General features: G+C 63.9%; 56 protein-coding genes and 2 pseudogenes (2 of these 58 only partly in view). 36 read left to right on the top strand and 22 right to left on the bottom strand.

The window, feature by feature from the left end; genetic code table 11:
* Positions 1 to 961, top strand: partial view of an NAD-dependent epimerase/dehydratase family protein gene (locus IVB36_RS10740; RefSeq protein WP_018453276.1) — the 3' portion only. The gene continues 125 nt to the left of window position 1, outside the view; 961 of the gene's 1,086 nt are visible here — the last part of the coding sequence; its start codon lies off the left edge, out of view; the stop codon is at positions 959 to 961.
* Positions 962 to 1,059: 98 nt separating this feature from the next.
* Here IVB36_RS10740 and IVB36_RS10745 read toward each other — a convergent pair whose 3' ends face one another.
* The 7 genes from IVB36_RS10745 to IVB36_RS10775 form a co-directional block, all read right to left on the bottom strand.
* On the bottom strand, positions 1,060 to 1,401 hold the full coding sequence (locus IVB36_RS10745) for a hypothetical protein (protein WP_026232500.1): 342 nt from the start codon (positions 1,399 to 1,401) through the stop codon (positions 1,060 to 1,062).
* Positions 1,402 to 1,465: 64 nt separating this feature from the next.
* Entirely contained in the window at positions 1,466 to 4,537 is a 3,072-nt protein-coding gene (locus tag IVB36_RS10750) for a winged helix-turn-helix domain-containing protein (protein ID WP_247391474.1), read from the bottom strand.
* Between the two features lie 44 nt (positions 4,538 to 4,581).
* A complete protein-coding gene (locus IVB36_RS10755) occupies positions 4,582 to 5,895 on the bottom strand; it encodes a Gfo/Idh/MocA family oxidoreductase (protein WP_018453279.1) in 1,314 nt (437 codons plus the stop codon).
* A gap of 189 nt (positions 5,896 to 6,084) precedes the next feature.
* Positions 6,085 to 6,885: a phytanoyl-CoA dioxygenase family protein gene (locus tag IVB36_RS10760; protein ID WP_018453280.1), complete on the bottom strand. Its 801-nt coding sequence runs from the start codon at positions 6,883 to 6,885 to the stop codon at positions 6,085 to 6,087.
* A 71-nt stretch (positions 6,886 to 6,956) separates the two neighbouring features.
* Entirely contained in the window at positions 6,957 to 7,631 is a 675-nt protein-coding gene (locus IVB36_RS10765) for a GntR family transcriptional regulator (RefSeq protein WP_018453281.1), read from the bottom strand.
* 188 nt (positions 7,632 to 7,819) lie between these two features.
* A complete protein-coding gene (locus tag IVB36_RS10770; protein WP_247391476.1) occupies positions 7,820 to 8,632 on the bottom strand; it encodes an alpha/beta hydrolase in 813 nt (270 codons plus the stop codon).
* A 2-nt stretch (positions 8,633 to 8,634) separates the two neighbouring features.
* Positions 8,635 to 9,453, bottom strand: coding sequence for an alpha/beta hydrolase (locus tag IVB36_RS10775; protein WP_247299308.1), 819 nt, complete (start codon positions 9,451 to 9,453; stop codon positions 8,635 to 8,637).
* A 139-nt stretch (positions 9,454 to 9,592) separates the two neighbouring features.
* On the opposite strand from IVB36_RS10775, the gene IVB36_RS10780 reads away from it, so the two are divergent.
* Positions 9,593 to 10,135 carry a methylated-DNA--[protein]-cysteine S-methyltransferase gene (locus IVB36_RS10780; RefSeq protein WP_018453282.1) on the top strand — a complete coding sequence of 181 codons (543 nt, stop codon included), beginning with the start codon at positions 9,593 to 9,595 and terminating at the stop codon, positions 10,133 to 10,135.
* A 17-nt stretch (positions 10,136 to 10,152) separates the two neighbouring features.
* Here IVB36_RS10780 and IVB36_RS10785 read toward each other — a convergent pair whose 3' ends face one another.
* On the bottom strand, positions 10,153 to 11,697 hold the full coding sequence (locus IVB36_RS10785) for an acyl-CoA synthetase (RefSeq protein WP_026232503.1): 1,545 nt from the start codon (positions 11,695 to 11,697) through the stop codon (positions 10,153 to 10,155).
* Between the two features lie 120 nt (positions 11,698 to 11,817).
* The gene (locus tag IVB36_RS10790; protein WP_018453284.1) at positions 11,818 to 12,990 is read right to left on the bottom strand and encodes an acetyl-CoA C-acetyltransferase; all 1,173 of its coding nucleotides are present in this window, start codon (positions 12,988 to 12,990) and stop codon (positions 11,818 to 11,820) included.
* 210 nt (positions 12,991 to 13,200) lie between these two features.
* Here IVB36_RS10790 and IVB36_RS10795 point away from each other — a divergent pair, with 210 nt between their 5' ends.
* From IVB36_RS10795 to IVB36_RS10830, 8 genes are all read left to right on the top strand, one after another.
* Positions 13,201 to 13,803, top strand: coding sequence for a TetR family transcriptional regulator (locus tag IVB36_RS10795; protein WP_018453285.1), 603 nt, complete (start codon positions 13,201 to 13,203; stop codon positions 13,801 to 13,803).
* Between the two features lie 67 nt (positions 13,804 to 13,870).
* Entirely contained in the window at positions 13,871 to 14,629 is a 759-nt protein-coding gene (locus IVB36_RS10800; protein ID WP_018453286.1) for an SDR family NAD(P)-dependent oxidoreductase, read from the top strand.
* A 200-nt stretch (positions 14,630 to 14,829) separates the two neighbouring features.
* Entirely contained in the window at positions 14,830 to 15,636 is an 807-nt protein-coding gene (locus tag IVB36_RS10805; protein ID WP_026232504.1) for an enoyl-CoA hydratase/isomerase family protein, read from the top strand.
* A gap of 43 nt (positions 15,637 to 15,679) precedes the next feature.
* Positions 15,680 to 17,551 carry an AMP-binding protein gene (locus tag IVB36_RS10810; protein ID WP_018453288.1) on the top strand — a complete coding sequence of 624 codons (1,872 nt, stop codon included), beginning with the start codon at positions 15,680 to 15,682 and terminating at the stop codon, positions 17,549 to 17,551.
* 27 nt (positions 17,552 to 17,578) lie between these two features.
* Positions 17,579 to 18,706: an acyl-CoA dehydrogenase family protein gene (locus IVB36_RS10815; RefSeq protein ID WP_018453289.1), complete on the top strand. Its 1,128-nt coding sequence runs from the start codon at positions 17,579 to 17,581 to the stop codon at positions 18,704 to 18,706.
* Between the two features lie 15 nt (positions 18,707 to 18,721).
* Entirely contained in the window at positions 18,722 to 19,969 is a 1,248-nt protein-coding gene (locus tag IVB36_RS10820) for an acyl-CoA dehydrogenase (protein WP_018453290.1), read from the top strand.
* 136 nt (positions 19,970 to 20,105) lie between these two features.
* Positions 20,106 to 21,350 (top strand): acyl-CoA dehydrogenase, encoded by a 1,245-nt coding sequence (locus IVB36_RS10825; protein ID WP_247369047.1) that lies wholly within the window; start codon positions 20,106 to 20,108, stop codon positions 21,348 to 21,350.
* A gap of 134 nt (positions 21,351 to 21,484) precedes the next feature.
* The gene (locus IVB36_RS10830) at positions 21,485 to 22,183 is read left to right on the top strand and encodes a nitroreductase (RefSeq protein WP_018453292.1); all 699 of its coding nucleotides are present in this window, start codon (positions 21,485 to 21,487) and stop codon (positions 22,181 to 22,183) included.
* Positions 22,184 to 22,288: 105 nt separating this feature from the next.
* Here IVB36_RS10830 and IVB36_RS10835 read toward each other — a convergent pair whose 3' ends face one another.
* Both IVB36_RS10835 and IVB36_RS10840 read right to left on the bottom strand, forming a co-directional pair.
* Entirely contained in the window at positions 22,289 to 22,837 is a 549-nt protein-coding gene (locus tag IVB36_RS10835) for a sigma-70 family RNA polymerase sigma factor (RefSeq protein ID WP_007597240.1), read from the bottom strand.
* Positions 22,837 to 23,067, bottom strand: a complete 231-nt coding sequence (locus IVB36_RS10840) for a NepR family anti-sigma factor (protein ID WP_026232505.1) — start codon at positions 23,065 to 23,067, stop codon at positions 22,837 to 22,839. Before IVB36_RS10840 ends, IVB36_RS10835 begins: the two co-directional genes overlap by 1 nt.
* 221 nt (positions 23,068 to 23,288) lie before the next feature.
* Between IVB36_RS10840 and IVB36_RS10845 the strand changes: the two genes are divergently transcribed.
* The 6 genes from IVB36_RS10845 (at position 23,289) to IVB36_RS10870 (ending at position 28,253) form a co-directional block, all read left to right on the top strand.
* The gene (locus IVB36_RS10845; protein ID WP_007597237.1) at positions 23,289 to 24,095 is read left to right on the top strand and encodes a response regulator; all 807 of its coding nucleotides are present in this window, start codon (positions 23,289 to 23,291) and stop codon (positions 24,093 to 24,095) included.
* Positions 24,096 to 24,257: 162 nt separating this feature from the next.
* Positions 24,258 to 24,857, top strand: coding sequence for a nuclear transport factor 2 family protein (locus tag IVB36_RS10850; protein ID WP_026232506.1), 600 nt, complete (start codon positions 24,258 to 24,260; stop codon positions 24,855 to 24,857).
* Between the two features lie 262 nt (positions 24,858 to 25,119).
* Entirely contained in the window at positions 25,120 to 25,533 is a 414-nt protein-coding gene (locus IVB36_RS10855) for a hypothetical protein (protein ID WP_018453296.1), read from the top strand.
* A 122-nt stretch (positions 25,534 to 25,655) separates the two neighbouring features.
* The gene (gene htpG / locus IVB36_RS10860; protein WP_247299309.1) at positions 25,656 to 27,533 is read left to right on the top strand and encodes a molecular chaperone HtpG; all 1,878 of its coding nucleotides are present in this window, start codon (positions 25,656 to 25,658) and stop codon (positions 27,531 to 27,533) included.
* A gap of 137 nt (positions 27,534 to 27,670) precedes the next feature.
* Entirely contained in the window at positions 27,671 to 27,952 is a 282-nt protein-coding gene (locus IVB36_RS10865; RefSeq protein ID WP_018453298.1) for a DUF3551 domain-containing protein, read from the top strand.
* A 31-nt stretch (positions 27,953 to 27,983) separates the two neighbouring features.
* On the top strand, positions 27,984 to 28,253 hold the full coding sequence (locus IVB36_RS10870) for a DUF3551 domain-containing protein (RefSeq protein WP_007597230.1): 270 nt from the start codon (positions 27,984 to 27,986) through the stop codon (positions 28,251 to 28,253).
* Between the two features lie 44 nt (positions 28,254 to 28,297).
* Here IVB36_RS10870 and IVB36_RS10875 read toward each other — a convergent pair whose 3' ends face one another.
* Positions 28,298 to 29,011 (bottom strand): SGNH/GDSL hydrolase family protein, encoded by a 714-nt coding sequence (locus IVB36_RS10875; RefSeq protein WP_018453299.1) that lies wholly within the window; start codon positions 29,009 to 29,011, stop codon positions 28,298 to 28,300.
* A gap of 253 nt (positions 29,012 to 29,264) precedes the next feature.
* On the opposite strand from IVB36_RS10875, the gene IVB36_RS10880 reads away from it, so the two are divergent.
* The 5 genes from IVB36_RS10880 to IVB36_RS10900 all read left to right on the top strand — a co-directional run bounded on the left by IVB36_RS10880 (position 29,265) and on the right by IVB36_RS10900 (position 33,890).
* A complete protein-coding gene (locus IVB36_RS10880) occupies positions 29,265 to 31,079 on the top strand; it encodes a long-chain-acyl-CoA synthetase (RefSeq protein WP_247391479.1) in 1,815 nt (604 codons plus the stop codon).
* Positions 31,080 to 31,220: 141 nt separating this feature from the next.
* Positions 31,221 to 31,466, top strand: coding sequence for an acyl carrier protein (locus IVB36_RS10885; protein ID WP_018453301.1), 246 nt, complete (start codon positions 31,221 to 31,223; stop codon positions 31,464 to 31,466).
* Complete coding sequence (locus IVB36_RS10890) at positions 31,453 to 32,835, top strand: fatty acid--CoA ligase family protein (RefSeq protein WP_018453302.1); 1,383 nt, start codon at positions 31,453 to 31,455, stop codon at positions 32,833 to 32,835. The genes IVB36_RS10885 and IVB36_RS10890 overlap by 14 nt, the downstream gene beginning before the upstream one ends.
* Positions 32,828 to 33,550: an SDR family NAD(P)-dependent oxidoreductase gene (locus tag IVB36_RS10895; protein ID WP_247299310.1), complete on the top strand. Its 723-nt coding sequence runs from the start codon at positions 32,828 to 32,830 to the stop codon at positions 33,548 to 33,550. Before IVB36_RS10890 ends, IVB36_RS10895 begins: the two co-directional genes overlap by 8 nt.
* A 124-nt stretch (positions 33,551 to 33,674) precedes the next feature.
* Positions 33,675 to 33,890: a hypothetical protein gene (locus IVB36_RS10900; protein WP_026232507.1), complete on the top strand. Its 216-nt coding sequence runs from the start codon at positions 33,675 to 33,677 to the stop codon at positions 33,888 to 33,890.
* Positions 33,891 to 33,894: 4 nt separating this feature from the next.
* Here IVB36_RS10900 and IVB36_RS10905 read toward each other — a convergent pair.
* Positions 33,895 to 34,320: pseudogene (locus IVB36_RS10905) on the bottom strand (hypothetical protein).
* Positions 34,321 to 34,486: 166 nt separating this feature from the next.
* Here IVB36_RS10905 and IVB36_RS10910 point away from each other — a divergent pair.
* Positions 34,487 to 35,626 (top strand): DUF3095 domain-containing protein, encoded by a 1,140-nt coding sequence (locus tag IVB36_RS10910; RefSeq protein WP_247391481.1) that lies wholly within the window; start codon positions 34,487 to 34,489, stop codon positions 35,624 to 35,626.
* Positions 35,627 to 35,630: 4 nt separating this feature from the next.
* On the opposite strand, the pseudogene IVB36_RS10915 reads toward IVB36_RS10910, so the two are convergent.
* From IVB36_RS10915 to IVB36_RS10925, 3 genes and pseudogenes are all read right to left on the bottom strand, one after another.
* Positions 35,631 to 35,702: pseudogene (locus tag IVB36_RS10915) on the bottom strand (DUF2147 domain-containing protein); the annotation flags it as partial.
* Between the two features lie 51 nt (positions 35,703 to 35,753).
* Positions 35,754 to 37,139 carry an MATE family efflux transporter gene (locus IVB36_RS10920; RefSeq protein WP_018453308.1) on the bottom strand — a complete coding sequence of 462 codons (1,386 nt, stop codon included), beginning with the start codon at positions 37,137 to 37,139 and terminating at the stop codon, positions 35,754 to 35,756.
* An 82-nt stretch (positions 37,140 to 37,221) separates the two neighbouring features.
* Positions 37,222 to 37,749 (bottom strand): GNAT family N-acetyltransferase, encoded by a 528-nt coding sequence (locus IVB36_RS10925; RefSeq protein ID WP_018453309.1) that lies wholly within the window; start codon positions 37,747 to 37,749, stop codon positions 37,222 to 37,224.
* 238 nt (positions 37,750 to 37,987) lie between these two features.
* Here IVB36_RS10925 and IVB36_RS10930 point away from each other — a divergent pair, with 238 nt between their 5' ends.
* From IVB36_RS10930 to IVB36_RS10975, 10 genes are all read left to right on the top strand, one after another.
* Positions 37,988 to 38,584 carry a superoxide dismutase gene (locus IVB36_RS10930; RefSeq protein WP_247391482.1) on the top strand — a complete coding sequence of 199 codons (597 nt, stop codon included), beginning with the start codon at positions 37,988 to 37,990 and terminating at the stop codon, positions 38,582 to 38,584.
* Positions 38,585 to 38,811: 227 nt separating this feature from the next.
* Complete coding sequence (locus tag IVB36_RS10935; protein WP_018453310.1) at positions 38,812 to 39,423, top strand: permease; 612 nt, start codon at positions 38,812 to 38,814, stop codon at positions 39,421 to 39,423.
* Positions 39,420 to 39,920, top strand: coding sequence for a hypothetical protein (locus IVB36_RS10940; protein WP_018453311.1), 501 nt, complete (start codon positions 39,420 to 39,422; stop codon positions 39,918 to 39,920). The genes IVB36_RS10935 and IVB36_RS10940 overlap by 4 nt, the downstream gene beginning before the upstream one ends.
* 43 nt (positions 39,921 to 39,963) lie before the next feature.
* Positions 39,964 to 40,200 (top strand): hypothetical protein, encoded by a 237-nt coding sequence (locus IVB36_RS10945; protein ID WP_039798633.1) that lies wholly within the window; start codon positions 39,964 to 39,966, stop codon positions 40,198 to 40,200.
* A 2-nt stretch (positions 40,201 to 40,202) separates the two neighbouring features.
* On the top strand, positions 40,203 to 40,958 hold the full coding sequence (locus IVB36_RS10950; protein WP_018453313.1) for an ABC transporter ATP-binding protein: 756 nt from the start codon (positions 40,203 to 40,205) through the stop codon (positions 40,956 to 40,958).
* A 6-nt stretch (positions 40,959 to 40,964) separates the two neighbouring features.
* Positions 40,965 to 41,834: a metal ABC transporter permease gene (locus tag IVB36_RS10955; protein ID WP_007597190.1), complete on the top strand. Its 870-nt coding sequence runs from the start codon at positions 40,965 to 40,967 to the stop codon at positions 41,832 to 41,834.
* Between the two features lie 5 nt (positions 41,835 to 41,839).
* Positions 41,840 to 42,703, top strand: coding sequence for a metal ABC transporter substrate-binding protein (locus IVB36_RS10960; protein WP_018453314.1), 864 nt, complete (start codon positions 41,840 to 41,842; stop codon positions 42,701 to 42,703).
* Positions 42,704 to 42,757: 54 nt separating this feature from the next.
* Entirely contained in the window at positions 42,758 to 43,801 is a 1,044-nt protein-coding gene (locus tag IVB36_RS10965; RefSeq protein WP_026232508.1) for a GTP-binding protein, read from the top strand.
* Positions 43,801 to 44,820, top strand: a complete 1,020-nt coding sequence (locus IVB36_RS10970) for a WD40 repeat domain-containing protein (protein WP_018453316.1) — start codon at positions 43,801 to 43,803, stop codon at positions 44,818 to 44,820. Before IVB36_RS10965 ends, IVB36_RS10970 begins: the two co-directional genes overlap by 1 nt.
* Before the next feature lie 122 nt (positions 44,821 to 44,942).
* On the top strand, positions 44,943 to 45,278 hold the full coding sequence (locus IVB36_RS10975) for a hypothetical protein (protein WP_026232509.1): 336 nt from the start codon (positions 44,943 to 44,945) through the stop codon (positions 45,276 to 45,278).
* A gap of 213 nt (positions 45,279 to 45,491) precedes the next feature.
* Here IVB36_RS10975 and IVB36_RS10980 read toward each other — a convergent pair whose 3' ends face one another.
* The 5 genes from IVB36_RS10980 to IVB36_RS11000 form a co-directional block, all read right to left on the bottom strand.
* On the bottom strand, positions 45,492 to 46,934 hold the full coding sequence (locus IVB36_RS10980; protein ID WP_018453318.1) for a homospermidine synthase: 1,443 nt from the start codon (positions 46,932 to 46,934) through the stop codon (positions 45,492 to 45,494).
* A gap of 48 nt (positions 46,935 to 46,982) precedes the next feature.
* A complete protein-coding gene (locus IVB36_RS10985; protein WP_018453319.1) occupies positions 46,983 to 47,372 on the bottom strand; it encodes a RidA family protein in 390 nt (129 codons plus the stop codon).
* A gap of 144 nt (positions 47,373 to 47,516) precedes the next feature.
* Positions 47,517 to 48,104, bottom strand: a complete 588-nt coding sequence (locus tag IVB36_RS10990; RefSeq protein ID WP_026232510.1) for an N-acetyltransferase — start codon at positions 48,102 to 48,104, stop codon at positions 47,517 to 47,519.
* Between the two features lie 132 nt (positions 48,105 to 48,236).
* Complete coding sequence (locus IVB36_RS10995) at positions 48,237 to 49,379, bottom strand: type III PLP-dependent enzyme (protein WP_018453321.1); 1,143 nt, start codon at positions 49,377 to 49,379, stop codon at positions 48,237 to 48,239.
* Positions 49,380 to 50,051: 672 nt separating this feature from the next.
* On the bottom strand, positions 50,052 to 50,306 hold the full coding sequence (locus IVB36_RS11000) for a hypothetical protein (RefSeq protein WP_018453322.1): 255 nt from the start codon (positions 50,304 to 50,306) through the stop codon (positions 50,052 to 50,054).
* A gap of 135 nt (positions 50,307 to 50,441) precedes the next feature.
* On the opposite strand from IVB36_RS11000, the gene IVB36_RS11005 reads away from it, so the two are divergent.
* From IVB36_RS11005 to IVB36_RS11015, 3 genes are read left to right on the top strand one after another with little or no spacing between them, the layout of a single operon-like run.
* Positions 50,442 to 52,523 (top strand): M3 family metallopeptidase, encoded by a 2,082-nt coding sequence (locus IVB36_RS11005; RefSeq protein WP_018453323.1) that lies wholly within the window; start codon positions 50,442 to 50,444, stop codon positions 52,521 to 52,523.
* On the top strand, positions 52,523 to 53,161 hold the full coding sequence (locus tag IVB36_RS11010; protein WP_247299312.1) for a DUF1007 family protein: 639 nt from the start codon (positions 52,523 to 52,525) through the stop codon (positions 53,159 to 53,161). The genes IVB36_RS11005 and IVB36_RS11010 overlap by 1 nt, the downstream gene beginning before the upstream one ends.
* On the top strand, positions 53,158 to 54,258 hold the full coding sequence (locus tag IVB36_RS11015; protein ID WP_018453325.1) for a nickel/cobalt transporter: 1,101 nt from the start codon (positions 53,158 to 53,160) through the stop codon (positions 54,256 to 54,258). Before IVB36_RS11010 ends, IVB36_RS11015 begins: the two co-directional genes overlap by 4 nt.
* Positions 54,259 to 54,411: 153 nt before the next feature.
* Here IVB36_RS11015 and IVB36_RS11020 read toward each other — a convergent pair whose 3' ends face one another.
* Complete coding sequence (locus tag IVB36_RS11020) at positions 54,412 to 54,810, bottom strand: MAPEG family protein (protein WP_247391484.1); 399 nt, start codon at positions 54,808 to 54,810, stop codon at positions 54,412 to 54,414.
* An 81-nt stretch (positions 54,811 to 54,891) separates the two neighbouring features.
* Here IVB36_RS11020 and hemH point away from each other — a divergent pair, with 81 nt between their 5' ends.
* Positions 54,892 to 55,589, top strand: partial view of a ferrochelatase gene (gene hemH / locus IVB36_RS11025; protein WP_018453327.1) — the 5' portion only. It continues 340 nt past the right edge of the window; only the first 698 of its 1,038 coding nucleotides appear in the window; it begins with the start codon at positions 54,892 to 54,894; its stop codon lies off the right edge, out of view.

Here is a 55,589-nt window from a genome sequence, read left to right on the forward strand (position 1 = left end):
CTACGGTGCCCGTCATGTACCGATCGACCTGACCAGCGCAGCGGATTGCGGGCGTGCCGCCTCGGAACTGAGCGGCGCAACGCATCTGATCTACGCCGCGCTCTACGAGGCGCCGCAGCTCGTCGACGGCTGGCGCGACCCGCAGCAAATCAAGACCAACGATTTGATGCTGCGCAATTTGATGGGTGCGCTCGAGCCTGTGGCGCCCGGCCTCAGGCACGTCGCCCTGCTGCAGGGCACCAAGGCCTATGGTGTCCACGTTCGCCCCTTGACCGTGCCGGCCCGCGAAGGCCGCTCCGAAATGTACGAGCAGCCCAACTTCTACTGGGCGCAGGAAAACTTCTTGCGCGACCTCCAAACCGGCAAGGCTTGGCATTGGAGCATCCTGCGGCCGGTGCTGATCGTCGGTCTCGCCATGGGCGGCGCCATGGACCTGATCCCGCCGCTCGGCGTCTATGCCGCGATGCTGCGCGAGCAGGGCAGGCCGCTCGACTACCCCGGCGGCGCTCCGCGGGTGGGGCAGGCCGTCGACGTCGATCTTCTCGCCCGCGCCATCGCCTGGTCGGGCGAGGCCGAGGCCGCGCGCAACGAGGCCTTCAATGTGACCAATGGCGACGTCTTTACCTGGGAGAACATCTGGCCTGCGGTCGCCGATGCACTGGAGATGAAGCCGGGCAGGCCGGTCCCGCTGTCGCTCGCGAGGGAATTCCCGAGCTGGGTCGCTCCCTGGGATGCGCTGCGGCGCAAGCACGACCTAGCATCGCCTGCGCTGGCCGAATTCGTCGGCCTCTCGTTCCAATACGCCGATTACAGCCTGCGCTATGGCCACACCGAATCCGGTCCGCCCTCGATCGTCTCGACCGTGAAGATCAACCGCGCCGGCTTCACCGAGATGATGGATACGGAAGACATGTTCCGGAAGTGGTTCAGGCAGGCAAAGCAAGAGCGACTGCTTCCCTGACCGAGAGCCAAAGCGGATGTCCGGGATCGTTGCCCAGGTCAGACTTTGACCCGGAGCGGTCCGCTGGCCGAGCCGGTTCGAACGGCTTCAGATCTGGCTTATCTGAGCGTGTGTCGCAACCACCGTGAGGGACGGACATCACCTAGGACGGCGATCCTCTGTAGCGGCGAAAAGTCGACTTTCCACAGATCAAGTTCAAACAACTCGTCGCGCTGGCCGAGGTTCAGCGCGACCGACACCAGCACTCCATCGGCATCGTCGAATTCGCATTCGCCAATACATCGGCCGAAACGCCGATCTGCCGCGCCGACAAAGAGAAGGCTACCCATCCCACCGTCGTTCATTTCCTCGACGAGCCCAAAATGGTCCTGCAAGGGCGAATGCTGACCTAGAATAAAGGCAACCAGATCACGCTCTGCGGGGGTGAGTGGGCGTGGCATCTTCTTTCTCGTAGCGGCTGGCGTGCATTGGCTCTATCACGCTGCGAATCCTTATTGATCCAAGCTAGGTTGGCTCGTTCAACAATGTCAGCAGAGAACGAGCTTTGACTAAATCTGCAGTGGCAAGTCCCTCGGAGAAACGAACGTAAAGGGGCGCTAGCAGCTCCCGTGCCTCACCGATACGCGACTGCTTCTGCATCAGGGATGCCAGAGTTGTCGCCGTCCTGAGCTCCCAGGATATTGCGCCTTGGCGGCGTGACCACTCGAGAGAGTGATTGAGGTGCGCTTCGGCCGACACGAGCGCCTCCGCGCCACCTTGATTGAGCGCCAGGATACCCTTGATGCGCAGCAGTTCAGCGACGAACCAGCGGTCCTCGTTCCTTTCCGATTGAGCCAGCGCCCTTTCGATCGTTGTATTGGCTCCGCGGTGATCGCCGATATCAGACTCACCGAGTGCGAGATTGCCCAGAAGGAATAAATAGCGGCTTTGAAAGCCGGTCGGGGGGAAGCCATTCAAGCCTTCGCGAAGCAGGGCAAGGCCCGCAGCGGTGTGGCCACCCTTCATCTCCAGAATACCCGCATAACAGCGGCCCCATACTCCCATTGCTCTGAACGTCGCTTCTCGATGAAGCATAGTTGAGATGAGCGCTTCCGCAGCATCAAAATTGCCGATCTCAAGCGCTAGAGGGCAAGCGCCGAAGGCAATCGCATAGAGAAGAGAAAAATCGTGTCCAAGTGCCGTCGCATGATCGAAGGCGTGTTTGCCGACCGCGGCTGCCTGGTCCGGAAAACCCAACAACCAAAGCGTTTGGCTGTAGTACGTTCGGGCAGCCACATGTTGATCAAACTGATATCGCAGGGCGTGCATTTGCCCTGGCGGCGCGACGTAGCCTGCCAGCATTTTTTCCAGATGTCGCCGGGCGCCGGCTTGGTCCCCTAGAATGTGCCGCGTCACTCCCAAAATCCGCTCTCCGACGAAACGATCAGCGACATCGATAGCGCCATCAGGCAGGTTGACGAATTTTTCGGCGATCTGCAGTGCACCGGGGAAATCGCCTCTTAGGTATCGCCCTATCCAGAGACCCCATAAGCTCCTCAGCTGATATTCGTTGTCGTCCAGTTCTTCAGCCAATCGGGATACACGCAACCACGCATCGTCGATGATCGCAGCGTCCCCGGTCGATTCCATATGCGCAACCGCCAAAGTGAAGAAGAGGCGGAGCTCCCGGCGCGCGTCACGACCCAGCTTTTCGTCGATTTGGAAAACCGCTTGCTCTGTCCGCTCCCGACATTCGTCTATGAGCATATGATGAATCCAGACCGGTGCGGCAGCGGCCGTGAGGTCGAGCGCTAGCAGCGAATCACCAGACTTGCCATGCGCCCAGTCGAGGGCAACGCGGATCTCATCGATCGGCCGACCATTAGTGGCAACCGATGCTTCGGTCAGATTGTTGCTTCCTGCCCCTTTCAGGGACCGAACGAGCTTGGAGGCAGACGCATTTTCGCTCTTCCGGAAACCGGACAGCTCGACCCCAATCCGCTCGAATAAAGTTAAATGATAGACAGCATGACGGCGAGCAACGAGGTTTGCATCATCGCTTCTGGCCAACTTTTCCTGCACATACCCGCGGGTGGTATCCAGCAATCGGTATAGCGGGATGGCGAGACGAGCGTTCGCTGTCAGAAGTGACTTGGCGGCAAGACTGGCAACGGACTCGATCACCTGCGAATCGTCCAAATCATCTCCGGCCGCGATCGCGAAGGCAGCCTCGATCGTAAACGGCCCAACGAAAACAGATAGTCGGCGCAGGATAATCTGCTCAAGCTCCGGCAAAAGATCGTAGCTCCAGTCGAGCGTTGCAGCCAGAGTCTGGTGTCGCGGCAACGCCGTTCGCCGGCCTCGCCAGAGCTCGAACTTGTGGTCGAGGAGCCGCAAAACGTCATGGACTCCGTAAGCGCCCACACGACCAGCTGCGAGTTCGATTGCGAGGGGGATTCCGTCGAGCTTTCGGCAGATCTCGGCCACGACCGGTGCATCGACGTCGTTGAGTATGAACTGAGGCTGACTTGCTGTAACGCGTTCGACAAAAAGCTGTACTGCAGCGTATGCCATCGCCTCTCGTGCATTGGGACCCTCAGGCGGAAACTCGAGGGGAGCTATCCAATGAACGTGCTCGCCTCTGACCCGCAAGGTTTCACGGCTTGTTGCCAAGATGTAAACTTGCGGCGTTTCCTCGAAGATGGTTTCTGCCAGCGCAGAAGCCGCCTCAATCACACGCTCGCAGCTATCGAGCACCAGCAAAACTCGGATGTCTCGCAGTGCGGCCAGAAGGCCGCGGATAGGATCGCGATCGTCAACGGCAAGTCCGAGCGCCGAGCCGATCGTACCCGCCACGAGATGCGGATCAGAAAGTGAGCCCAGGTCAATAAGGTGAACCAGATCGGCAAACTCTGTAGTGAGTTGGTGGCCGACAGATATTGCCAGAGTTGTTTTTCCGATCCCGCCCGGACCGACAATGGACACGAATCGTTCGGCCATAAGATGCGAGGAGATCGCTTGCACGGCGTCGTCCCTGCCAATCATCCTGCCAAGGCGATTCGGAAATGTTGAGCGTCGACCCGATTTTGCGATTTCAGCAACAGGCTTGAGCGTTCGTGAGACAGGCGCCACGAAGCTATACCCTTGTCCTGGCACGGTCGTGACATACGTCGCTCCGGCCTCTCCATCGCCGAGCACCTTGCGCAAGCCCGCCATATGAAATCTAAGGCTACCCTCGTCGACGGTGACGCCGGCCCAAACCCGAGCTAGCAGAGTCTTCTTGCTGACAACTTCGCCAGCATGCTCGACAAGAACTGTAAGGATGTCCAAGCTACGGGCGCCCAACTGAAGTGGTACACCCGATTTTTCTAGACGTCTCCGCTCCGGGATTAATTCAAAGGGCCCAAAAGAAAAACTTTCTTTCGCGAGCCGATCTTCATTGACGACCGAGCCCACCATCATCATGCGTCCAACTGGTTGTGCCGCGCGAGCTACCTTGCCATGGTTGCCACTGAAATCAATGGACTGGTGAAGGCGGCGGAACTCAGCAGAGCATGTTCGCCCCTCTGTCGCGCACATGTGGCGGCCAGCGGACATCGCTCAGTCCGCACCAATAAATCTCGATTTTATGAGTACAGGGCCTACTCTGCGCTAATGAACGCCGCTTCCATGGCCTTCCGCGTCCTGATCGTCTCGTTGCCCGCGTCGAACTCGACATCGCTCCAGCGCACGATCTCGCCATGGGCGACGTCGTGCTTCAGCCTCACGCGATGCGCCAGCCCGATAGGCAGCGCGCCGGCCTTGAGGCTCGCGGCCGCCGGCAACAGCTTGCCCCACACCGTGTAGCCGCCTTCGCCGTCCAACATCTCGCCGGCGCGCAGATTGCGTTTTGCCACGGCGGCGACGTCGCCGCGGAAACCATGGGGCTGCCCGGTCGGCTCGCCCCGCAGCGCGGCCGACAGCACCGAGATGTTCAGCTCGAGGCCGATCAAATGGTAGGGCTTGTACATCGCCGCGTACCGTCCGCTGCCGTCGGTCTTGAGGCCGTATTGCCTGAAGCAGTCGGCGGCGTAGTCGTTCGGCGCCTCCAGCACGACGTAGACGCCCCAGCGCAGATCGCGAAACACCGGCCTTCCATCGCGCTCGAGCGAGGAGACCACCTCCACGACGCCCGATCGCTCCAGCACGCCGCCCTTGCTGCCCGGCCGCATGATATGCGGCAGGTCGTCGACGCCGCAGGGTGGAAACAGCAGGCCCTCCGCAGGCACGTCCAGTCCGCAGGCGTTCGCAATCGCGGCCATCTCGATCGCCGATTTGGTACCGTCGAGGAACGAGTTGAACATCTGCGGATTCATCCCGGCCGATTGCGCCTCGCCCGCGGTCAACCCGTAATGCTGCCAGACGCTGTCGGGCGTCACGTCGTGATAGGCCGGCAGATATTTTGTGCCTTTGCCGGCGGCAACCACATGAAAACCGGTGGCGCGCGCCCAATCCACCATTTCCGCGGTCAGCGCCGGCTGGTCGCCATAGGCGAGCGAGTAGACCACGCCGGCCTTGCGGGCTTCCTGGGCGAGCAGCGGACCGGCAAGCACGTCGGCCTCGACATTGACCATCACGATATGCTTGCCGGCCGCGATCGCCGCGCGGGCGTGTTTGATGCCGACGGCGGGATTGCCGGTCGCCTCCACCACCACGTCCATCGCGCCGCCGGCGATGGCGCGCGCGCCATCATCGGTGAAGACGGTGGCGGCGATCCGCTCGGCGCTCCAGCCCACCGTGCGGCAGGCCTCGCGCGCGCGGTCGCGATCGATGTCGACGATGATGGGTACCTCCAGCCCCGTCGTGTGCGGCACCTGCGCCAGGAACATCGAGCCGAATTTGCCGGCGCCGATCAGCGCCACACGGACGGGCTTGCCGGCGGCAGCGCGGGCCTGGAGGAGGCGGAAGAGGTTCATGTTGTTACCCGATCAAGTATGGTGGTCCGGACGCGGTGCAGCGCCATAAGCGCGTTCACGCGCGTCTTCGACGCACTATGGCGCTACTCCGCAGAGCCGGCACCCAGAAAGAAAACTATCCGTGTGGTATGGGCCCGGCTCTGCAGCGCACCGCTTCGCGCTGCGCTGCGTCCGGGGCACGAGAGTGTCCTACTCCGCCGCCTGCCGCGGCGCACGGGCGAGCCGCACCAGTGCGTCGTCCTCCACCGTCTTGATCGGCGCAAAATCGCGATGCGCGATGTACTCCGGCCGCGTCGGGGTACGGATGTAATTCGAAACCGCGTTCAGCGTCAGGTACACGATCTTGCGCGGATAGGGCGTGATGTTGCCGGCCGAGCCGTGCACGAGATTGCCGTGGAACATCAGCATGCCGCCGGGCTTTCCCGTCGGCGCAACGATGCCGCCCTGCTTGACCAGCCGCGTCACGGTCTCCTCGTCCAGCGTCCACAGCGGATAGGAGGTCGTCGCGAGGTCATGCGAGGCCTTGAGGTCGCCGGCGTTCTGGCTCTGCGGTACCAGCATCAGCGGGCCGTTGATCGGCATCACCTCGTCCAGGAAGATCGCGATGTTCATCGCGCGCGGCTCGGGCATGCCGTCGTCGCGCTTCCAGGTGCCGTAATCCTGGTGCCATTGCCAGACATCGCCGGTGAAGGCGGATTTCGCGTTGATCTTGAACTGGTGCATGTAGACCTGCTCGCCGAACAGCTGCTCGACCGGGCCGATCATGCGCGGATGAGCACCCAGAATGCCGAACGCCTCGTTGTAGAGATGCGCGGCAAAGGCGGTGCGTGGCGCGCCGCTCTTCTCGCGCCAGACTTCCGGCCGGTTCGTGTCATAGATGCCGACCGCCTCGCGCGCGAGGAGATCGACCTCCTCCGGACTGAACAGTTCGGGCAGGAACAGCCAGCCCTCGTGGTGGAAGAACTCCAATTGCTCCTGGGACAGTTTCACGGCGCGTCCTCCTGTTTTGATTTGTTGTCGCTCGTCTTGGCCGGCCATCCACGTCTTGGCAGTGGCGGTCGCTACGCCGCCGCCTCTTCCGTCGCCCTCAATCTCTCCTCAGTCATCCGTCCCGCCGTCTGCGCGTGCGCAAGCGCCGCACGTTCGGCCGCCTTCGCATCTCCTGCGAGAATATGTCCGGCAATGTCGGCATGCTCGGCCCAGGCGCTGCCGCGATAATCGAGCTCCGACAGCACCGTCGCCATCGAGCGGCGCATATGGGGCCATTGCGGCGTAATCGTCTCCTCGATCACGGGATTGCCGGCGAGCCGATAGATCGCGCGATGAAACGCGACGTCGAGCGCGATCAGCTCGGCGAGCGTGGTCTTGCCATCGATCCCGCGTCCGGCGGCGAGCGCCGCCTCCAGCCGCGCGCGTCCCGCCGCATCGCCTGCGCGCTCCGCTGCCAGCCGCGCCGCCAAGGCATCGATTGCGCCGCGCACCTCGTAGAGCTGGCGGATGCGTGCGGGATCGAGCTGGGTGACTTCAAAGCCGCGCCGGCCGCTCTCGGCGACAAGTCCCTGCCGGTGCAACAGGTGCAGCGCATGCGACACCGGCTGGCGCGATACGCCGAGCCTGTCGGCGAGCTCGTTCTGCCGGATGCGCTGGCCGGGCTGCAGCGTGCGGTCGGAGATCGCCTCCAGGATCCGCGCATAGACCTGGTCGATCAAGTTCGGAAGCGGGTCGAGAGGGATCACGCCGGCAGCTCCGAGACCATGAGAGGGAATACGGAATTCCGTATTCAAGGATACGGCGAGGGGATAAGGGCGTCAAGCGCGGCCAAGGGGGCGTCCAGCCTCATTTCGCGCCACCTAAGTCATTGATATTGCTGGGCTCAGCTACTGTGCATGGGGTTGTTTTTGAGGAAAAAAGAGTGTGAGGCCACTTACTCCGCCAAAAACGCGTCCACCGCCTCGCCGAACTCCAGGGGCGCCTGCTCGAACATCCAGTGGCCGGCATTGGGGATCACGGCTGTCTTCGCCCCGGTGATGTGCTCGGCCAGCACACGCCACATCACCGACAGGCTCCCTGTCGTCGCCCCGCCGCCGATCAGGAGTGTCGGGGTCGTGATCGCCTGCGCGTCCGCGAGCGTGTAGGGCCTGCGCTGCTCGTTGATCTGGCCGAGGAAGGTGATCGCGTTGTCGCGCAATTGCTGCTTCGCCGCCGCCGGCACGCGCCGCCACGAGCCGTCGCCTTCGATGCCTTCGTAGAAGTTCTGCAGCGCGCCCTCGATGTCGCCGGCGCGGATCATCTCGACCGAGCGCGCCGTGCGCGCCGCCAGCGGCCGGTGCGCGGGCGTGCCTGCGGGCACCGGCAGGCTCGCATCGAGATCGCCGCCGGGTTCTGCAAGCACCAGCTTTCGCAACAGATCGGGCCGCGCCTGCGCCACGCGAAAGGCGATGTGACCGCCGCGCGAATGGCCCATCAGATCGACCGGCGCGGGTTCGACCTGCTCGATGAAAGCGATCACGTCAGCGACGTGCTGGGCCATCTTGTAATCGTCGCCGACGGCATCCCAATGTTCGGGAAAGAAATGCCGCAGGCTGACCGAGATCACGCGATGCGATTTCGACAGCGGACCGAGCACGGAGTACCAGGTGCGGAAATCGCCGAGCGTGCCGTGCACGCAGACCAGCGGCGGCCCCTCGCCCACTTCGAGATAGGCCATGTCGTAACCATTGACGCGAAGTGTCTGCATGATCAGCCCGCCAGAAAATCCAGCACCAGTTCGGAGAATTTCTGCGGCGCCTGCTCGAACATCGGGTGCGTTGCGTTTGGGATGACCGCCGTCCTGGAATACGACACATGCGCCGCGAGCGCATGCAGCACTTTCGGCAGCAGGCCCTTGGTCCGCGCGCCCAGGATGAACAGCGTCGGCATCCTGATGGACTCCGCGTCGGCCCTCGAGAACGGCGGGCGGTTGTCGCGGACCTGGCCGATCAGCGTGAAGGCGTTGTCACGCAGATTCTGCTTCACCAGGGCCGGCAGCCGCGGCCAGGTGCCGGGCCCTTCCAGCGTGTCGACGAAGACTGCAAGGCCGCCGTCGATGTCGCCGGCCGCGATCTTCTCGGCCGAGGCCGTGAACCGCGCCAGCAACGGCGAGGGGCCGCCGGCATAGTCTGGATCGAGGCTCGCGTCGAGCTCCCCGCCGGGCTCGGCCAGCACCAGCCGCCGGAGCAGGTCCGGCCGCCGCTGCGCCACGCGGAAGCAGATGTGCCCGCCGCGGGAATGGCCCATCAAATCAACCGGGCCGAGGTCGAGCTCCTCGATGAAGGCGATGACGTCGTCGACATGCTGGGCGATCGAATAGGTGTCGCCAACGCCATCCCAGCGATCGGGGAAGAAGTGCCGCAGGCTGACGGCCATCAGCCGGTGCCGCTGGGACAGCGGACCGAGCACGCAGCCCCAGACACGAAAGTCGTTGAGCGAACCATGCACGCAGACCAGCGGCGGCCGCCCTCGGTCTTCGCCCACGTCGAGATAGGGCATGTCGTATCCGTTGACGTGGAGGCTTTGCATTCTGGGCTCGCAAACAGGGAAGGCGGAACTCCTGTGCAAGATTCCCGGAAACCGGGTGGATCGCAACTATTTCCAAGTCTAGATTTGAGCTCAGTTCACATTGGGGCATGCGAGGGGAACGCAAGCCAAGGACGAAGTTATGACCGACCAGCATTTTGCCCTCTTCGACAGCAAGATCGGCCTTTGCGCCATTGCCTGGGGTCCGCGCGGCATCAACGGCACGCAACTGCCGATGGGCGGTGAGCAGAAGATCCGCACCCGCATCAGCCAGCGCCATGCCGATGCCAGCGAAGCCGCGCCGACCGCCGAAGTACAGCAGGCGATCGACCGCATCACAAAACTGCTCGCGGGCGAGCCGGATGACCTCACCGACATCCCGCTCGATCTCGATGGCGTGCCCGACTTCAACCGCGGGGTCTACGCGATCGCCCGCACCATTCCGCCGGGCAAGACCGTCACCTATGGCGACATCGCCAAGCAACTCGGCGGTGTCGAGCTGTCGCGCGACGTGGGCCAGGCGCTCGGCCGCAACCCGTGCCCGATCGTCGTGCCCTGCCATCGCGTGCTGGCGGCCGGCAACAAGCCCGGCGGCTTCTCCGCGAATGGCGGCGTGGTGACGAAGCTGAAGATGCTGGAGATCGAAGGCGCGCTGGTGAACCACACGCCGAGCTTGTTTGATTGAGGCGATGACGCCGCTGGCTAGATCTTCGCCGCCGCCATCGGCCAATATTTGTCGCGCAAATGCCGCTTCACCAGCTTCCCAGTGGGCGTGCGCGGCAGCTCGGCTTCGAAATCGATCGAGCGCGGGCATTTGATCGTCGAGAGGCGGCTCCTGCAATAGGCGATCAGGTCGGCCTCGAGCTCCTTGCCGGCGCGCTTGGGATCGTGCGGCTGCACCACCGCCTTGACCTCTTCGCCCATCTCCTCGTTCGGCACACCGAACACGGCGACGTCGGCGACCTCGGGGTGGGTGATGAGCACGTCCTCGGTCTCCTGCGGGTAAATGTTCACGCCGCCCGAGATGATCATGTAGGACTTGCGGTCGGTGAGAAAGAGAAAGCCATCCCTGTCGAGATAGCCGACGTCGCCGAGCGTCGACCAGCCTTTTGCGTTATAGGCCTTCTTCGTCTTCTCGGGATCGTTGTGATAGGCGAAAACCGGCGCATCGGCGAAATAGACCGTGCCGATCTCGCCCGTCGGCAGCTCCTCATCGTTCTCGTCCAGAATCTTGATCTTGCCGACCACGGCGCGGCCGACGCTGCCGCGGTGCTCCAGCCATTCTTTCGAGTTGCAGACGGTGACGCCGTTGCCTTCGGAGCCCGCGTAATATTCGATCAGGATCGGCCCCCACCATTCGATCATCTTGGCCTTGACCTCGACCGGGCAGGGGGCGGCGGCGTGGATCGCGCCCTTCAGTGTCGAGACTTCGTAGCGGTTACGGACCTCGTTCGGCAGCTTCAGCATGCGCACGAACATGGTCGGCACCAGCTGCGCCTGGGTCACCTTGTACTTTTCGACCAGTTTCAGGAAATCTTCGGCGTCAAAGTGCTCCATGATGATGGAGGTGCCGCCGAGCAGGACAGCCATCATGTTGAAGCGCAAGGGAGCGGCGTGATAGAGCGGTGCCGGTGAGAGATAAATAGTCTCGGCGTTCATGCCGCACATGCTGGCGCAGAGCACGCGCAGAAACGCGTTCGGCTCGTCGATCGGCTTGCCCTCGAAAGCCTTCTTGATACCCTTGGGCCGGCCCGTGGTGCCCGACGAATACAGCATGTCATAGCCGGCAACCTCGTCGGCAATCGGGGTTGTCGGCTGTGCGGCGGCTTCCTTGTCGTAGGAGCGGAAGCCGGCTTGCGGCTCGTCCATCATGTAGAAGACCGGCTCGCCGGGCGCACCCTTGATCAGCGTCTTGATCTGGTCGGCACATTTCGGTGTCGTGATCACGACCTTGGCGCCGCAATCGGCGATGATGTAGTCGATCTCGTCCTGCTTTAAATAGCGGCTGATCGCGGTGTAATAGAGCCCGCTGCGTTGCGCAGCCCAGCAGATCTCCATAAAGGCGAGGCGGTTCTCCATCAGCAGCGCGATGTGGTCGCCGGCCTTCAGCCCGAGCGAGCGGAACAGGTGCGCGCCCTGGTTCGAGAGCTCGTCGAGCTCGCGATAGGTAATCGCCTTGCCGGTCCCGGCCATTTGATAGGCGATCTTGTCGGGTGTGGCGCGGGCGTGGATGGAGGGGTGTGTCATGTCTCTGTTTACGCGGCTGGGAGTAACGTTCCCCGGATATCCGGGGTCCATTGTGAGGCATGGGTCCCGGCTCTGCGCCGCAGCGTTTCACGCTGCAGCGCGTCTGGGACACGAGAGGGCTTACAGCCGCTCCACGATCGTCACATTCGCCATGCCGCCGCCTTCGCACATGGTCTGCAGGCCATAGCGTTTGCCGCGCTGATGCAAGGCATGCACCAGCGTCGTCATCAGCTTGGTGCCGGAGCCGCCGAGCGGATGGCCGAGCGCGATGGCGCCGCCATTGACATTGAGACGTTCCGAATCGGCGCCGGTGGTCTTCAGCCACGCGGTCGGCACCGAGGCAAAGGCCTCGTTGACCTCGAACAGGTCGATGTCGTCGATCGCCATGCCGGCCTTCTCCAGCGCGCGCTTGGTGGCGTGCAGCGGTGCGTCGAGCATGATCACGGGATCGCCACCCATCATGGTCATGTGGTGGACGCGCGCCAGCGGCTTCACGCCGAGCTGCTTCAGGCCACGCTCGTTCACCACCATCACGCCGGAAGCGCCGTCGCAGATCTGGCTGGCGCTGGCCGCGGAGAGCTTGCCATTCTCGGCGATCAGCTTGACGCCCTTGATGCCGTCGAGTGTGGCGTCGAAGCGGATGCCCTCGTCGATGTGGTGGGTGTCCTTGGAGCCGTCGGCGCGGGTGATCTCAAGCGGCACGATCTCCGTCTTGAAACGGCCGGCCTGCGTCGCCGCGATCGCGCGCTGATGACTGTTGTAGGAGTACTCGTCGAGCTCATCCTTGGAGAGGCCGTACTTCTCGGCCATCATCTCGGCGCCGGTGAACTGGCTGAACACGATGTTGGGATAACGCTGCTCGATACCCGGGCTCTTGTAATTGCCAAAGCCGTTCTTGGCGGGAAGCTGCGACGACAGGCCCATCGGCACGCGCGTCATCGATTCCACGCCGGCGGCGATCACCACGTCCATCGCGCCCGACATAACGGCCTGCGCAGCAAAATGCAGCGCCTGCTGCGACGAGCCGCATTGGCGGTCGATCGAGGTGCCCGGCACGCTCTCCGGCAGTTTCGAGGCCATGATGGCGTTGCGCGCCACGTTGTTGGACTGCTCGCCGACCTGCATGACGCAGCCCATGATCACATCCTCGACCAGCGCGGGATCGACCTTGGTGCGGTCGACCAACTCGTCCAGCACCTTCGCGGCGAGATCGGCCGGATGCCATCCGGCGAGGCGGCCCCCCTTGCGCCCACCGGCGGTACGCGCAGCGGCGACGATATAAGCCTCGGCCATGTCGGTTTCTCCCTGGATTATTTTGAACGGTTGGTTGTCGGGGCGGGATTTAAGGGGCGACCGGTTGTTTAGTCAATCGATCAATTAACTCTTGTGGGGAGGCGCTGCTTGGGCTTATCTGCGGCCGCTCTTCCGCCAAAATCAGGGATCTCCGTGACTACCAGCGTACCGAACAGGCTCCCCAGCGGAAAGAATTCCACGGCAGAGAAATTGCTCGTGGCCGCGAGCGAGCTGATGATCGAACGCTCCTCGATCGAGATTTCCCTGAGCGACATCGCCCAGAAGTCCGGCGCCAACGCCGCGCTGGTCAAATATCACTTCGGCAACAAGGACGGCCTGCTGCTGGCGCTGCTCGAGCGCGACGCAGGAACGGAACTGTCCAACCTGGAATATCTGCTGGCGCAGCCGATCACGCCGACCGCGAAGCTGAAGCTGCACATCGGCGGCATCATCCGCGCCTATCACCGGTTTCCCTACATGAACCGGTTGATTCACTATCTGCTGCACGAGAGCGTCGCGGGCTCCGCGGACGAAGTCTCGAAATTCTTCGTCGCACCGCTGCTGGATTTCCATCGCCGCCTGCTCGCCGAAGGTGTCAGTCAGGGCGAATTCCGCGCCACCGATCCCGTGCTGTTCTACACCAGCCTGATCGGCGCCTGCGATCATTTGTTCTTCGGCCGGCACGCGATGTCACGCGCGACCGGCGTCGGCCCGGTCACCGACGACGTCTGCCGGCAATATATCAAGCACATGGAAACGCTGATCTGCGGCGGCATTCTCACGAATATCGAGGAAGCCGCCGCGGCCGGATGATCCGGCCAGAACGCAGAAGTCTAGAGAAGAAACGCCCAAGGAAAAGGTTCGAGGAAAGGTACAAGCGATGCAGTTGAAAGACGTAGCCGTTCTCATCACCGGCGGCGGGTCGGGCCTTGGTGCCGCGACCGCCCGCGCCATGGCCGCCAAGGGCGCCAAGATCGGCGTGATCGACCAGAGCAAGGAAAACGCCGAGAAGGTCGCCGCCGAAGTGAAGGGCATCGCGCTTCATGCCGACGTCACCAGCGAGGAGCAGATCAAGGCGGCGATCGCCAATGCGGAAGCCGCGCACGGCGTCGCGCGCGTGCTGATGAACTGCGCCGGCATCGGCGGCTCGCAGCGCATCGTCGGCCGCGATGGAGTCTACCCGCTGGAAAAGTTCGCGCGCATCATCAACGTCAATTTGATCGGCACGTTCAACTGCCTGCGTCTGTTCGCCGAGCGCTTGGTCACGATCGAGCCGGTCGGTGAAGAGCGCGGCGTCATCGTCAACACTGCTTCGGTCGCGGCTTACGAAGGCCAGATCGGCCAGATCGCCTATGCAGCGTCGAAGGGCGGCGTCGTCGGTCTCACGCTGCCGGCCGCGCGCGACCTCGCGAGCCAGAAGATCCGCGTCAACACCATCGCCCCCGGGCTATTCCTGACGCCGCTGCTGATGGGCTTGAACGAAGAGGCCCGCAAGAGCCTCGGTGCCCAGGTGCCGCATCCTGCGCGTCTCGGCGACGCCAATGAATACGGGTCGCTGGCCGTGCACATCGTCGAGAACCCAATGCTCAATGGCGAAACCATTCGCCTCGACGGCGCGATCCGCATGGCGCCGCGGTAGAGCTCTTTTTCCTTCTCCCCTTGTGGGAGAAGGTGGCGCGCTCCTGAGCGCGCCGGATGAGGGGTTCTCTCCACGATCTCACCTGTGGAGGCAGACCCCTCACCCGAGCGAATGCGCGGCGCGTGACGTACATGCCCTCTCCCACAAGGGAGAGGGCGCAGTAATCGGCACCATCGTTGCGGATGAAGGAAGTCGCGCGCATGTCCCAACCGCTGCTGATCGAGCACAATGACGGCGTCGACACCGTGACGCTCAATCGTCCTGAACACCTCAACGCGCTCGATCCTGCGTTGATCGACGCGCTCAACGTCTACTTCCAAGGCCTTCAGCGCAACCGCGACACGCGCGTCGTGGTGTTGAAGGGCGCCGGCAAGAATTTCTGTGCGGGCCTCGACCTCAAGGCGGCGATGGCGCGCCGTGCCGGCCAGCAGGAGCCGCCTGATGTCACCGAGTCGCTGGATTCGCAGCGGCGCATCGCCGACATCGTGATGCTGATGCGGCGCTGTCCGCAGCCGATCCTCGCGCTGGTACAGGGCGCGGCGGCCGGCGGCGGCTTTGCGCTGGCGCTCGCCTCCGACATCCGCATTGCGACGAGATCGGCGCGGATGAACTGCGCCTTCATCAAGCTCGGCCTTGGCGGCTGCGACATTGGCACCAGTTATTTTCTTCCACGCCTTGTCGGTGTCACCGTGGCATCGGAGCTGATCCTCACGGGACGCTTCATCGGCGCCGAGCGGGCGCTCGCGGTCGGGCTGGTCTCCGAGGTCGTCGACGAGGACAAGCTCGATGAGGCCGCCGAACCCTATGTCGACGCGATGATCACGGCCTCGCCCGTGGGCCTACGCCTGTCCAAAGAATGTCTCAACATGAGCGTCGATGCCGGATCGCTGGAAGCCGTAATCGCGATGGAGGATCGCAACCAGGTCCTGTGCAGCCGCTCCGAGGAATTTTCGGAAGGCATCAGGGCCTTCCTTGAGAAGCGAAAGCCTGTCTATATCAGGCGCTGACAATGAAGATCCGTAAAGGACGAGAAATTCCGGGAGACGCACTATGAGTGGAAGCGCGGCGGCGGTGATGACGAAACCCGCCTTTCGCAAGGTCAAGTGGCTTGGGCGCGACATCGACGTCGAGCGCCGCGACGACGGCACGGTGGTGCTGAAGTCGCGCATCCCGCTGCAGACCTACGAGAAGCATATTCCGGCTTCGCTGGCAAAATGGGCGAAGGAAGCGCCAGAGCGGATCTGGCTTGCCCAGCGCGGTGGCCCGAACCGCGAATGGCGCAAATTGTCCTATGGCGAAGCCAAGCGCATCGTGGATGCGCTGACGCAAGGCCTGCTTAACCTTGCGCTCGACGGCCGCCCGGTCACAATCCTCTCCGGCAATTCGATCGAGCACGCGCTGATGACGCAGGCCGCGATGCAGGCGCGCGTGCCGGCCGCGCCGGTCTCGCCGGCCTACTCCTTGATGAGCCATGATCACGTCAAGCTGAAATACCTGTTCGACCTGATCAAGCCCGGCGTGGTGATGGTGCAGGACGGCCCGACCTTCGAGAAGGCGCTGAAAGCGCTCGATCTCACCGGCGTCACCATCGTTCACGTCTTGCGGCCCTGCGATGGCATCGAGAGCGTCAGTTTTGCCGAGCTCGCGGCGACAGCTGTGACTGCCGATGTCGAAGCGTCGATCGCGAAGATCACGCCTGAGACCGTCGGCAAACTGCTGTTCACGTCAGGCTCGACCGGCATGCCCAAGGCCGTCATCAACACGCAAGCGATGATGTGCGCCAATGCGGCCATGATGATGCAGGTGCGGCCACGCGATCCCGGCGGTCCGATCTCGACCATGCTGGACTGGATGCCCTGGAACCACACCATGGGCGGCAATGCGGCGTTCCACCCGATCCTGGTCGATGGCGGCACGCTCTATATCGATGACGGCCGTCCGATGCCGGGGCAGTTCGAGGAGACTCTCCGGAATCTGCGCGAGATCTCGCCGACCTATTACGCCAACGTCCCCGCCGGCTATGCCGCGCTCGCCGCCGCCATGGAGAAGGACGAGGCGCTGTGCCGCTCCTTCTTCAAGAATCTCTCGATCATGGCCTATGGCGGCGCGCGGCTGCCTGATGACCTCTACGACCGCATGCAGGCTCTCGCCGTGAAGACCACCGGCGAGCGCATCGTGTTCTACACCGGCTGGGGCTCGACCGAGACCGCGCCGACATCGACCGGTACCTATTGGGACACCGAGCGCGTCGGCCTGATCGGCCTGCCGTTCCCCGGCGTCGAGTTGAAGATGGTGCCGTTCGGCTCGAAATACGAGCTGCGTCTGCGCGGCGTCAACGTCACGCCGGGCTATTTCGGCCAGCCTGACCTGACGAAGAAGATGTTCGACGAGGAAGGTTTTTATTGCATCGGCGACGCCGGAATCTTCGTCGACGACACCGATCCGGTGAAGGGCATCATCTTTGCCGGCCGGGTGGTCGAAGATTTCAAGCTGACCACCGGCACCTTCGTCCATGTCGGCTCGCTGCGCACCGATGCGATCGCCGCCGCGACGCCCGTCGTGCATGATGCCCTGGTCGCGGGGCAGGATCGCGCCTTCATCGGCTTGCTGGCCTGGCCGAACCTGCATGCCTGCCGTCAACTCGTCGGCAAGCCTGATCTCAGCTTCGAGGATGCAGTGACGCATCCCGAGGTGATCGCTTGCTTCAGGCGCGGGCTGGAAGCTCACAACCGGGAGTGCGAAGGCGCCAGCAGCCGCATCATCGCGCGCGCCATGCTGATGGCGGAACCGCCTTCGATCGACGGCAACGAGCTCACCGACAAGGGCTACATCAACCAGCGCGCCGGCCTGGAACGTCGTGCCGCGCTGGTGGGGCGGCTCTATGCTGACAAGCCTGACCAGGACGTCATCATTCTCAAGTAATCGACATCAGCAACACGGATACGCGCCATGAATTTCGATTTCTCCGACGACCAGAAGCAGCTCCGCGATCAGGCGCGCAAATTCCTCACCGAGAAGTGCCCACCCAAGGCAGTGCGCGCAGTCCTCGACGGCAAGGTGCCGTACGACAAGGAGCTGTGGAAAGGCCTCGCCGAGATGGGTTTTCTCGGCGTCGCCATTCCCGAGGATTTTGGTGGCGCCGGCGCCGGTCATCTCGAACTTTGCGTGATCGCCGAAGAGATGGGCCGGGCGAACGCACCGGTGCCGTTCTCCTCGACTGTTTACCTGGCTGCCGAAGCGCTGCTGATCGCGGGCAGTGACGCGCAGAAGAAAAAATGGTTGCCGGCCATTGCCTCGGGCGAGGCGATCGGCACGCTGGCGCTGTTCGAGGGCAAGGGCAATCCGTCACCGAAGAACGTCAAGCTCACGGCTGCGAATGGCGTGCTCAACGGGGTCAAGAAGCCGGTCGCCGATGGTACGATCGCCGACTTCGCGGTGGTGGCGGCACGCACGGGATCGAGCGGACGCGACGGCGACATCTCCTTGTTCATTGTCGATCTCAGGGCCGGCGGAGTCGAGGTGAAAAGCCTGACCAATCTCGATCCGACCCGCGGGCAGGCGGAGATCACTTTCAGGGATTGCAAGGCCGAGCCCCTGGGCGCGGCCGGCGAAGGCTGGAGCATCTTGACTCAAGTGCTCGATCGCGCTGCGGTGCTCTGCGCATTCGAGCAGGTGGGCGGCTCCGACCGCGCGCTGGAGATGGGCCGCGACTACGCGCTCGACCGCATCGCCTTCGGGCGACAGATCGGCTCGTTCCAGGCCGTCAAGCACATGCTGGCGGACATGTACGTGTCGGCAACGCTGGCGCGTTCCAACAGCTATTACGGCGCCTGGGCGCTCTCGACCAACGCCGCGGAGCTGCCGGAAGCCGCCGCCGCGGCCCGCATCAGCGCGACGCAGGCGTTCCAGCACTGCGCCAAGAACAACATCCAGGTTCACGGCGGCATGGGTTTCACCTGGGAGTTCGACTGCCACATGTACTACCGCCGCGCCAACGCGATGGCGCTCGGGCTCGGCAGCCTGTCCTATTGGGAAGACCAGTTGATCGACCGCATGCGCAAGAAGAACGCGGCGTAGGCGAAAGGCAACGTCATGAACTTCGACGACACTCTGCAAGAAGCCGAATTTCGCGCCACGGCTCGCGCCTGGATCGCGGCAAATGCGCCCAAGCAGTACGAGGAGGAGCTTCGCAAGTCCTCGCTCGGCCGCACGCAATTGAAGAACGCCAACATTCTGGAAGTGGCAAAGGCCTGGCAGAAGAAGAAGGCAGATGCCGGCTGGGCCTGCCTGCATTGGCCGAAGGAGTATGGTGGCCGCGGTTCGTCGCCGATCGAACGTGTGATCTGGCAGCAGGAAGAAGGGCCGTTCGGCCAGCTATCCCGCATGTTCATCATCGGCCACGGCATGTGCGGGCCGACCATGATGGCGTTCGCGCGCGAGGAGCATAAGCGCGCCTATTTGCCGCCACTCGCCTCCGGCGAAAAGGTCTGGTGCCAGCTGTTCTCCGAGCCCGCCGGCGGCTCCGACGTTGCGGGCCTACGCACGCGCGCCGAGAAGGATGGCGATGACTGGGTGATCAACGGCCAGAAGATCTGGACGTCGGGCGCGCACTATTCCGATTACGGCATTCTGCTCACCCGCACCGATCCGACCGTGCCCAAGCACAAGGGCCTTACCATGTTCTTCCTGGACATGAAGAGCCCTGGCGTCGAGGTGCGGCCGATCAAGCAGGCGAGCGGCGCTTCCGACTTCAACGAAGTCTATTTCACCAACGTCCGCATTCCCGATCACCAGCGCCTCGGCGAGGTCGGTGACGGCTGGAACGTCTCGCTGACCACGCTGATGAACGAGCGCAGCGCGATCGGCGCGGCCGTCTCGACCGGCTTCCCCGAGCTGTTCGAATATTGCTCCAGCCTGATGCTGGACGATGGCCCGGCAATCGAGGACCGCGCGGTGCGCGCGAAGCTGGCGAGCTGGGCGGCGAAAGCGAGCGGACTGAAATACACCAGCATGCGCGCGATCTCGGCGCTGTCGAAGGGCGAGCGTCCGGGACCGGAGAACTCCATTGGCAAGCTGGTCGCGGGCTCCATGATCCAGGATGTCGCGACCTATGCGCTGGATCTGCAAGGCGCTGCCGGTGTGATCAGCGGTGCCGAAGATTCCGAACTCGCCGGCCGCTTCCAGGCGATGCTGCTGCGCGCGCCGGGAACCCGTGTCGAAGGCGGCACTGACGAGATCATGCGCAACATCATCGCCGAGCGGGTGCTGGGCCTGCCCGGCGACATCCGTGTCGACAAGGACGTGCCGTTCAACAGGATCCTGACGAAGGGAAGAGGCTGATGATCCTCATCCTGAGGAGCCGCGGAGCGCGGCGTCTCGAAGGATGCAGGCCCAACGGGGGCCTCGTGGGTCGAGGCGGCGCTGCGCGCCACTCACCATGAGGGACTAAGACAGAGCAAGAACGAAGAGGTCCGCCATGAATTTCGACGACACCCCGCAGGAAGCCGCCTTCCGCGAGACCGCGCGCAAATGGGTTGAGGCCAACGCGCCGAAGGAGTTTTTGGCTGAGCTGTCAAAATCCTCGCTCGGCCGCATCCGGCTGGCCAACCACGACATCGTCGATGTCGGCAAGGCCTGGCAGAAGAAGAAGGCCGAAGGCAATTGGGCCTGCCTGCATTGGCCCAAGGAATATGGCGGCCGCGGTGCGACGCCGATCGAGCGCGTGATCTGGCAGCAGGAGGAAGGCGTCTATGGCAAGCTGACGCAGCCGTTCCAGATCGGCGAGGGCATGTGCGGGCCAACCGTGATGGCTTTTGGCAGCGAGGAGGCCAAGCGGCGCCATTTGCCGAAGCTGGCCGCGGGCGAGGAGATCTGGTGCCAGCTGTTCTCCGAGCCATCAGCGGGCTCTGACGTCGCGGGCTTGCGCACGCGCGCGGAGAAGAAGGGCGACAATTGGGTCGTCAACGGCCAGAAGATCTGGACCTCGGGTGCGCACTATTCCGACTACGGACTTTTGATCGCGCGCACCGATCCCAATGTGCCCAAGCACAAAGGTCTCACCATGTTCTTCCTGGACATGAAGAGCCCCGGCGTCGAGGTGCGCCCGATCAAGCAGGCCAACGGCATGCAGGAGTTCAACGAGGTCTATTTCACCGACGTCGTCATTCCCGACAGCCAGCGTCTTGGCGCCATCGGCGAGGGCTGGAGCGTGTCGCTGACCACGCTGATGAACGAGCGCATGTCGATCGGCTCGCGGCTTGCGACCGGCGTCCCGGAGATGTTCGAGTTCTGCTCCAACCTGATGCTGGAGGATGGCCCCGCCATCGACGATCCCGCCGTGCGCTCAAAACTCGCGAGCTGGGCGGTGAAGTCGAGCGGGCTGAAATACACCAGCTACCGCGCGATCTCGGCGCTGTCCAAGGGCGAGCGGCCGGGACCGGAAAATTCGATCGGCAAGCTCGTCTCCGGCATGATGCTACAGGACATCGCAACCTATGCCATGGACCTCCAGGGCGCGGCCGGCGTTCTCACCGGCACGGACGAGGAGACCGTGCAGGGCCAGTTCCAGCAGATGCTGCTGTCCTCGCCTTCGATGCGCATCGCGGGCGGCACCGACGAGATCTTGCGCAACATCATCGCCGAGCGCGTGCTGGGATTGCCGGGCGACATCCGCGTGGACAAGGACGTGCCGTACAACAAGATTCCGACCAAGGGGCGTTGACATCTCGTGTCCCGGACGCGCGAAGCGCGAGCCGGGACCCAAGAGCCATAATAGACAGGCCACAATGGGCCCCGCCTCAGCGCCGCATCACTTCGTGCTGCGTCGCGTCCGGGGCACGAAAGCGAGCTTAAGCAATGGACGCTGCAGTCAATCATAACAACCGCATCGGCGTGCTCGAAGAGCTGCTCAACGAGCGCTACTCGGTGCGCGCCTTCCTGGCCAAGGAAGTCGATCGCGCGACGATCGAGCACGTGCTGACCACCGCCCAGCGCACGGCGTCCTGGTGCAACAGCCAGCCCTGGCAGGTCGTCATCGCCAGCGGCGAGGCCAAGGAGCGTTTCCGCAAGCTGATCTACAAGGAGGCTTCGGGCGGGCTCGGGGACGACTATGATTTCACGCCGCCGCGCGAATATCTCGGCGCTTATCTCGAACGCCGCCGCGAGAGCGGTTTTCAGCTCTACAACACGCTCGGCATCGCGCGCGGAGACAAGATGGCCTATGCCAAGCAGGCGCTGGAGAACTACAATTTCTTCGGCGCGCCGCATGTGGCCATCATCCATACCGACGAGCCGCTCGGCATCTACGGTGCGATCGATTGCGGCGCCTATGTCTCGAACTTCATGCTGGTCGCGCAGGCGCTCGGGCTCGGCACAATTCCGCAGGCGGCGCTCGCGCGCCACTCCGGCCTGATCCGCCGCCATTTCAATTTGCCTGATGATCGCCGCATCGTTTGCGGTATCTCGTTCGGCTATGCCGACAATGCCCACAAGGTCAACAGCTACCGGACGTCGCGTGCGAGCCTGGCCGAGACCGTGACCTTCGTGGACGAGTGATCGAGGCGATGCACGCTTCGTATTGGACGTGATCCCGTTCGCGCGAAAAGACGGCCGCGGATGCGGCCGCCTTCATCGCGGTCTCAGTTCGATTGACGCCGGCCGTCAGCCGCCGCTGCCGCCGATCACGGCGCGAATGGTCTCGTCGGGCCCGAAATCCTCGGCGCCGTCGACATAGAGCAGCGCCGCGAGCTTGGAGCGCGCACGGTTGACGCGGCTCTTGATCGTGCCGACTGCGCAGCCGCAGATCGAAGCCGCGTCCTCATAGGAGAAGCCGGAGGCGCCGACGAGGATCAGCGCTTCACGCTGGTCCTGCGGAAGCTTGTCGAGCGCCGTGCGGAATTCCTCGAACTCAAGATGGGCGTTCTGCGAGGGCTGCGTCTTCAGCGTCTTAGCATAATTGCCTTCGGCATCCTCGACTTCCCGCCGCCGCTTGCGATAGTCGGAGCGGAACAGGTTGCGCAGGATCGTGAACAGCCATGCCGGCAGATTGGAGCCGGGCTGGAACGAGTCGATGTTGGCGAGCGCCCGCAACAGCGTCTCCTGGACCAAATCGTCGGCGCGGTCCGCATTGCCGCTGAGCGAGATGGCAAACGCGCGCAGACTGGGCACGGCCGCCAGGATGTCGTTACGCAGGGAATCCGTGAGAGGCATCAATCCCTCCCATTGTTGTCGTTAGAGCCGCCACCATTTTCCACTTGGGGGGTCGCTCCCGGCGCATCAAGTTTCTTGATCAGTTCCGCGAACCGGTCCGGAACCCCCTGCCGCACCACGTCGTCGTACATGGCGCGCAGCTGGTGCCCGATCCGGGACTGGATCTCCGGAGTGAGCCCTCCCTTGCCGGGGGTCGTGCTTTTGCTGGCTTGAGACTTGAGATCTTTCATGACCTGTTCCACGTTTCCCCGAGTTAAGTAGCTGTAAAATCGAGAAGTTCTCTCAACCGGGAGCCGTTCCCTGGATAGGCTCAATGCGAGCTGCGAGAAAAAGTTCCGCCCCCATGCGGAACTTTTCTTGGTCTGAGGCGTAATCAGCCCAGCAGGGGAACCCGGGCCCCCCGCCTAACGCCTGCACGTCAAGGTCGGCCCGAAGATGATATGGAGTGGGGATGTCCCGTTCACAGCTCGTTGCTGAACACTTGCCGTTGTTGCGCCGGTACGCACGCGCCCTGACGGGCAGCCAGTCCTCCGGTGACGCCTATGTCGCAGCCATGTTGGAAGCCATGCTGGGAGATCCGTCGGTGCTCGACGAGAGCCACGGGCCGCGCGCCGGCCTGTTCCGGCTGTTCACCCAAATCTGGAATTCCGTTTCCGTCAACGACGATTCCGAGGTGACGAACCTGCCGATGCCGCCGGAGCGGCGGCTGTCCAACATCACGCCCTTGCCGCGGCAAGCCTTCCTGCTGCTCTCGCTCGAGGGATTTTCGGAAGAAGAGGTCGGCTACATTCTCGGCACCGACGTCGGTGAGACGCGCCGGCTTGCGGATGCCGCAGGGCGTGAGATGGCAGCCGAGATCGCCACTGACGTGCTGATCATCGAGGATGAGACCTTCATCGCCATGGATCTCGAGAGCCTGGTGAAGAACCTCGGCCACAATGTCGTCGGCGTCGCCCGCACCCACGCCGATGCGGTCGCGCTGGCAAAGAACAAGCGACCGGGCCTGATCCTCGCCGACATCCAGCTCGCCGACGGCTCGTCGGGCCTCGACGCCGTCAACGAGCTGCTCCGCACCTTCGAAGTGCCGGTGGTGTTCATCACCGCATACCCCGAGCGCTTCCTCACCGGCGAGCGACCGGAGCCGGCCTTCCTGATCTCGAAACCGTTCCAGCCGGCGATGGTGTCGGCGGTGGCGAGCCAGGCGCTGTTCTTCCAGCGCAACTCCCGCAACCGCGCGCCGAAGGTACCGGCGGCGTAACGAAGGCGCCAGCGCCCGGCATTTTGACGAAATCCGATCCGGCGTGCCGCAAGGTGCGCCGGATTTTTGTTGATCCGGTTGTCACGCTTGACGGCCATCGAATTCGCCGCTCATACCTCGCGCAGCGGCCGTTGCAGCCGCGGTGCCATCGGAGACGTGTTCATGGACCAGCAACTCCTCGATCGCCTCGCCATCCGCGACCTCGTCGAGAACTGGGCGGTGTGGCGCGATGCCGGCGATTGGGAGCGTTTTGCCACCGTCTGGCACGAGGAAGGCTGGATGTCCGCCACCTGGTTTCAGGGGCCGGCGCGGGATTTCATGCGGGTCAGCCAGGAGGGGTTCGCCAAGGGCGTGCGCATCCTGCATTTCCTCGGTGGCTGCAGCATCGATCTCGAGGGGGCGCGCGCCATCGCGCAGACCAAGATGACCATCTCGCAGCGCGCACCGGTGCACGACGTGCCCTGCGACGTCGTCTGCACCGGGCGCTTCTACGATTTCCTGGAGAAGCGGCAGGGAAAATGGGGCATCGTCCGCCGCCAGCCGATCTACGAGAAGGACCGGATCGACCCGGTTGATCCCTCCGCGACGCTTCAGCTCGACCAGAAAGCCCTTGCCGCGCTGCCCGAAGGCTACCGCCACCTCGCCTACATGCAGGAGCTGATCGGCTACAAGGTCAAGCGCGACATGCCAGGCCTCACCGGGCCCGAGGTTGAGAAGCTCTATGCGGAGGGGCGGGAGTGGCTTGCGGGGAAGGCGAACTGAACGCCAGACAAAAGTAAGGCGCGACTGGCATCACCACAGTCGCGCCCTACGTCGCCGGCTTATGGGGCAGGGGGGAATAGCCGGCTGTTGATACGACTCCCGTCCCTGAAAGTCGTTCCAGGGGGTTGCAAAATTTTTCGTGGGGCCATCCTTTTCGCACCCTGCCTTTTCGCACACGGTTAAGTGATCTTAACGCCTGAGAACTCTGGGTCCTCTCCTCGCGTTGTTCCCGCGATCGCCATGGGGCGAGGGACCGACAGCCATGTCACAGATTCAAAAGGTATTTTTAGGCGCCGTCGCGATCGCCGCGACGCTTGGCGCCGTCCAGGTCGGCGCCGTGCAGCTGGCCTCCGGCCATGATCCGGCCGACCGCTGGCAGGCGGTCGCTGACAAGCCGGGCCATAACGTCAATCGCTCCAGCAAAGCGGACCGGCTGGCCGACATCAAGCAGGCTGAGGTTCCGACCCGCACCGTGTCGATGCGGCTGAACGATCTGGCCGACACGTCGGTGCTGCTGCGGGTCCCCGCGGTGATCGAGACCGGCAACGCCAAGCCGCCGGTGTTGCTCCCGGACCAGAAGCAGAGCCGCAAAAAGCCGACGATCGCCTGCGAGCCGATGGTCAGCTCCCTGACCGAGGTCGCAAAGCTGCTCCAACCCGGCCGCTGTGTGACTTGATCGGCTTTGGCCACGGACAAGTCGCCCTCCGCCCGGAGGGCGATTGCTGACGTCTACTTGATCCCCTGCCCCCTCGCGTTATATCCCGGGTTTCTTCCTCTTTGGATTGACCGGGTAAACGCATGACGACGTCAGACACGGCTGTGCATACGCAGCCCTTCCAGGCCGAGGTTTCCGAGCTTCTGCACCTGATGGTGCATTCCGTCTATTCCGAGACCGATATCTTCCTGCGCGAGCTCGTCTCCAATGCCTCTGACGCCTGCGACAAGCTGCGCTATGAGGCCATCGCGAATCCGGCGCTGCTGGGCGAAGGCGACGCGCTCAAGATCCGGATCATTCCGAACAAGACGGCCGGAACGCTTGCGATCGCCGACAATGGCATTGGCATGGAGCGGCAGGAGCTGATCGACCACCTCGGCACCATCGCCCGCTCGGGCACCAAGGCCTTCGTATCGAAGCTCAAGGAGGCCAAGGATGGTCTCGGCCTGATCGGCCAGTTCGGCGTCGGCTTCTATTCCGCCTTCATGGTAGCCGACAAGATCGTCGTGGTGAGCCGCCGCGCCGGCGAGAGCGACGTCTGGACCTGGACGTCCTCGGGCGGCTCGGGCTTCGAGATCGCGCGTGCCAGCGAGGAGGATGCGGGCCGCGTGCAGCGCGGCACCGAGATCGTCCTGCATCTCAAGGACGATGCGAAGAAATATCTCGAAGCTTACGAGATCGAACGTATCGTCGGCGCTTATTCCGACAACATCCTCTTCCCCATCGAGCTCGTGCCTGAAGGGGGCGAACCGCGTCAGATCAATTCTGCGAGCGCGCTGTGGCAGCGCTCGAAATCCGAGCTCACGCCGGAAGACTACAAGAAGGCCTATCAGCAGATCGCCTCCGCCTTCGACGATCCCGCGATGACGCTGCATTATCGCGCGGAGGGACGTTACTCCTACGCCGTGCTGCTGTTCGCGCCCTCGACGAAGCCGTTCGACCTGTTCGAACCGAACCGCAAGGGGCGCGTCAAGCTCTATGTCCGCCGCGTGTTCATCACTGACGATGCCGATCTGCTGCCGGGCTATCTCCGCTTCATCCGCGGCGTCGTCGACAGCGAGGATCTCCCGCTCAACATTTCCCGCGAGATGCTTCAGAACAATCCGCAGCTCGCGCAGATCCGCAAGGCCGTGGCGACCCGCGTGCTGTCCGAGCTCGAAAGCCTGGCGGAGAAGGATCCGGAGAACTTCGCGAAGATCTGGGAGGCCTTCGGCGCGGTGCTGAAGGAAGGCATCTACGAGGATTTCGAACGCCGAGAAAAGCTGCTCGCGCTGTCGCGTTTCACCACGACCTCGGGCGAGAAGCGCTCGCTCAAGGACGTCGTCGCCGGTTTCAAGCCGAACCAGACCGAGATCTATTATCTCGTCGGCGACAGCATCGACCGGCTGAAGTCGAACCCCCGGCTCGAGGCGGCGACTGCGCGCGGCATCGAAGTTCTGCTGCTGTCCGATCCCGTCGACGCCTTCTGGACCTCGATGCCCTCGGAGTTTGACGGCAAGCCGCTGAAGTCGCTGAGCCAAGGCGATCTCAATCTCGACCTGATCCCGCGCGTCGACGAAGCCGACGAGGCGAAAAAGGACGAGCCGCCCGCCGACGAGGCCGCCACCATCGCGGTGATCAAGGCCGCGCTCGGCGAGCGCGTCAGCGACGTCAAGGCCTCGACGCGTCTTACCAGCTCCGCGTCCTGCCTCGTCGCCGACAGCCAGGGCCCGAGCCGCGAGCTCGAGCGCATCCTGTCTCAGCAGAACCGTGGCATGCGCACCAAGCCGATCCTTGAGATCAACCTGCGCCATCCGCTGGTGACGGCGATCACGAAGGCTCAGGCCGGCTCCAAGATGGTTGACGATCTCAGCCTGCTCCTGCTCGAACAGGCGCAGATCCTAGACGGCGAGCTGCCGGAGGACCCTGCGGCGTTTGCGGCAAGGTTGAACCGGCTGGTGTTGCAAGGGCTCGGCGCGTAGCGGGCGCAGTGCACCGCACTCACCTTGCCGTCATCTGCGCGCAGGAACGGTCGCCTCTGCCATGGTGTTATGCCATACGAGGTGGCCGGCATCCGGGCCGCCGACATGGCCGACATGACAGATTCGAGGATTTCTCCATGCGTTTGCCGATCCTGACCCTGACCGCAATTGCCACGCTGTTCGTGGCGGCAGATGCCAGCGCCCAGACCTACGATCCGCGTTACCCGGTGTGCATGCACGTCTATACGCCCGGTAGTTTTGGCGGGGGCGGTGGCGATTATTTCGATTGCTCCTTCACCTCGCTGCCGCAGTGCCGCGCCACGGCCTCGGGCCGCTCGGCAAGCTGCGACGTCAATCCCTACTATGCGTTCGACCAACCCCCGCCGCCGCCGCGCCGGCGCCACAAGAACGTGCACTAGCGATCCGCAACGGCCTTCAGGGGGAATTTTCATGCATCGCTTGTTCGGCCTGATCATGACCGTCGGTGCCCTGCTCACGGCCGCGCCGTCGCATGCACAGACCTTCGATCCGCGCTATCCCGTCTGCATGCACGTCTATTCCGGTGCAAACGGCGGTGGCGGGGAGTGGTACGATTGCTCCTTCACCTCAGTGCCGCAGTGCCGAGCTACGGCTTCCGGCCGCTCCGCCAGCTGCGATCTCAATCCGTATTATCCGTTCAACGCACCGCCGCAGCGCTTGCGCCATCAGCGAGGCGGCTAGGGCTCACCGCCCGTTCGGCCGTCAATCAGACGGAGTATGCAGGGCTAGCTGCCGTGGGGCGCCTCGTTGGCCGCGGTGACGATCGCGTCGGTCAACTGCCAGGTCATCTTGTCCGTGGTCCAGTCGCTTGCGTGCAGCCTGCTGTCGTCGCCCGGGTCGACCATGCGGTCGAACGAAATTCTTGCAACGTCGTGCCAGCCCTTCATCAGCGCGAAGCGGCGAAAGACGTTGACCCGCTTTGCATGCGCGATCTCGCTGATCGCTGCGACCATCGCGTTCGCCTTGTCGGCCTTGGCCGGCGTCAGCACCGCCGGCACATATTGCAGATCCATTAGGATGACGTCGATCCCTCCGTCCACAAGCAGCTGATCGACGCCGTCAGCGATGGCCCTCCTGGTTTCGTCGAAGGTCGGTGGATTCTGATCGGCCGATTGCCACACCGCATTGGTGCCGACCTGCCAGATCACGAGATCCGGCTTCTGGTCGAAGACGTCGTGCTTGAACCGCAAAAGCTCCTTGGGAGCCTCTTCGCCGCCGACGCCCCGGTTGATGACATCGATCCCGGGCTTCGGAAATATGCTCCGAAGGTCCGCCAGCAATCGTTGCGGATAGGGCGCGATGCCTCCTTCGCCCGCCGTGGTCGACGAGCCGATCGCGACCACCTTGACCTGTCCGCGCCTCAGGCCATTGGCAAAATTGGTCAGCGGCTGCTCGAACGGCGCGGCCTGGACGGGAAATTCAGACGAGCCGAGAGCCACAGGTCGTCTCCCTTTCGCAACCGGGACAATGCAGGGTCAAAAAGACTAACCCGTTTGCCCGGAGCCGCCTAGCCTCACGCCCCGACAACTGGCTTTGCTATTGCAAGAACTGCCAGGCGGCGCACCTCGATCGCCTCCGGTTTGGTAAAGGATCACTAGAGTTAATCGTGCACTAACCCGGTTTTACCTTGTCTCTTAACATCTGGGCAGGGCGTGCGAGCTAAGCTGCCGGAAACCCGCAGACACGTAAAGAATGAACGGCATGACAACCGGCGTCATCGAGCAACCGAAAGCCGCGCGCGCACCTTCGGCTTCGAAAATCTGGCTGAAGGCGATCGAGCTCACCGCACGGATCGAGACGTTGCCGGGCCGGCTGTTCGCCGATGTCGTCGACGATTGGGCGCAGCGCCAGCCAGATCGCGTTGCGCTGACCACCGATGACGCGAGCCTCGACTATGAGGGACTTTCGAAACGCATCAATCGTTATGCGCGCTGGGCGCGCTCGGCCGGTGTGGCCAAGGGCGGCACTGTCGCGCTGATCATGCCGAACGGCATCGATTATGTCGCGGCCTGGCTCGGCATCAGCCGCGTCGGCGGCGTGGTCGCGCTGATCAACACCAAGCTCGTCGGGCACTCGCTCGCGCATTGCGTCGGAGTCGCAAAGCCCGCTCACATCATTGTTGCGCATGAGCTTGCAGCGGAGCTGTCCGGCGCGTTGCCGCACTTGAAGACGGAAGCAAAGGTCTGGACCCACGGCGATGCCCGCAGCGAGCGTCCGATCGATGTCGCGCTCGACGCCCTCGATGACCGGCCGCTTTCGCCGGACGAGCGTGGTGACGTCACCATCGACGACCGGGCCCTGCTGATCTACACGTCCGGGACGACCGGCCTGCCGAAAGCCGCAAGCATCAGCCACCGCCGCATCCTCAATTGGGGCTTTTGGTTCGCCGGCCTCACCGGCGCGACGCCGCAGGACCGGCTCTACGATTGCCTGCCGCTGTTCCACTCGGTTGGCGGCATCGTGGCACCATGCAGCATGCTCGCTGCCGGGGGCTCGGTTGTGATCGCAGATAAATTCTCAGCCTCGAATTTCTGGCCCGACATCGTGCGCCACGACTGTACGCTGTTCCAGTATATCGGCGAGCTCTGCCGCTATCTGCTCAAGGCGCCGCCGTCGGAATACGAGAACCGGCATCGCCTGCGGCTCGTCTGCGGCAACGGCCTACGCGGTGACATCTGGGACGATTTTCAGGCGCGTTTCGCCATTCCGCGCATCCTCGAATTCTACGCGGCGACGGAAGGCAATTTCTCGCTGTTCAACGTCGAGGGCCAGCCCGGCGCGATCGGCCGCGTTCCGCCGTTGCTTGCGCATCGTTTCCCTGCCGGTCTCGTCAAGCTCGAGCCCGATAACGGCGCCCCGCTGCGCAATGCGGAGGGGTTTTGTATCCCCTGCGCGCGCGGCGAGGCCGGCGAAGCCATAGGCCGCATCGGCACGGCGGATGAGGGCGGCGGCCGCTTCGAGGGCTACACCGAGGCGAGCGAGACCGAGAAGAAGATCCTGCGCGATGTCATTGCCAAGGGCGATTCCTGGTTCCGCACCGGCGACCTGATGCGGCTCGACGAGAAGGGCTTCTTCCACTTCGTCGACCGCATCGGCGACACCTTTCGCTGGAAGGGCGAGAACGTCGCGACTTCGGAGGTCAACGACGCCATGCGGGGTTTCACTGGCGTGATCGACGCCACCACCTACGGCGTCGGCATTCCCGGCACCGACGGCCGCGCCGGCATGAGTGCGATCGTGGTGAACGAAGGCTTCGCCGTCGAGGCACTGCCCGCCCATCTCGCACAGCGCCTGCCCGCCTATGCTCATCCCGTCTTCATACGCATCTCGCGCGAGCTCGATGCGACCGAGACGTTCAAGCAGAAGAAGGGCGAGCTCGCGCGCGAGGGATTTGATCCCGGCGCGGTCTCCGATCCGCTGTTCATGCTGGACCCGAAGACCGGCGCCTATGTCGCGCTGGACGCGGAGACGTATGCGCAAATCAACCAGGGTACGATCCGGCTCTAGCCGCGCGAAAATCCGCCAGATAGGTCCAATTTTATCCGAATTGTCCAAGAAGCCATTTACTTCTGTCGGGTAAACAAACGGGCAAGGGTGGCGGTCATCAAGAACCGCCGCAACACGAACGACAACAGAAGCGAGCCAGCCATGTCGGTACGGTCTAAGGTCATTGAAGCGATCCAGCAGATCGCCAAAGAGCAGCACGTCGCGCTTCCCGCACTCTCGGACGAGCTGTCCCTGCACGAGACGGGCTTCGACTCGCTCGCCTTCGCCATCCTGGTGGCGCGCCTCGAGGACGAGACCGGCGTCGACCCTTTCACCATTTCCGAGGACGCAGCGTTCCCCGCCACCGTGGGCGATTTCGTGCGGGCCTACGAAAATGTCCCCGCGTGAGATCTTTGCGCTCCGCGACCATCTCGGCGCGGAGCTGACCGGCCGCACGCTGTCGGACGCGCACGATGTCGTGTCGTTGACGGATATCCTGTCGCAGACGGTCCTGGGTGGCCGCCTGGGCGAGCTGTCCGGCCGCGCGGTGCTGCTGAAATTGTCCGACCAGCTCCGATCGGGTCTTGCCATGATCGAGCTCGACGGTATTGCCCGCCGCATGCTGCTGTGCCCGCCGGATCTCAACCCGGCGCATCTCGACGCGCTGATGGCGAATGCCGGGATCGATGCCGTTGTCACCGACGAGCCCGATCGCTGGGCCGAGACTGGCGTGCCGCTGGTCGTCACCGCACAACTGCCGCTTCAAGCCACAGCGCCGGCCAGGACCGAACGCGCCACGGAATGGCTGATGCTCACCTCGGGCACGTCGGGCGTGCCGAAAATCGTCGGCCATACGCTGGAAGCACTCACCGGCGCCATCGTCGCCGAAGGCCCGGCGCGCGGACCCGCGCCGGTATGGGCGACGTTCTACGACATCCGCCGCTATGGCGGCCTGCAGATATTCCTCCGCGCCGTCCTCTCGGGCGGCTCGATGGTGCTGTCCGATCCGCATGAGGCGCTCGCCGATCACGTCACGCGGCTGAACGCGCGGGGCGTCTCCCACATCTCCGGCACGCCCTCGCACTGGCGCAAGCTGTTGATGAGCGGCTCGGCCGCGCAGTTCGCGCCGCGCTATGTCCGCCTCTCCGGCGAGATCGCCGACCAGGCGGTGCTGGACGGCCTGAAAGCGGCGTTCCCGAATTCCTCCGTCGGCCATGCCTATGCGTCAACCGAGGCCGGCGTCGGCTTTGCCGTCAATGACGGGCTGGAAGGCTTTCCGGCGGACTACCTCGGCAACCGCAACGGCGTCGAAATGAAGGTCGTCGACGGCTCGCTACGTATCCGTTCGACGCGCACGGCGCACGCCTATATCGGCCGCGACGCGGCTGCGCTCACCGATGCAGACGGGTATGTCGATAGCGGCGATATCGTCGAATTGCGCGGCGACCGCTACTATTTCGTTGGCCGCCGCGGCGGCATCATCAATATCGGTGGGCTGAAGGTTCACCCCGAAGAGATCGAGGCGGTGATCAACCGTCATCTCGATGTGCGGATGTCGCGGGCGAAGTCACGCAAGAGCCCGATCACCGGCGGCATCGTCGTCGCCGACGTGATCCTCGCCGACGGCACCGATCCGGCGCGCGCGAAAGAGATCCGCGACCAGATTCTGGATCAGTGCCGCGCTCAGCTCGCCTCCCACAAGGTGCCGGCGGTGATCCGCTTCGTCGAGGCGCTCGACGTCACCCCGGCCGGCAAACTGGCGCGCACCGATGCATAATGTTCTCGTCACCGGCGGTAGCCGCGGTATCGGCCTTGCGATCGGCCAGCGGCTTGTTAATGGCGGCTACAACGTGATCGCGGCGGCGCGGCGCGAGAGCGACGAGCTCAAGGCGGCGATTGCCGGGTCGGAGGGGCGCCTGCATTTTCGCGCTTGCGACCTCGCCGTGATCGACGCGATCCCCGCCTACGCAAAACTCGTGCGCGATGAATTCGGCCCGATCTACGGCCTCGTCAACAATGCCGGCCTCGGCACCGAAGGCTTGCTCGCGACCATGCACAATTCCGAGATCGAGGCGCTGGTGCAGCTCAACGTGCTGTCGCCGATCATTCTCACCAAATATGTCGCGCGCCAGATGATGGCCGACGGCGCCGGCCGCATCATCAACATCTCCTCGATTATCGCGACGACCGGCTATAATGGCCTCTCGGTTTACGGTGCGACCAAGGCCGCCGCCACCGGCTTCACCCGTTCGCTCGCGCGCGAGGTCGGCAAGCTCGGCATCACCGTGAACGCGATCGCGCCCGGTTTCATCGACACCGAGCTGACGCACAACCTGTCTGACGACAGCCGCAAGCGCATCGCCGGCCGCAGCGCGCTGCGCCGCCTGCCGGAGACCGACGACGTCGCGCGGATGGTGGAGTATTTGCTGGGAGAGGGCGGTCGCAATGTGACGGGTACCGTGTTTACGGTCGACGCGGGCAACACGGCGTAGGTGGAACTCATCGCCACAATTGCATTGATCCGGCGCAATGACATCGTCCGGATTTGGTCGTAAGATCCCGCGCAATCGATTGGGTTACGTCAATCGATCTGCCCTAATCGATAGGGAGCAGTCCATGACCGCTTCGAGCCCGGACAAGGCGTCGGTAAAGCCATCTTGCGCAGAGCAAAGCGACGTTCACTGCGAGCCCGTTCACTGCGAGCCGATGTCTCACCAAAATTCCGGTGACCACGGTTACGAAATGTATCCGCAGAAATTCGTGCGTCTTGTCGGCTGCCATGACGTTCCCGCCTCCGCGCTACGCAAGCGCGTGGGCGAGAAGCTGCACTAGACATTCAGGTCCGATGCTTCGGCAGGTCAATCCGTTCGTGTGAGAACTCCGGCGGGCCCTCGGTCAGGCGGCGGATCCGGCGCTCGCGTTCGTCTTCAGACAGCGCAGGATCGAGCAGTCCCTCGAGTTCACGCACCGCAAGCTCTTCGATCCTGGTGGCATCCGAAGCGAGCGGGTGCCCTGGCGGGAGTGCCGGGGGCGCGACCTTCAGGCCGAGCTCGACCAGCTTACCGATGGCTTCCGAGCGCTACAGGTGATGGGTTTCGGCCCAGCTATCCACGGCCGCGGTCAGGCTTTCCGGCGTCTTCACCGCGCTGATCGGATCACGCCCAGTGCGCCGGCTTGCCGGAGCGATGGAGTCCTTCCTGTCGAAGTCGGACACGTCGATGTTCCCGCGCAACCATGTCAGATCATCGAGACTAGACGCCATTTACGGTCAACCGTTTAATGACCTTCTGTGGCATTGCAGTGCGCCCTCATCTTGTTGTCCGGGTCCATTTCGGCCAATGGTTGCAAGGGCGCGCGCCTGGCGAACCGAATCGATTCTTCTACGTATGTCCCTTTGGACGTGCGTCCCAACCATCCGGCATCATCCGATGACATCAGCGTTCTATAGCGGCATTCCGGTCTTTCGCGGCTTCACCAGTCTGATGGACCCCGCTTTGTATTCGCCGCTGCCCGACGACTGGAGCGTCGGCGTTGCCGACATCGTGGATTCGACCAAGGCCATCGCGGCGCAGCGCTACAAGGCGGTGAACATGGCCGGTGCCGCCGTGATCGCAGCCGTGACGAATGCATTGGAGGGACGCGAATTTCCCTTCGTGTTCGGCGGCGACGGCGCGAGTTTTGCGGTCGCGCCTAATGATCTCGAACTGGCCCGCGAGGCTTTGGCTGCGACCGCGACCTGGGTGCGGGAAGATCTCGACTTGCGGATGCGCGTCGCGCTGGTGCCGGTGAGCGCCATTCGCGCGCATGGCCTAGACGTGCGCGTCGCGCGCTTCGGACCGTCGGCCAATTTGTCCTATGCGATGTTTTCTGGCGGCGGGCTCGCCTGGGCGGACGCAGCGATGAAGCGCGGCGAGTTTGCGATCACCGAAGCGCCCGCGGGGACGCAGCCCGATCTCTCCGGCCTGTCCTGCCGCTTCGAGGTGATTCCGGCTGCGCGCGGCCTGATCCTGTCCGTGCTGGTCATGCCGGCCCAAGGCGCCGATCCCTCGGCATTCCGCAACGTGATCGAGGACATCATCCATCTCGTCGAGCGCAGCCCGGATGCCGGTCGTCCCGTGCCGCCACAAGGGCCGCCGCTGACATGGCCGCCGCAAGGGCTGGAATATGAGGCGCGCACCAAGCGCGGAGGTCCGTTGCTCGCACGCCGCGCCAGCGTGCTGGCCTACACCCTTTTCGTCTATCTGATCATGCGCTTCGATCTCAAGGTCGGCGGCTTCGTGCCGAAGCTCTATACACTGCAGGTCGTGGAGAACTCCGACTTCCGAAAATATGACGACGGCCTGCGCATGATCCTCGACTGTACGCCGGAGCTCGAACGCGCCCTCAGCGATCGCCTCGCGATTGCCGCGCGCGACGGCATCGTGCGTTACGGCCTCTATCAGCAGGACGCTGCGATGATGACCTGCTTCACCCCGTCGGCGTTGCGCAGCGATCACGTCCATTTTATCGACGGCGCGCGGGGCGGCTACGCCTCGGCGGCGACGGCGCTGAAGGCGATGACGGCGTGAAGCGCTAGCGCCCCGCCCGCGTCCAGGTTTCGCCGCCGCAGAGCGCGCCGACGCAGCCTTCGACCCGCAGCGAATCCGGATGGAATCACATTCCCGCGTTTATTTGCCTGCGTGCAATGACCTGCGCTTATTTGACCCAGCGCACGAAGGCGACCGAGGCCGCGGTCGACAGCCCGAATACCGCCATGGCGCCGCCGACCAGCGCGAACAGGGTCCAGGCCGGAGCCTGCACCATCATGAGGCCGCCGCCGCCGATCGCGACGATCAGAAGCCGTGCGGTGGAGGCGAGCACGGCACCGCCGACCCGCGCCGCGCCTTGCGAGGAGAAATACAGCGACACGCCCACGCCGAAGAACACGAAGGTTGGGCCTGCCCAGTGGAAGTAGCTGTGCGCGGCGGCGGCAACGCCGGGATCCCTGGTGAAGAGCGAAACCCACAGGGATGGATCGAGCGCGATGATGAGGCCGATCAGGCCGACGGTAAGTCCCGAGGCCCCGGCCGCGGTCCAGGCCACGCGCCGCGCGCGCTTCACCTGTCCGGCGCCCATCGCCATGCCGACCATCGGCACCGATGCGATGCCGAAGGCGAAGGTGATCGGGATCAGCAAGAATTCCAGTCGCGAGCCGATGCCGTAACCGGCGAGCATCTCGGTGCCGAAGGTCGCCAGGATCTTGGTGAAGATCAAAATGGTGAGCACGGTCTGGAGCGGCGACAGGCAGGCGACCGCGCCGACCTTGAGGATGTCGAAGAACAACGCGCGATCGAAATGGAAGGCGCCGAAATCCAGCGGCAGCCGGCTGCGGCCGGACCAGAGGTACCAGAGGAAGAAGATCGCAGCGCAGGTGAATGCGATCAACTGACCGGCGGCCACTCCGGGCATGCCGAATTGCGGCACGCCGAACAGGCCGAGCCCCAGCGTGCCGCCGAGCGCGATCTGGAGCACGCTCGTCCCGATCAGCGCCATCGAGGGCAGACGCATGTCGCCGGTGCCGCGGATCACCGACGCCAACGTGTTGACGAGCCAGATCGCGACCGCGCCGGAGAACAGCATTTGCGAATAGCCGCTGGCTTCCTCGAGCACACGCTCGCGCCCGCCCAGCAGCGCGAAGAACGAGCGGCCGAAGACGAGCATCGTCACCGTGAAGAAAAGCCCGCCGCAGAGGCCGATGATGGCGGCATGCAGCGCCAGCGTCGCCGCACGGTTCCGGTCGCCTGCGCCGAGCGCGCGGCTGATCGCAGACGAGACGCCGCCGCCCATCGCGCCTGCGCTCATCATCTGCGTCAGCATGGCGAATGGGAACACCAGCGCGATCGCGGCGAGCGGAATGGTGCCGAGCCGGCCGATATAGGAGGTCTCGGCGACCGCGACCAGCGTGCTGCCCACCATCGCGATCATGTTGGGGATCGCGAGCCGCAGCAGCGTCGGCAGGATCGGGGCCGTCAGCAAGCCGGCGATGGGGGAGGCGACCGGGGCAGGCAGCGGCACGGCGTCTATCGAGGCGTCGATCGTCATGTGTCACCGCGCGGAATATTGGATGATGATCGACATATTATATGGCGGGCAGCCCCGGCACCAGCCGCGCCTCACGCAGGGCTCACCAGGGCAGGCCGCAGAGGTCGATAGTGCCGAGTGTCGGCGCGCTGACGATGTTGCAGACATAGGGCGCCATGTGAGTGAAGCGGATCCGCCCCTCCGGCTGCTCGCAATAGACCTCGCCCTTGAAGGGGAGCCAGCTGCGGGCTTCGTAGAACGCGACATTGTGCGGCTCGCAGAACAGCAGCGCGAAGCGGACCGCCTCGTTGGCGCGCATGGTATGCACCGCGGCATCGATCGCCATGGTCGCATAGCCGCGGCCGCGCCGATCCTCCCGCGTGCAGACGCCGCCGATGCCGCCGATGTGAACCTTCTGCCCATTCCAAGTGACGGTGCGGAAGTAGATGCCGACGTGGCAGACGAGACCATCCTCGGGCGTCTCGATGAGGACGCGCAGGTCGGCATTGGCCCATTTGACGTGAGCCCAGGGCTGCTTCGCGACGATATCAGGTCCGAAGACCGCCTGGTGCAGTGGCTCCGCCATCCGCCAGGAGGCGTCGCCGTTCAAAATGTCGATCTCGATGCTCATCGCTCTCACCTTCGCATCTCCGCGCCGTCGGTGCGTTTCGTTCTGCCATAAGCACCTCAAAGGCAATGATATTTTATGGCCTGGTTGAAACGCCCTACATCCTTGCGACGATTTTATGCAATCCGGCCAAGCCGCCGCACCATGCCTTTTGGAAAATTCACGGTATTTAACAGCCGCGGAACCTTCTATAAGGGGTGACCGTTAAGTCTCGTTCCCCCATCAGTCGCGGACAACACCCATGACCTTTACGCTGCCCCCACTCCCCTACGCCTATGACGCCCTCGGACAATTCATGTCGAAGGAAACGCTCGAATTCCACCACGACAAGCATCATCAGGCCTATGTCACCAACGGCAACAACGCGCTCAAGGGCACCGAATGGGAAGGCAAGTCCCTTGAGGAGATCGTCAAGGGCTCGTTCGGCAAGAACCCCGCGGTGTTCAACAATGCCGGCCAGCACTACAACCACATCCATTTCTGGAGCTGGATGAAGCCCAATGGCGGCGGCACCAAGCTGCCGGGCAAGATCGAGAAGAAGATCAACGAGGACCTCGGCGGCTTCGAGAAGTTCAGGACGGACTTCCAGGCGGCCGGCGTCGGCCAGTTCGGCTCCGGCTGGTGCTGGCTCCAGGTCAAGAACGGCAAGCTCGAGATTTCCAAGACCCCGAACGGCGAGAATCCGCTGGTGCACGGCGCCACCCCGATCCTCGGCTGCGACGTCTGGGAGCACTCCTACTACATCGACTACCGCAACCGCCGTCCCGACTATCTGAAGGCGTTTGTCGAGAACCTCGTGAACTGGGAATACGTCGAGTCGCTGTTCGACAAGGCCTGAGTTCGACGAGGCCTGGGCTTCACGCATTCCGGGGCCGGCTTTGCCGCTCCGGAATGACGGAATTGAAAGGCGGTCGAGGCGCGGCCGCCTTTTTGTTGTGCGGAATTCGCACTTCGCCTCGCATGGCCCTGCGCGAGGTGCGCATCGCTCCCGTCATCGTACTGTTTGCATCGCATCTGCGGCGCCCTTAAGCAGGACGGGCATCGCCCTCGAGCCGAACGCGCCCGTTGTCAGATCCTTCCTCGAAAGACCCGGCATCCGCCGAGGACGCGGAATCCGAGCCGCGGCCGGGTCGCGTGCGCAAGCCGATCGGCTGGTCGACCATCATCATCGCAGCCCTTGTGGCGGTGAGCGCAGGTCTGGTCTGGCGGCGTGATGGCACCGACGGTGTTCTCGAGATACTGACCCACGATCTCTCGCTGTTCGGCGGCATCCTGCCCCGCGTGCTGGCCGGCTGCCTGCTCGGTGCGTTCATCTCCGAGATCCTGCCGCACGAAAAAGTCTCGCGCGCGCTCGGGCCGAAATCGGGCCTGAAAGGCCTTCTGATCGGCACCGCCTTCGGCGCGATCCTGCCCGGCGGTCCCTTCACCGCCTATCCCGTGGCGAGTGCGCTGCTGGCGGTCGGCGCCGATTTCGGTGCCACCATCGCCATGGTCGTGAGTTGGACCTTGATCGGCTATGGCCGGGCGGTCGCCTGGGAAATCCCGATTATGGGCACCGACTTCACGCTGTGGCGCATCGTCATCTCGCTGCCGTTGCCGGTGCTCGCAGGCGCGCTCGGCCGCTTCGTCTATGTCCGGCTTTATCCGAAGCCGGCCATGAAGGACGACGAGACATGAGCGCCGCGCTCCTGATCGACATCCTGTTGTGGGGTTCGGTGTTCGGCGTCGGCCTGATCGCCTTTCGCCGCGGCCCACCAGTGTTCAAGGCCTCGCTGCGCGAAGGCTCGATGGACTTCATCAACATCGTGCCGCGGATCGCGCTGGGGGTGATCGGCTCCGGCTACATCGCCGCTATCATCCCACAGGAGGTGATCAGCGGCTGGCTCGGCCCGGACAGCGGCTGGCTCGGGGTCGCGACTGCCGTGGTCGCCGGGGCCGCGACGCCCGGTGGCCCGGTGATCGGGTTCTCGATCGGGACGGTGGCCCTGAAATCGGGTGGTGGGGTGCCGCAGGTGGTCGCCTATGTCGTCGCTTGGGCGCTATTTGCCTTCCAACGGGTGATTTTGTGGGAAATTCCGTTCATGCCGGCCCGTTTCGTCTGGTTCCGCTGCGCGGTTTCGGTGCCGTTCCCGTTCGTCGCCGCCGCCATCGCCATGCTGATCGGCAAACCCTGAGCCCGGCATGGACAGCTGTAATGTTATAATATAACATCCAGGAATGGTTCCCGCCGCGTCCCAAGCCCATCATAGCGATCATGCTCATAGCCATTCCCATGACGACGGGCATTCGCATGGACACGATCACACCCACGCACATGTCCACGGTGCGGCCTCTCCGCATCCGGCTCAGGCGGCGCACTGGTCGATCCTGCGCATGACGATGGCCGCCCGTCTCGCGGCCGCGCTCGCGGTCTGCGCCGTGCTTTGGGGCGTGGTCTTCCTGGCGATGAGGTGACCATGGCGGCGCTGCATTTCCACAACGTTACGCTCGGCTATGACCGCCATCCGGCCGTGCACCACCTCAATGGGGAGGTCGCGCCGGGCGCGCTGCTGGCCGTGATCGGCCCGAACGGCGCCGGCAAGTCGACGCTGCTGCGGGGCATCGTCGGCATCCTCAGGCCGCTCGACGGCAGCATCCATCTCGGCGGGCTCGACAGCCGCGATATCGCCTATCTGCCGCAGAGTGCGGAGATCGACCGCAGCTTCCCGATCTCGGTGCTGGACTTCGTCGCCACCGGGCTGTGGCGTGGGACCGGCCTGTTCGGCGGCATCGGCAAGGCGGCGCGCGAAAAGATCCTCCGCGCGATCGCTTCCGTTGGCCTCAACGGTTTCGAAAACCGCCCAATCGGCACGCTCTCGGGCGGCCAGATGCAGCGCGTGCTGTTCGCGCGCGTACTGCTCCAGGACGCGCGGCTGATCGTGTTGGACGAGCCCTTCAACGCCATCGACAGCAAGACCACGGCTGATCTGCTGACGCTGGTGAAGCACTGGCATGGCGAGGGCCGCACAGTGCTCGCCGCACTGCACGACATGGAGATGGTGCGCACCCATTTCAGCGAGACGCTGGTGCTGGCGCGCGGTCCCGTGGTGTGGGGGCCGACGGCGGAGGTGCTGACGCCGGAAAACCTGCTGGTCGCAATGCGGATGTGCGAAGCCTTCGACGACAGCGCCGCCACCTGCTCGGCCGATGATGCCCGCTCACGGGCGGCTTGATATCCGATGCTCTATGACGCGTTGATCGGCCCGTTCACCGAATTCGAGTTCATGCGACGTGCGCTCGCGGCCGTTATCGCGCTGTCGCTCGCGGGTGCGCCGATCGGCGTGTTCCTGATGTTGCGGCGGATGAGCCTGGTCGGCGACGCCATGGCACATGCAATCCTCCCCGGCGCCGCTGTCGGTTTCCTGCTCTCCGGCCTCAATCTGTTCGCGATGACGGCCGGAGGCCTGATCGCAGGTTTTGCCGTCGCAATCCTCGCAGGCCTCGTCGCGCGCTCGACCGGGTTGAAGGAGGATGCCTCGCTCGCGACCTTCTATCTGGCCTCGCTGGCGCTCGGCGTCACCATCGTCTCGATCAAGGGCACCAATATCGACCTGCTGCACGTGCTGTTCGGCAATATTCTCGCGATGGACGACCAGACGCTGCTGGTCGTCGCATTCAACGCCACGGTCACGCTGCTGGTGCTCGCCGTGATCTACCGTCCGCTGGTGATCGAAAGCGTCGATCCGCTGTTTTTGCGCACCGTCAGCCGGGCCGGCGGGCCTGCGCATCTCGCTTTCCTCGCGCTGGTCGTGATCAACCTCGTCAACGGCTTTCAGGCGCTCGGCACGCTGCTCGCGGTCGGCCTGATGATCCTGCCGGCCGGCATCGCGCGGTTCTGGTCGCGCGATCTCACCGTCATGATCTGCATCGCGGTCGTCGCTGCCGCCGTGTCCGGCTATGCAGGTCTCGTGCTGTCGTTCCAGACCCGTGTGCCGTCGGGTCCTGCGATCATTCTGGTGGCAAGCGCGCTCTACACCGTCTCCGTCCTGTTCGGCCGGGTCGGCGGCGTCGTTAGGCAGCTGTTTCCCGGCCGGCATTTGGAAGCGTGATAGCGATGCGGCGCATCCTGCTTTGTGTGCTTATGCTGATCGCCTCGCCGCTGCACGCCGCTGAGCAACTGAAAGTCGTCGCGAGCTTCTCGATCCTGGCCGACTTCGTCCGTAATGTCGGCGGCGACCGGATCAATCTGACGACGTTGGTCGGGGCCGACAGCGACGTCCATGTCTACGCGCCCGCGCCAAGCGATGCGAAGCGGATCGCGGACGCAAAGCTGGTCATCGTCAACGGGCTTGGTCTCGAGGGCTGGCTGCCACGGCTCGTGCAGTCCTCGGGCAGCAAGGCGCAGGTGGTTATCGTGAGCGCCGGCATCGCGCCGCTCAAGCTCGGCTCGGCCGCAGATCCGCATGGCTGGCAGTCGGTCCCCAACGCCAAAATCTACGTCACCGACATCGCCAATGCGCTGGCCGCGGTCGACCCTGACGATGCGGAGTTCTTCCGCGCCCGGGCCAAGGCCTATTTGGAAAAGCTCGAAACGCTCGACCGCGAGGTCCGCGCAGCCGTGGCCAAGATCCCGCAGGAGCGTCGCAAGGTGATTTCGACCCATGACGCTTTCGGCTATTTCGCCGCCGAATACGGCGTCCAGTTCATCGCGCCGCTCGGCGTCTCCACGGAAACCGAGCCCAGCGCGCGGGACATCGCCACCATCATCGGCCAGATCAAGGCCCAAAAAATCCCAGCCGTGTTCCTGGAAAATATCAGCGACGACCGGCTGATCCGGCGGATCGCGGCGGAGACCGGCTCAAAAGTCGGCGGGACCCTGATTTCGGACGGTTTGACCGGCGAAAAGGGGCCTGCACCCACTTACATTGATATGGTCAGGCACAATATAAAGGCCCTGACCAGTGCGCTTGACCACTAGGGCAGGGGCCACCCCGCCTCGCGTCGCGCGAAAAGCCCGAAGTCCGGAGTTGTTATGTCTGAAGCGACCGCCCCAAAAATTCCCGTGACCGTCCTGACCGGCTATCTCGGTGCGGGCAAGACCACGCTGTTGAACCGCATCCTGTCGGAAAACCACGGCAAGAAATACGCCGTCATCGTCAACGAATTCGGCGAGATCGGCATCGACAACGACCTCATCATCGGTGCCGATGAGGAAGTGTTCGAAATGAACAACGGCTGCATCTGCTGCACCGTGCGCGGCGATCTCGTGCGCATCATGGAAGGCCTGATGAAGCGCAAGGGCAAGTTCGACGCCATCATCGTCGAGACCACCGGTCTTGCCGATCCGGCCCCCGTCGCCCAGACCTTCTTCGTCGACGAGGACGTGCAGAAGAGCGCGCGCCTCGATGCGGTGGTCACGGTTGCGGACGCCAAATGGCTATCCGACCGCCTCAAGGATGCACCTGAGGCCAAGAACCAGATCGCCTTTGCCGACGTCATCGTGCTGAACAAGATCGATCTCGTTTCCAAGGGAGAACTTGCCGAGGTCGAGGCCCGCATCCGCGCCATCAATCCCTATGCGAAACTGCATCGCACCGAGCGCTGCTCGGTGGCTTTGGCGGACGTGCTCGACCGCGGCGCTTTCGACCTCGACCGCATCCTCGACATCGAGCCGGACTTCCTGAATGCCGAGGATCATGACCACGACCATGATCATCACCATCACGACCATCATCACAATCATGATCACAGCCACGGCCTGAAGCACTATCACGACGAGGACATGCAGTCGCTGTCACTCAAGACCGACAAGCCGCTCGATCCGAACGTGTTCATGCCCTGGCTTCAGAACCTGGTGCAGGTGGAGGGCGGCAAGATCCTGCGCTCCAAGGGCATCCTTGCTTTCCACGACGATGATGACCGCTACGTCTTTCAGGGTGTCCACATGATGCTGGAGGGCAACCACCAGCGCAAATGGAAGGACGGCGAGCCGCGCGAGAGCCGCCTCGTCTTCATCGGTCGCGAATTGCCGCAAGACCTCATTCGCCAGGGTTTTGAGAGCTGCATCGTCTCGTGATGAAAGAGTTTACGCCACCCGCCGATTCCGCCTCGATCGTCTCCGTCACCGAGCGCGTCAAACCGCTCGCGCTCGGCATGGTCGTGACCTCCGTGCATTTCCTTGGCAACCGCGCCGCCTTCGTCGGCGGCGAGGAGAATGTCGCGCTCGTGGATAGCCAGGGTGAGATCAGCAAGATCGCCGTGCACAGCGGCGGCATTCTCTCGGCCGCCTCCGACGGCAAGCGCCTCGTGATGGGCGGCGACGATGGAAAAGTCGTGTCGCTCGAGGCCAAAGGCGAAGTGACGCTGCTTGCGACCGACCCGAAACGGCGCTGGATCGATGCGGTGGCGCTGCATCCGGACGGTGCCTACGCCTGGTCGGCTGGCAAGACTGCTTTCTTCAAGAGCGGCAAGAGCGAGGAGAAGTCGCTCGAGGTGCCCTCGACCGTCGGCGGCCTCGCGTTTGCGCCGAAGGGCCAGCGTCTCGCGATCGCCCATTACAACGGCGCGACGCTGTGGTTTCCCAACATGGCGGGGTCGGCCGAATTCCTGCCTTGGGCCGGCTCGCATCTCGGCGTCACCTTCAGCCCGGACAACAAATTCCTGGTCACCACGATGCACGAATCGGCGCTGCACGGCTGGCGGCTTGCCGACAACAGGCACATGCGCATGACCGGCTATCCCAGCCGCGTCCGCTCGATGTCGTGGAGCGCGGGCGGCAAGGCGCTGGCGACCTCGGGCGCCGACACGGTGATCCTGTGGCCGTTCGCTAGCAAGGATGGCCCGATGGGCAAGGAGCCAGCGATGCTCGCGCCGCTGCAGGCGCGCGTGTCGGTCGTCGCCTGCCACCCCAGGAACGACATCTTCGCCGCCGGCTACAGCGACGGCACCGTGCTGATGGTCCGTCTGGAGGACGGCGCCGAGATCCTCGTCCGCCGCAACGGCACGCCCGCAGTCGCCGCGCTCGCCTGGAACGCGAAGGGGACGCTGTTGGCGTTCGCCGACGAAAATGGTGATGGCGGCCTGCTCGAGCTTTAATCTGTCATCGTTCCGACCGTGGATGGGGCCATGTGGCGCGCAGCCGTCGAGTTCCGGCCGCCACGGGCGGGAACCGCAGAGCGGCAATTTCGTTGATCCCGCAGACAAAGGCGGTGATCGACATGCCCGGCCAATATGACAAGCGCAGACTGAAGCTCGACTTGATGGTCGCCTGCTCGCTGTTCGCGGCAGGCGTCGTGGTGTCAGGCATGTCGCTGGCGCAAATCCGCGCCGAGACCCGGATGCAGACAGCCCAAGCGACGCAACCCCTTCAGGGCACGCCGTCCGACGATCAGAATAAGCCCGCGGAAGCCAAGCCCGGCGGCGACCGGCCGACCACGCCCGCCCCAGAGCCCGCGCGGCCCGAACCGCAGACGCAGGGCGCTGCCGGCGCGGCGAAACCAGCATTGCCGCCAGCCCCAGCCGAGAAGATCGCGCCGCCGATCGAGAGGAAGTAGGTTCTGCATCTACGCGGGTGCTGTCATCGTCCGCGAAGGCGGACGATCCAGTATTCCAGAGGCTGTGCGTGGATACGGAGATGCTGCGGCGTACTGGATGCCCCGCCTGCCGCTTACGCTAAAGCTTCGGCGCGCCTGGACCTCAACCTCGGCTAAGCCTTGGCGTAGCCGGGTCGCGGGGCATGACAGCAGTGGCCGTGGCGCGACGCCGCCTCACCGCACCAGAACATTCCGGAACTGCCAGGGATCGCTCGTGTCGATGTCCTCCGGGAACAGTCCCGGACGATCCGTCAGCGGCGTCCAGTCGGTATAAAAACCCTTCACCGGGCCGAGATACGGCAGCTGAATTTCCAGCAGACGATCGAAATCCATCTCGTCGGCTTCGACGATGCCCTCGTTCGGGTTTTCTAGCGCCCACACCATGCCGCCGAGCACGGCGGAGGTCACTTGCAGACCGGTGGCGTTCTGATAGGGCGCGAGCTTGCGGGTCTCTTCGATCGAGAGCTGCGAGCCGTACCAGTAGGCATTGTTGTCATGGCCGAACAGCAGCACGCCGAGTTCGTCGATGCCGTCGACGATTTCGTTCTCGTCGAGGATGTGGTGCTTTTCCTGCATCTTCGCGGCGCGGCCGAACATTTCATGCAGCGACAGCACGGCATCGTCAGCCGGATGATAGGCGTAGTGGCAGGTCGGCCGATAGACCGCCGTGCCCGATGCGTCGCGCACGGTGAAATAGTCGGCAATCGAGATCGACTCGTTGTGGGTGACGAGGAAGCCATATTGCGCGCCGCGGGTCGGGCACCAGGTGCGCACGCGCGTGTTGGCGCCGGGCTGCATCAGATAGATGGCAGCGCCGCAGCCGGCTTCGTGAGTCCGCGCATTCTCGGGCATCCATTTTTCGTGGGTGCCCCAGCCGAGCTCGGAGGGCTGCACGCCTTCCGACAGGAAACCTTCCACCGACCAGGTGTTGACGAAGACATCGGGCTCTTTCGGCTTCTTGGAGCGCTGGGTGTCGCGTTCGGCGATATGGATGCCCTTGATACCGGCCTGTCGCATCAAGTCCGCCCATTCGGCTTTGGTCTTCGGCTTGGGGGCATTGAGCTTCAGATCGGCGGCGACGTTGAGCAACGCCTGCTTGACGAAAAACGAGACCATGCCGGGATTGGCGCCACAGCAGGAGACGGCCGTCGTCGACCCCGCGGGGCGCGCCTTCTTGGCGGCCAGCGTCGCTTCGCGAAGGGCGTAGTTGGAGCGCGCCTCCGGGCCCTTCGACGAATCGAAATAGAAGCCGAGCCAGGGCTCGTTGACGGTGTCGATATAGAGAGCGCCGAGCTCGTTGCAGAGCTCCATGATGTCGGTGGAGCCGGTGTCGACCGAGAGATTGACGCAAAAGCCCTGGCCGCCGCCTTCGGTGAGCAGCGGGGTCAGCAACTCGCGGTAATTGTCCTTGGTCACACCCTTCTGGATGAAGCGCACATTGTGCTTCTCGCAATGCGCCTTGCGACCCTCGTCCTTGGGATCGATCACGGTGATGCGCGATTTGTCGTAATCGAGATGCCGCTCGATCAGCGGCAGCGTGCCTTTGCCGATGGAGCCGAAGCCGACCATGACGATGGGGCCAGTGATCTTCGCGTAGATCTGCGAGGCGGGGCTCATAGGATGGTTTCTCCGGAACGTGCTGGCGAGCAAATGGTGAGGGATGGCTCAGGTGCTGCGGCGCTTGGCAGTGGCTTCGATCTCGACTTTCATCTCGGGCTTGTAGAGCGCCGAGACGACGAGAAGCGTGGCGGCCGGGCGGATCTCGCCGAGGACTTCGCCGCAGACCGCGAAATGCGCGTCTGCGTTCTTGGCGTCGGTGAGGTAATAGGTGACGCGGACAATGTCGGCCATCTCGAAGCCGCCCTCCTTCAGGGCAGCTTCGATGGTCTTGAAGCAGTTGCGTGACTGGCTCGTGACATCGGCCGGCATCGTCATGGTGGTGTAGTCGTAGCCGGTGGTACCCGCGACGAAGGCGAACTCGCCGTCGATCACGGCGCGGCTGTAGCCGGCGGTCTTCTCGAACGGGGAGCCGGTGGAAATCAGGCGGCGGGACATGGTCGTAGGCCTCGACTGAAGAGGAATTTCGTGGGGTTTACGCAATTTGCCGGCCTGCGCAACCCCAAAGGAATGGAGCTTAACGCAGGCACAGCCGGGCGTTGCCGCTTAACGCGGCTAGGTCGTCGCCATCATGGCGATCCCTTAAGCCGCGCGCGCCTGGAGGGCGCGAACTACCCTCCGTTTGGGCAGGGCCGCACCAGTCGGGACGATCATCCCGGCGGCGCCGTCCAGCGCGCCTGTCGTGAATTCGATCGCCAGCAGGCGGTCGCGCTCGAACGGACCGGGCAGCGACAGCTCGCCGGTGTTGGCGGCCGAGAAGCCGAAGCGGGCGTAATAGGGGGCATCGCCGAGCAGGATCACGGCGGCATGCCCGCGCGCCCGGGCGGCAGCCAGCGCTTGTTGCATCAGCGCGGCGCCGATCCCGAGCTCGCGGCAGGCAGGGTCCACCGCCAGCGGTCCGAGGACCAGAGCGGGCCTGCCTCCGGCGCTGACGTGCCACAGCCGCACGGTTCCCACGAGCTTCCCCTCGCGCATCGCGGCCAGCGCAAGGCCGGCAGCGGGGGCGCGTCCGTCACGCAGGCGCTGACAGGTACGGCCATGGCGGTTCTCGCCAAAGGACGCATCGAGCAGCGCTTCACGCATCGCAACGTCGACAGCACGCTCCGCACGGATCGCGAACGGAGCGGCTTTCGAAGTGGGGTCAATTTGTGTCTTCCGAAGAGCAGTCATGGCGCGTCAGTCCCCGCTTGAAACTGACGTGCGCAAAGCACGCCGGTTCAAGGCGTCGTCAGAAATCGAAATGTCAGGGAGGGAGCCGGCAAGCCGGTTCCCGGGTTCGTCAGGCCTCAGACGCGAGGCGGATCAGATGTGGTAGGTTTTCAGCGGCGGGATGCCGTTGAAAGCCACCGCCGAGTAGGTCGACGTATAGGCCCCGGTGCCTTCGATCAGCAGCTTGTCGCCGATCTCGAGCGTCACCGGAAGCGGATACGGGTTCTTCTCGTACAGCACGTCGGCGCTGTCACAGGTCGGGCCCGCGAGCACGCACGGCGTCATGTCCGCGCCGTCATGCGGGGTGCGGATGGCGTAACGGATCGACTCGTCCATGGTCTCGGCGAGACCGCCGAACTTGCCGATGTCCAGATAGACCCAGCGCACCTCGTCCTCGTCGCTCTTCTTCGAGATGAGCACGACTTCGGACTCGATGATGCCGGCGTTGCCCACCATGCCGCGGCCCGGCTCGATGATGGTCTCCGGAATCTGGTTGCCGAAGTGCTTGCGCAGCGCGCGGAAGATCGAGCGCCCGTAGGTCACCACCGGCGGTACGTCCTTCAGGTACTTGGTCGGGAAACCGCCGCCCATGTTGACCATGGTCAGGTTGATGCCGCGCTCGGCGCAGTCGCGGAACACCTGCGAGGCCATTGCCAGCGCACGGTCCCACGCCTTCACCTTGCGCTGCTGCGAGCCGACATGGAAGGAGATGCCGCACGGCTCCAGGCCCAGACGCTTGGCAACGTCGAGCACGTCGACGGCCATCTCCGGGTCGCAGCCGAACTTGCGCGACAGCGGCCATTCGGCGCCGGCGCAGTCATAGAGGATGCGGCAGAACACCTTTGCGCCGGGCGCGGCACGGGCGACCTTCTCGACTTCGGCGGCGCAATCGACCGCGAACAGCCGAATGCCGAGCGCGAAGGCGCGCGCGATGTCGCGCTCCTTCTTGATCGTGTTGCCGAAGGAGATGCGGTCGGGCGTCGCACCGGCGGCCAGCGCCATCTCGATCTCGGCGACCGTCGCGGTGTCGAAGCAGGAGCCCATGGAGGCGAGCAAAGCCAGCACTTCCGGCGCCGGGTTCGCCTTGACGGCATAGAACACGCGGCTGTCGGGCAGCGCCTTGGCAAAGGTCTGGTAATTGTCGCGCACGACTTCGAGGTCGACGACGAGGCACGGCTCGGTGTCGAGGCCCTCGCTGCGGCGGTTGCGCAGGAATTCCTGGATACGGTCGGTCATAGCACTCTCCCAAACGGCCCAGCGACGGGGATCCGTTCAAAAAATGACGTCGGATAAGAGCGCTCCGGCCAGATCGCGCGATGGAGGCGCGACGAGCCAAAGACTCACATCAGACTGTGCTGCCGTGGATTGGTTGGGAATGTTCCCGCCCGCACACCTGGCAATGAAGGACAAGCCTTTTCAGTAGCCCGCGCCGGCGTTGGACTGCCGGTAGAGACCAAAAAAGCCCGATCCGTCGTTGCTTTAAGTCGCGTCCCCCGTTGAGAGCGGGGTGCGCCGGTTCGCCTCCGGCTGCCAGTCACGGTTGCAAAGAGCAAAGTCACCTTCGACAAGGCATCTCTTTGAGAGAGATGCTGGACGCTCCGGGTTTGCTTTCGTCTTCCGGCGATGAGCCTTCCGACTTCCACACTTCCGAAGAGCCCCTCGGCTTCTTCACCCCTTGGCGGCTGTCCGGCCTCTTGTCCGGATACCTACCGACTGACACACGACCACAGGCACGTGCGAAATTGGGCAATCCGCACATAAGTGTTTTGACTCTGCTTCGCAAGAGATTTTTTAGGCTGCGAACAGAATTGCCTAACATCTGCTTGCGCAGTGTTGCGCGCGCGACGCGAAAGATGAACGCGCGTTAAGTTTTCTGCGCGGCGCGCGTCACTCGCGAGCGTCCGCGCTTCAGCCGCGCTTCGTGAACGGCTCGACGCGTTGAGCGGCGCGGATGAAGGCCGTCATCACGAGCACGCCGAGCGCAAACAGCGTGGCCTGAAGGATGTGCGTGCCTTGCTCGCCCAGCCCGAACAGGATCGCGAGCGCCCAGCCGCCGGCAAACGCCGCGCCGAACACCTCGGCGCCGATCAGGATGGCGGCGCTGACGACGGTGATGACGCTCGGCCAGACGATCCGACGGGAAGACGAGGAGGTCGCGTTCATGAGCTCAGGGGTCCTAGGCTTGGAGGGCCGCAATCTCACCGAAAAGGCAGCCGGGAGCAAGGGCAAACGGCCCAAAAAAGCCCTATCGCGTGCTATAGCTGGCCGCAACAATCGAGCCACAAATCGGGACTTGTAATGTCAGAACCCCGCCAAACTACGGACTCCGAGACCAACCCGCTGCTGAAGGCGTGGGTGACGCCGTTTGCGACCCCGCCCTTCGACGAAATCAAGCCGGAGCACTTCCTCCCGGCCTTCGAGCAGGCCTTCGCCGACCACTCCGCCGAGATCGCAGCGATCACCAACGACCCGACCGCGCCCGACTTCGCCAACACCATCACGGCGCTGGAGCGCTCGGGCAAGCTGCTCAGCAAGGTCGCGTCGGTCTTCTACGACCTCGTCTCGGCGCATTCCAACCCGGCCATTCTGGAGATCGACAAGGAGGTTTCCTTGCGGATGGCGCGGCACTGGAATCCGATCATGATGAACGCCGTGCTGTTTGGCCGCATTGCCCAGCTACACGAGAACCGCGCCAATCTCGGTCTGACACCGGAACAGCTCCGCCTGCTCGAGCGCACCTACACCCGCTTCCACCGCTCCGGCGCCGGCCTCTCCGAAGAGGCCAAGACGCGGATGGCGGAGATCAACGAGAGACTCGCCCAGCTCGGCACCAGCTTCAGTCATCATCTGCTCGGCGACGAGCAGGAATGGTTCATGGAGCTCGGCGAAGCCGACCGCCAGGGCCTGCCGGAGAGTTTTGTCGCCAGCGCCAAGGCTGCGGCGGAAGAACGCGGCATGGCCGGCAAGGCCATCGTCACCCTGTCGCGCTCCTCGGTCGAACAGTTCCTGAAGAGCTCGGCCCGGCGTGACCTGCGCGAGAAGGTCTACAAGGCCTTCACCGCGCGGGGCGACAACGGCAATGCCAACGACAACAACGCGACCATCGTCGAGGTCCTGAAGCTGCGCGAGGAGAGCGCCAATCTCCTGGGTTATCCGACCTTCGCGGCCTACCGGCTCGAGGATTCCATGGCCAAGACGCCGGAAGCGGTGCGCGGCCTTCTGGAGCGGGTCTGGAAGCCGGCCCGGGCGCGGGCGCTCGCCGACCGCGACGACATGCAGGCGCTGATCACGGAGGAGGGCGGCAATTTCAAGCTCGCCCCCTGGGACTGGCGCTTCTATGCCGAAAAGCTGCGCCTTCAGCGCGCCAATTTCGACGACGCCGCGATCAAGCCGTATCTCGCGCTCGATCACATGATCGCCGCCGCCTTCGACTGTGCCACGCGCCTGTTCGGCGTCACTTTCGAGGAGCGCAAGAACGTGCCGGTCTGGCATCCGGACGTCCGGGTCTGGGAGATGAAGGGGCGGGACGGCAAGCACAAGGCGCTGTTCTATGGCGATTACTTCGCCCGGCCGTCGAAGCGCTCCGGCGCCTGGATGACCTCGCTGCGCGACCAGCAGAAGCTCGACGGCGAGGTCGCGCCGCTGATCCTCAACATCTGCAACTTCTCCAAGGGCGCGGACGGGGAACCCTCGCTGCTGTCGCCCGACGATGCCCGCACCCTGTTCCACGAGTTCGGCCATGGCCTGCACGGCATGCTCTCCAACGTGACCTATCCGTCGCTGTCGGGCACCTCCGTGTTCACCGACTTCGTCGAATTGCCCTCCCAGCTGTACGAGCATTGGCAGGAGCGGCCCGAGGTGCTGCAAAAGTTTGCCCGCCACTACCAGACCGGCGAGCCGCTGCCGGACGATCTGCTGCAACGGTTCCTGGCCGCGCGAAAATTCAACCAGGGTTTCGCCACGGTCGAGTTCGTCTCCTCGGCGCTGATCGATCTCGAATTCCACACCCAGCCGGCCTCCGCCGCGCAGGACGTCCGCGCCTTCGAGAGACGCGAGCTGGAGAAGATCGGCATGCCCGAGGAGATCTCGCTGCGTCACCGTCCGACGCAATTCGGTCACATCTTCACCGGCGATCATTATGCCGCCGGCTATTACAGCTACATGTGGTCGGAGGTGATGGACGCCGACGCCTTCGGCGCATTCGAGGAAGCCGGCGACATCTTCGATCCCGCCGTCGCAAAACGCCTGCACGACGACATCTACTCGAGCGGCGGATCGGTCGATCCGGAAGCCGCCTATGAGGCCTTCCGCGGCCGCCCGCCGGAGCCCGATGCGCTGCTGCGTCGCCGAGGTCTGCTTGACGCCCCGAAGGCGGCCTGATGGGCGTGCGCGCCCTGCTCGGGCTGCTGCTCGCCGCTGGCCTCACCTTTGTGGCCGGGGCGGCGCAGGCGCACCCGCATGTCTGGATCACCGCGACCAGCGAGTTGCTCTATGCCGCGGACGGCACCATCACCGGCGTGCGCCACGCCTGGACGTTTGACGACATGTTCTCGGCCTATGCCGTGCAGGGGCTCGAGAGCAAGACCAAGGGCGTCTATACCCGCGAGGAGCTCGGACCGCTGGCGCAGACCAATGTCGAGTCGCTGAAGGAATATGCCTACTTCACCTTCGCGCGAGCCGACGGCAAGAAGGAGCGATTCCAGGAGCCGGTCGACTACTTCCTCGACTACAAGGATACGGTCCTGACCCTGCACTTCACGCTGCCGCTGAAGAATCCGGTCAGGTCCAAGCAATTGATGCTCGAAGTGTTCGACCGCTCCTTCTTCATTGACTTCCAGATGGCCAAGGACAACCCGATCAAGCTGGTCGGCGCGCCCGCCGGCTGCCAGATGAAACTTGAGCGGCCGAGCGACGGCACCGCGAGTGCGCAGAAGCTCAACGAGCAGACCTTCATGAACGGCGAGAACTCCAATTTCGGCATGATGTTCGCCAACAAGATCACGGTGGATTGCCCTTGAAGTCGAAACTCTCCCCGCTCGCACGTGGGCTGCTCACCTGTGCCGCCGTTCTGCTGGTTGCGGGCGTGGCCGACGCGGCCCTCCACGAACTCGTCGCGCAGAACCCGTTTGGCGCACCAAGACCCGCGCGGGCGGCTGAGCCTGAGGCCAGTGGCCTCATCGGCTGGCTCTTGGCAAAACAATCGGAATTTTATCGCCAGATGTCGGCGACCATTCGCGCCGCCAAGTCCGACGGCTCGGCGGTGTGGACGCTGCTCGTCATCTCCTTTGCCTACGGCATCTTCCACGCCGCAGGGCCCGGCCACGGCAAGGCGGTGATCGCCTCCTATCTCGTCGCCAATCGCGAGACTGTCAGGCGCGGCATCGTGCTGTCGTTTGCATCCGCGTTGATGCAGTCGCTGGTGGCGATCCTGATCGTCGGTATCTCGGCCTGGGTGCTGAATGCGACCGCCAGGACCATGTGCAAGGCGGAAGGCGCGATCGAGATCGCAAGCTACGCCCTGATCGCGCTTTTCGGCCTGCGCCTGGTCTGGGTCAAGGGCCGCACCTTCATCCGTGCGCTGCAGGCGGTTCAGCCGGTGTCGGCGATCGCGGGCGTGCCGCATGACCATCATGATCACGGTCACCACCATCATGATGCGCATGATCATCATCGTCACGATCATGCGCACGCCCATCATCACCACGCGCATCACCACGTCCATGACGAGCATTGCGGCCATTCCCACGGCCCCATGCCGAGCGAGCTCGCCGGCCTCGGAGGCTGGGGACGCGGCTTTACCGCGATCCTGACCGTCGGCATCCGTCCCTGTTCGGGCGCGATCCTGGTGCTGGTGTTCGCGTTGGCCCAAGGCCTGTTCTGGGCCGGCATCGCCGCAACTCTGCTGATGGGGCTCGGCACCGCGATCACCGTCGCGGTCATTGCCGTGGTCGCCGTCTCCGCCAAGGACATCGCCGCCCGCCTGAGCGCCGGACGCGACGGCAACGGCGCGCTGTTCATGCGCGGCATCGAATTCGCCGCCGCCGGCCTCGTGCTGCTGTTCGGTGCAGGCCTGTTGTTGGGTTACATCGCGGCCGAACGGACGACGTGTTTCTGAGTTTTTCCCTCTCCCCTTGTGGGCGAGGGTGGCTCGCCGCGTAGCGGCGAGACGGGTGAGGGGTTGTCTCCGCGAGCGATCCTCTTGCAGCTGCGTTCGCCGATAGAACCCCTCATCCGGCGCTTCGCGCCACCTTCTCCCACAAAGGGAGAGTCACACCGGCAAGAACTGCTTCAACGCCGGCATGAAGAAGATCCCGAGATTGATCGCAAAGCCGATGCTCCAGAGGATGGAGCGCAGCGTCGGGCGGTTCCCGAGATAGGTCAGCAGATAGGCGATCCGTACGATCAGGAACAGCACCGCGAGCTCGTCGATCATCCGCTGCGGCGAGTCCCGGAATTCGGCCAGCAGCACCGCGAAGGCGAAGAACGGAAAGGTCTCGATACCATTCTGGTGGGCGCCGAGCGCGCGCTGCGCGATGGCCTCTTCGTAGAAGGCGGGATCGCGCGGGCGTGAATTGTCGAACCCGCGAAACCTGATCCATTTGACCGAGACGATCGTCACCAAATAGAGCAGCAACGCTCCGGAGACGCACCATTCCGCGAGTGTCATCTTTCCTCCCCCGCCTCGGTGCGACCCTAGCGAAACCGGCCTGATCTTGACAAGCTCGGGGCAACGCGCGACCCAACGAGCATGACAACCCTAGCCCCTCTCAAGACCACGAAGCCGCTGCCTCAGTCCGGCCAGCCGCGCGTCGGCGTACTCCTGGTCAATCTCGGCACGCCCGATACCGCCGACGCGCGCGGCGTGCGGGTCTATCTGAAGGAGTTCCTCTCGGACGCCCGCGTCATCGAGGATCAGGGCTTGATCTGGAAGCTGGTGCTGAACGGCATCATCCTGCGCACCCGCCCCCGCGCCAAGGCGCGCGATTATCTCAAGATCTGGAACACCGAGAAGAACGAGTCGCCGCTCAAGACCATCACGCGCTCGCAGAGCGACAAGCTCGGAGCCATGCTGTCGGACCGCGACCAGGTCACGGTGGAATGGGCTATGCGCTACGGCAATCCCTCGATCAAGTCGGGCGTCGATGCGCTGATTGCGAAGGGCTGCGATCGCATTCTTGCCGTCCCCCTCTATCCGCAATATTCCGCCGCGACGTCGGCCACCGTCTGCGATGAGGTGTTTCGCGTGCTTGCGCGGCTGCGCGCGCAGCCGACGCTGCGGGTGACGCCGTCTTACTACGAGGACGAAGCCTATATCGAGGCGCTCGCCACCTCGATCGAGACGCATCTGGTGAGCCTGTCGTTCAAGCCAGAGCTGATCGTCGCCTCCTTCCACGGCATGCCGAAGGCCTATGTCGACAAGGGCGACCCCTATCAGGACCAATGTGT

Source organism: Bradyrhizobium sp. 35 (genome assembly GCF_023073215.1).
Lineage (GTDB): Bacteria > Pseudomonadota > Alphaproteobacteria > Rhizobiales > Xanthobacteraceae > Bradyrhizobium > Bradyrhizobium canariense_D.

Bases quoted from the DNA above. Each gene is read 5' to 3' on its own strand.
- IVB36_RS10745 (WP_026232500.1), bottom strand. From the start codon at position 1,401: ATGCCACGCCCACTCACCCCCGCAGAGCGTGATCTGGTTGCCTTTATT.
- IVB36_RS10750 (WP_247391474.1), bottom strand. From the start codon at position 4,537: ATGTCCGCTGGCCGCCACATGTGCGCGACAGAGGGGCGAACATGCTCT.
- IVB36_RS10755 (WP_018453279.1), bottom strand. From the start codon at position 5,895: ATGAACCTCTTCCGCCTCCTCCAGGCCCGCGCTGCCGCCGGCAAGCCC.
- IVB36_RS10770 (WP_247391476.1), bottom strand. From the start codon at position 8,632: ATGCAGACACTTCGCGTCAATGGTTACGACATGGCCTATCTCGAAGTG.
- IVB36_RS10775 (WP_247299308.1), bottom strand. From the start codon at position 9,453: ATGCAAAGCCTCCACGTCAACGGATACGACATGCCCTATCTCGACGTG.
- IVB36_RS10780 (WP_018453282.1), top strand. From the start codon at position 9,593: ATGACCGACCAGCATTTTGCCCTCTTCGACAGCAAGATCGGCCTTTGC.
- IVB36_RS10785 (WP_026232503.1), bottom strand. From the start codon at position 11,697: ATGACACACCCCTCCATCCACGCCCGCGCCACACCCGACAAGATCGCC.
- IVB36_RS10790 (WP_018453284.1), bottom strand. From the start codon at position 12,990: ATGGCCGAGGCTTATATCGTCGCCGCTGCGCGTACCGCCGGTGGGCGC.
- IVB36_RS10800 (WP_018453286.1), top strand. From the start codon at position 13,871: ATGCAGTTGAAAGACGTAGCCGTTCTCATCACCGGCGGCGGGTCGGGC.
- IVB36_RS10805 (WP_026232504.1), top strand. From the start codon at position 14,830: ATGTCCCAACCGCTGCTGATCGAGCACAATGACGGCGTCGACACCGTG.
- IVB36_RS10810 (WP_018453288.1), top strand. From the start codon at position 15,680: ATGAGTGGAAGCGCGGCGGCGGTGATGACGAAACCCGCCTTTCGCAAG.
- IVB36_RS10815 (WP_018453289.1), top strand. From the start codon at position 17,579: ATGAATTTCGATTTCTCCGACGACCAGAAGCAGCTCCGCGATCAGGCG.
- IVB36_RS10820 (WP_018453290.1), top strand. From the start codon at position 18,722: ATGAACTTCGACGACACTCTGCAAGAAGCCGAATTTCGCGCCACGGCT.
- IVB36_RS10825 (WP_247369047.1), top strand. From the start codon at position 20,106: ATGAATTTCGACGACACCCCGCAGGAAGCCGCCTTCCGCGAGACCGCG.
- IVB36_RS10830 (WP_018453292.1), top strand. From the start codon at position 21,485: ATGGACGCTGCAGTCAATCATAACAACCGCATCGGCGTGCTCGAAGAG.
- IVB36_RS10835 (WP_007597240.1), bottom strand. From the start codon at position 22,837: ATGCCTCTCACGGATTCCCTGCGTAACGACATCCTGGCGGCCGTGCCC.
- IVB36_RS10840 (WP_026232505.1), bottom strand. From the start codon at position 23,067: ATGAAAGATCTCAAGTCTCAAGCCAGCAAAAGCACGACCCCCGGCAAG.
- IVB36_RS10845 (WP_007597237.1), top strand. From the start codon at position 23,289: ATGTCCCGTTCACAGCTCGTTGCTGAACACTTGCCGTTGTTGCGCCGG.
- IVB36_RS10850 (WP_026232506.1), top strand. From the start codon at position 24,258: ATGGACCAGCAACTCCTCGATCGCCTCGCCATCCGCGACCTCGTCGAG.
- IVB36_RS10855 (WP_018453296.1), top strand. From the start codon at position 25,120: ATGTCACAGATTCAAAAGGTATTTTTAGGCGCCGTCGCGATCGCCGCG.
- htpG (WP_247299309.1), top strand. From the start codon at position 25,656: ATGACGACGTCAGACACGGCTGTGCATACGCAGCCCTTCCAGGCCGAG.
- IVB36_RS10865 (WP_018453298.1), top strand. From the start codon at position 27,671: ATGCGTTTGCCGATCCTGACCCTGACCGCAATTGCCACGCTGTTCGTG.
- IVB36_RS10870 (WP_007597230.1), top strand. From the start codon at position 27,984: ATGCATCGCTTGTTCGGCCTGATCATGACCGTCGGTGCCCTGCTCACG.
- IVB36_RS10880 (WP_247391479.1), top strand. From the start codon at position 29,265: ATGAACGGCATGACAACCGGCGTCATCGAGCAACCGAAAGCCGCGCGC.
- IVB36_RS10885 (WP_018453301.1), top strand. From the start codon at position 31,221: ATGTCGGTACGGTCTAAGGTCATTGAAGCGATCCAGCAGATCGCCAAA.
- IVB36_RS10890 (WP_018453302.1), top strand. From the start codon at position 31,453: ATGTCCCCGCGTGAGATCTTTGCGCTCCGCGACCATCTCGGCGCGGAG.
- IVB36_RS10895 (WP_247299310.1), top strand. From the start codon at position 32,828: ATGCATAATGTTCTCGTCACCGGCGGTAGCCGCGGTATCGGCCTTGCG.
- IVB36_RS10900 (WP_026232507.1), top strand. From the start codon at position 33,675: ATGACCGCTTCGAGCCCGGACAAGGCGTCGGTAAAGCCATCTTGCGCA.
- IVB36_RS10910 (WP_247391481.1), top strand. From the start codon at position 34,487: ATGACATCAGCGTTCTATAGCGGCATTCCGGTCTTTCGCGGCTTCACC.
- IVB36_RS10920 (WP_018453308.1), bottom strand. From the start codon at position 37,139: ATGACGATCGACGCCTCGATAGACGCCGTGCCGCTGCCTGCCCCGGTC.
- IVB36_RS10925 (WP_018453309.1), bottom strand. From the start codon at position 37,749: ATGAGCATCGAGATCGACATTTTGAACGGCGACGCCTCCTGGCGGATG.
- IVB36_RS10930 (WP_247391482.1), top strand. From the start codon at position 37,988: ATGACCTTTACGCTGCCCCCACTCCCCTACGCCTATGACGCCCTCGGA.
- IVB36_RS10940 (WP_018453311.1), top strand. From the start codon at position 39,420: ATGAGCGCCGCGCTCCTGATCGACATCCTGTTGTGGGGTTCGGTGTTC.
- IVB36_RS10945 (WP_039798633.1), top strand. From the start codon at position 39,964: ATGGTTCCCGCCGCGTCCCAAGCCCATCATAGCGATCATGCTCATAGC.
- IVB36_RS10950 (WP_018453313.1), top strand. From the start codon at position 40,203: ATGGCGGCGCTGCATTTCCACAACGTTACGCTCGGCTATGACCGCCAT.
- IVB36_RS10955 (WP_007597190.1), top strand. From the start codon at position 40,965: ATGCTCTATGACGCGTTGATCGGCCCGTTCACCGAATTCGAGTTCATG.
- IVB36_RS10960 (WP_018453314.1), top strand. From the start codon at position 41,840: ATGCGGCGCATCCTGCTTTGTGTGCTTATGCTGATCGCCTCGCCGCTG.
- IVB36_RS10965 (WP_026232508.1), top strand. From the start codon at position 42,758: ATGTCTGAAGCGACCGCCCCAAAAATTCCCGTGACCGTCCTGACCGGC.
- IVB36_RS10970 (WP_018453316.1), top strand. From the start codon at position 43,801: ATGAAAGAGTTTACGCCACCCGCCGATTCCGCCTCGATCGTCTCCGTC.
- IVB36_RS10975 (WP_026232509.1), top strand. From the start codon at position 44,943: ATGCCCGGCCAATATGACAAGCGCAGACTGAAGCTCGACTTGATGGTC.
- IVB36_RS10980 (WP_018453318.1), bottom strand. From the start codon at position 46,934: ATGAGCCCCGCCTCGCAGATCTACGCGAAGATCACTGGCCCCATCGTC.
- IVB36_RS10985 (WP_018453319.1), bottom strand. From the start codon at position 47,372: ATGTCCCGCCGCCTGATTTCCACCGGCTCCCCGTTCGAGAAGACCGCC.
- IVB36_RS10990 (WP_026232510.1), bottom strand. From the start codon at position 48,104: ATGACTGCTCTTCGGAAGACACAAATTGACCCCACTTCGAAAGCCGCT.
- IVB36_RS10995 (WP_018453321.1), bottom strand. From the start codon at position 49,379: ATGACCGACCGTATCCAGGAATTCCTGCGCAACCGCCGCAGCGAGGGC.
- IVB36_RS11000 (WP_018453322.1), bottom strand. From the start codon at position 50,306: ATGAACGCGACCTCCTCGTCTTCCCGTCGGATCGTCTGGCCGAGCGTC.
- IVB36_RS11005 (WP_018453323.1), top strand. From the start codon at position 50,442: ATGTCAGAACCCCGCCAAACTACGGACTCCGAGACCAACCCGCTGCTG.
- IVB36_RS11010 (WP_247299312.1), top strand. From the start codon at position 52,523: ATGGGCGTGCGCGCCCTGCTCGGGCTGCTGCTCGCCGCTGGCCTCACC.
- IVB36_RS11020 (WP_247391484.1), bottom strand. From the start codon at position 54,810: ATGACACTCGCGGAATGGTGCGTCTCCGGAGCGTTGCTGCTCTATTTG.